This window comes from Arthrobacter sp. Ld5, assembly GCF_051172775.1.
Classification (GTDB): Bacteria; Actinomycetota; Actinomycetes; order Actinomycetales; family Micrococcaceae; genus Arthrobacter_D.
The window spans coordinates 56,769-111,829 of record NZ_JBPKBO010000014.1 but is presented as its reverse complement, the minus strand read 5'-3'; the positions used below and the strand labels follow the sequence as shown (position 1 = coordinate 111,829).

Annotated in this window: 58 protein-coding genes and 2 pseudogenes (2 of these 60 cut by a window edge); 29 read left to right on the top strand and 31 right to left on the bottom strand. The window is 69.9% G+C overall.

The window, feature by feature from the left end; translation table 11 throughout:
• Together mgrA and ACSGDB_RS04845 are read left to right on the top strand one after the other, a co-directional pair.
• Positions 1–480, top strand: partial view of an L-glyceraldehyde 3-phosphate reductase gene (mgrA, locus tag ACSGDB_RS04850; RefSeq protein WP_434993311.1) — the 3' portion only. It extends 567 nt beyond the left edge of the window; only the last 480 of its 1,047 coding nucleotides appear in the window; its start codon lies off the left edge, out of view; its stop codon occupies positions 478–480.
• Complete coding sequence (locus tag ACSGDB_RS04845) at positions 480–989, top strand: GNAT family N-acetyltransferase (RefSeq protein ID WP_434993309.1); 510 nt, start codon at positions 480–482, stop codon at positions 987–989. Before mgrA ends, ACSGDB_RS04845 begins: the two co-directional genes overlap by 1 nt.
• Before the next feature lie 23 nt (positions 990–1,012).
• Here the strand turns inward: ACSGDB_RS04845 and ACSGDB_RS04840 are convergent, their stop codons facing one another.
• Both ACSGDB_RS04840 and ACSGDB_RS04835 read right to left on the bottom strand, forming a co-directional pair.
• Entirely contained in the window at positions 1,013–2,374 is a 1,362-nt protein-coding gene (locus tag ACSGDB_RS04840; RefSeq protein WP_434993307.1) for a 6-phospho-beta-glucosidase, read from the bottom strand.
• Positions 2,371–2,634 (bottom strand): hypothetical protein, encoded by a 264-nt coding sequence (locus tag ACSGDB_RS04835; RefSeq protein ID WP_434993304.1) that lies wholly within the window; start codon positions 2,632–2,634, stop codon positions 2,371–2,373. The genes ACSGDB_RS04840 and ACSGDB_RS04835 overlap by 4 nt, the downstream gene beginning before the upstream one ends.
• A gap of 123 nt (positions 2,635–2,757) precedes the next feature.
• Between ACSGDB_RS04835 and ACSGDB_RS04830 the strand changes: the two genes are divergently transcribed.
• Entirely contained in the window at positions 2,758–3,894 is a 1,137-nt protein-coding gene (locus ACSGDB_RS04830) for a PfkB family carbohydrate kinase (RefSeq protein WP_434993302.1), read from the top strand.
• Positions 3,895–3,901: 7 nt separating this feature from the next.
• On the opposite strand, the gene ACSGDB_RS04825 is transcribed toward ACSGDB_RS04830, so the two are convergent.
• Positions 3,902–4,960, bottom strand: coding sequence for a phosphatase PAP2 family protein (locus tag ACSGDB_RS04825; protein WP_434993301.1), 1,059 nt, complete (start codon positions 4,958–4,960; stop codon positions 3,902–3,904).
• A gap of 81 nt (positions 4,961–5,041) precedes the next feature.
• Entirely contained in the window at positions 5,042–5,620 is a 579-nt protein-coding gene (locus ACSGDB_RS04820; RefSeq protein WP_434993300.1) for a GIY-YIG nuclease family protein, read from the bottom strand.
• 89 nt (positions 5,621–5,709) lie between these two features.
• On the opposite strand from ACSGDB_RS04820, the gene alr reads away from it, so the two are divergent.
• The 6 genes from alr to ACSGDB_RS04790 all read left to right on the top strand — a co-directional run bounded on the left by alr (position 5,710) and on the right by ACSGDB_RS04790 (position 10,362).
• Positions 5,710–6,882: an alanine racemase gene (gene alr / locus ACSGDB_RS04815; RefSeq protein WP_434993298.1), complete on the top strand. Its 1,173-nt coding sequence runs from the start codon at positions 5,710–5,712 to the stop codon at positions 6,880–6,882.
• A complete protein-coding gene (tsaE, locus tag ACSGDB_RS04810) occupies positions 6,866–7,414 on the top strand; it encodes a tRNA (adenosine(37)-N6)-threonylcarbamoyltransferase complex ATPase subunit type 1 TsaE (RefSeq protein ID WP_434993295.1) in 549 nt (182 codons plus the stop codon). Before alr ends, tsaE begins: the two co-directional genes overlap by 17 nt.
• Positions 7,415–7,423: 9 nt before the next feature.
• Positions 7,424–8,104, top strand: coding sequence for a tRNA (adenosine(37)-N6)-threonylcarbamoyltransferase complex dimerization subunit type 1 TsaB (gene tsaB, locus ACSGDB_RS04805; RefSeq protein WP_434993293.1), 681 nt, complete (start codon positions 7,424–7,426; stop codon positions 8,102–8,104).
• Complete coding sequence (rimI, locus tag ACSGDB_RS04800) at positions 8,101–8,568, top strand: ribosomal protein S18-alanine N-acetyltransferase (protein ID WP_434993290.1); 468 nt, start codon at positions 8,101–8,103, stop codon at positions 8,566–8,568. Before tsaB ends, rimI begins: the two co-directional genes overlap by 4 nt.
• Entirely contained in the window at positions 8,565–9,650 is a 1,086-nt protein-coding gene (gene tsaD / locus ACSGDB_RS04795; protein WP_434993287.1) for a tRNA (adenosine(37)-N6)-threonylcarbamoyltransferase complex transferase subunit TsaD, read from the top strand. The genes rimI and tsaD overlap by 4 nt, the downstream gene beginning before the upstream one ends.
• 106 nt (positions 9,651–9,756) lie before the next feature.
• On the top strand, positions 9,757–10,362 hold the full coding sequence (locus tag ACSGDB_RS04790) for a GNAT family N-acetyltransferase (protein WP_434993285.1): 606 nt from the start codon (positions 9,757–9,759) through the stop codon (positions 10,360–10,362).
• Between the two features lie 81 nt (positions 10,363–10,443).
• On the opposite strand, the gene ACSGDB_RS04785 is transcribed toward ACSGDB_RS04790, so the two are convergent.
• The 6 genes from ACSGDB_RS04785 to ACSGDB_RS04760 all read right to left on the bottom strand — a co-directional run bounded on the left by ACSGDB_RS04785 (position 10,444) and on the right by ACSGDB_RS04760 (position 14,867).
• On the bottom strand, positions 10,444–10,833 hold the full coding sequence (locus tag ACSGDB_RS04785) for a nuclear transport factor 2 family protein (protein WP_434993283.1): 390 nt from the start codon (positions 10,831–10,833) through the stop codon (positions 10,444–10,446).
• A 9-nt stretch (positions 10,834–10,842) separates the two neighbouring features.
• On the bottom strand, positions 10,843–11,724 hold the full coding sequence (locus ACSGDB_RS04780; protein ID WP_434993281.1) for a sugar phosphate isomerase/epimerase family protein: 882 nt from the start codon (positions 11,722–11,724) through the stop codon (positions 10,843–10,845).
• Positions 11,721–12,875 carry a dihydrodipicolinate synthase family protein gene (locus ACSGDB_RS04775; protein ID WP_434993279.1) on the bottom strand — a complete coding sequence of 385 codons (1,155 nt, stop codon included), beginning with the start codon at positions 12,873–12,875 and terminating at the stop codon, positions 11,721–11,723. Before ACSGDB_RS04775 ends, ACSGDB_RS04780 begins: the two co-directional genes overlap by 4 nt.
• Positions 12,872–14,059 (bottom strand): Gfo/Idh/MocA family protein, encoded by a 1,188-nt coding sequence (locus ACSGDB_RS04770; RefSeq protein WP_434993276.1) that lies wholly within the window; start codon positions 14,057–14,059, stop codon positions 12,872–12,874. The genes ACSGDB_RS04775 and ACSGDB_RS04770 overlap by 4 nt, the downstream gene beginning before the upstream one ends.
• Before the next feature lie 109 nt (positions 14,060–14,168).
• On the bottom strand, positions 14,169–14,453 hold the full coding sequence (locus tag ACSGDB_RS04765) for a hypothetical protein (protein ID WP_434993275.1): 285 nt from the start codon (positions 14,451–14,453) through the stop codon (positions 14,169–14,171).
• Positions 14,454–14,570: 117 nt separating this feature from the next.
• A complete protein-coding gene (locus tag ACSGDB_RS04760; RefSeq protein ID WP_434993272.1) occupies positions 14,571–14,867 on the bottom strand; it encodes a hypothetical protein in 297 nt (98 codons plus the stop codon).
• 208 nt (positions 14,868–15,075) lie between these two features.
• On the opposite strand from ACSGDB_RS04760, the gene ACSGDB_RS04755 reads away from it, so the two are divergent.
• Entirely contained in the window at positions 15,076–15,303 is a 228-nt protein-coding gene (locus ACSGDB_RS04755) for a hypothetical protein (RefSeq protein WP_434993270.1), read from the top strand.
• A gap of 107 nt (positions 15,304–15,410) precedes the next feature.
• Here ACSGDB_RS04755 and ACSGDB_RS04750 read toward each other — a convergent pair whose 3' ends face one another.
• Positions 15,411–16,418: a LacI family DNA-binding transcriptional regulator gene (locus tag ACSGDB_RS04750; RefSeq protein ID WP_434993267.1), complete on the bottom strand. Its 1,008-nt coding sequence runs from the start codon at positions 16,416–16,418 to the stop codon at positions 15,411–15,413.
• A gap of 219 nt (positions 16,419–16,637) precedes the next feature.
• Between ACSGDB_RS04750 and ACSGDB_RS04745 the strand changes: the two genes are divergently transcribed.
• Together ACSGDB_RS04745 and ACSGDB_RS04740 are read left to right on the top strand one after the other, a co-directional pair.
• On the top strand, positions 16,638–17,810 hold the full coding sequence (locus tag ACSGDB_RS04745) for a Gfo/Idh/MocA family protein (RefSeq protein ID WP_434993264.1): 1,173 nt from the start codon (positions 16,638–16,640) through the stop codon (positions 17,808–17,810).
• Complete coding sequence (locus ACSGDB_RS04740) at positions 17,807–18,745, top strand: DUF6807 family protein (protein WP_434993263.1); 939 nt, start codon at positions 17,807–17,809, stop codon at positions 18,743–18,745. Before ACSGDB_RS04745 ends, ACSGDB_RS04740 begins: the two co-directional genes overlap by 4 nt.
• Positions 18,746–18,831: 86 nt before the next feature.
• On the opposite strand, the gene ptsP is transcribed toward ACSGDB_RS04740, so the two are convergent.
• Positions 18,832–20,514 (bottom strand): phosphoenolpyruvate--protein phosphotransferase, encoded by a 1,683-nt coding sequence (ptsP, locus tag ACSGDB_RS04735; protein WP_434993262.1) that lies wholly within the window; start codon positions 20,512–20,514, stop codon positions 18,832–18,834.
• Positions 20,515–20,631: 117 nt separating this feature from the next.
• Between ptsP and ACSGDB_RS04730 the strand changes: the two genes are divergently transcribed.
• From ACSGDB_RS04730 to ACSGDB_RS04715, 4 genes are all read left to right on the top strand, one after another.
• Positions 20,632–21,360, top strand: a complete 729-nt coding sequence (locus ACSGDB_RS04730) for a TetR/AcrR family transcriptional regulator (protein ID WP_434993260.1) — start codon at positions 20,632–20,634, stop codon at positions 21,358–21,360.
• 58 nt (positions 21,361–21,418) lie between these two features.
• On the top strand, positions 21,419–23,398 hold the full coding sequence (locus ACSGDB_RS04725; protein ID WP_434993258.1) for a PTS mannitol transporter subunit IICBA: 1,980 nt from the start codon (positions 21,419–21,421) through the stop codon (positions 23,396–23,398).
• On the top strand, positions 23,395–24,552 hold the full coding sequence (locus tag ACSGDB_RS04720; RefSeq protein WP_434993256.1) for a mannitol-1-phosphate 5-dehydrogenase: 1,158 nt from the start codon (positions 23,395–23,397) through the stop codon (positions 24,550–24,552). Before ACSGDB_RS04725 ends, ACSGDB_RS04720 begins: the two co-directional genes overlap by 4 nt.
• 140 nt (positions 24,553–24,692) lie before the next feature.
• Entirely contained in the window at positions 24,693–27,260 is a 2,568-nt protein-coding gene (locus tag ACSGDB_RS04715; RefSeq protein ID WP_434993254.1) for a rhamnogalacturonan lyase, read from the top strand.
• Between the two features lie 150 nt (positions 27,261–27,410).
• Here the strand turns inward: ACSGDB_RS04715 and ACSGDB_RS04710 are convergent, their stop codons facing one another.
• Positions 27,411–28,418, bottom strand: coding sequence for an acetylxylan esterase (locus ACSGDB_RS04710; RefSeq protein ID WP_434993252.1), 1,008 nt, complete (start codon positions 28,416–28,418; stop codon positions 27,411–27,413).
• Between the two features lie 161 nt (positions 28,419–28,579).
• On the opposite strand from ACSGDB_RS04710, the gene ACSGDB_RS04705 reads away from it, so the two are divergent.
• From ACSGDB_RS04705 to ACSGDB_RS04685, 5 genes are read left to right on the top strand one after another with little or no spacing between them, the layout of a single operon-like run.
• Positions 28,580–29,872 (top strand): ABC transporter substrate-binding protein, encoded by a 1,293-nt coding sequence (locus ACSGDB_RS04705; protein WP_434993249.1) that lies wholly within the window; start codon positions 28,580–28,582, stop codon positions 29,870–29,872.
• Between the two features lie 39 nt (positions 29,873–29,911).
• Entirely contained in the window at positions 29,912–30,895 is a 984-nt protein-coding gene (locus ACSGDB_RS04700) for a carbohydrate ABC transporter permease (RefSeq protein ID WP_434993248.1), read from the top strand.
• Positions 30,892–31,812 (top strand): carbohydrate ABC transporter permease, encoded by a 921-nt coding sequence (locus ACSGDB_RS04695; RefSeq protein WP_434993246.1) that lies wholly within the window; start codon positions 30,892–30,894, stop codon positions 31,810–31,812. Before ACSGDB_RS04700 ends, ACSGDB_RS04695 begins: the two co-directional genes overlap by 4 nt.
• Positions 31,809–32,450 carry a hypothetical protein gene (locus ACSGDB_RS04690; RefSeq protein ID WP_434993244.1) on the top strand — a complete coding sequence of 214 codons (642 nt, stop codon included), beginning with the start codon at positions 31,809–31,811 and terminating at the stop codon, positions 32,448–32,450. The genes ACSGDB_RS04695 and ACSGDB_RS04690 overlap by 4 nt, the downstream gene beginning before the upstream one ends.
• Positions 32,451–32,490: 40 nt before the next feature.
• Positions 32,491–34,527 (top strand): beta-galactosidase, encoded by a 2,037-nt coding sequence (locus ACSGDB_RS04685; RefSeq protein WP_434993242.1) that lies wholly within the window; start codon positions 32,491–32,493, stop codon positions 34,525–34,527.
• A 111-nt stretch (positions 34,528–34,638) separates the two neighbouring features.
• Here the strand turns inward: ACSGDB_RS04685 and ACSGDB_RS04680 are convergent.
• From ACSGDB_RS04680 to ACSGDB_RS04660, 5 genes and pseudogenes are all read right to left on the bottom strand, one after another.
• Positions 34,639–34,890: pseudogene (locus tag ACSGDB_RS04680) on the bottom strand (universal stress protein); the annotation flags it as partial.
• A gap of 32 nt (positions 34,891–34,922) precedes the next feature.
• Positions 34,923–35,198: a universal stress protein gene (locus tag ACSGDB_RS04675; RefSeq protein WP_434993241.1), complete on the bottom strand. Its 276-nt coding sequence runs from the start codon at positions 35,196–35,198 to the stop codon at positions 34,923–34,925.
• A 106-nt stretch (positions 35,199–35,304) separates the two neighbouring features.
• Complete coding sequence (locus ACSGDB_RS04670) at positions 35,305–35,472, bottom strand: hypothetical protein (protein WP_434993239.1); 168 nt, start codon at positions 35,470–35,472, stop codon at positions 35,305–35,307.
• A gap of 25 nt (positions 35,473–35,497) precedes the next feature.
• A complete protein-coding gene (locus ACSGDB_RS04665) occupies positions 35,498–35,764 on the bottom strand; it encodes a helix-turn-helix domain-containing protein (protein ID WP_434993237.1) in 267 nt (88 codons plus the stop codon).
• Complete coding sequence (locus tag ACSGDB_RS04660) at positions 35,764–36,261, bottom strand: DUF2975 domain-containing protein (RefSeq protein ID WP_434993234.1); 498 nt, start codon at positions 36,259–36,261, stop codon at positions 35,764–35,766. Before ACSGDB_RS04660 ends, ACSGDB_RS04665 begins: the two co-directional genes overlap by 1 nt.
• Before the next feature lie 254 nt (positions 36,262–36,515).
• On the opposite strand from ACSGDB_RS04660, the gene ACSGDB_RS04655 reads away from it, so the two are divergent.
• Positions 36,516–36,716, top strand: a complete 201-nt coding sequence (locus ACSGDB_RS04655; RefSeq protein ID WP_434993233.1) for a putative glycolipid-binding domain-containing protein — start codon at positions 36,516–36,518, stop codon at positions 36,714–36,716.
• A gap of 133 nt (positions 36,717–36,849) precedes the next feature.
• The gene (locus ACSGDB_RS04650) at positions 36,850–37,509 is read left to right on the top strand and encodes an ANTAR domain-containing protein (RefSeq protein ID WP_434993232.1); all 660 of its coding nucleotides are present in this window, start codon (positions 36,850–36,852) and stop codon (positions 37,507–37,509) included.
• Between the two features lie 96 nt (positions 37,510–37,605).
• Here ACSGDB_RS04650 and ACSGDB_RS04645 read toward each other — a convergent pair whose 3' ends face one another.
• Positions 37,606–37,812, bottom strand: a complete 207-nt coding sequence (locus ACSGDB_RS04645; RefSeq protein ID WP_434993230.1) for a hypothetical protein — start codon at positions 37,810–37,812, stop codon at positions 37,606–37,608.
• 129 nt (positions 37,813–37,941) lie between these two features.
• On the opposite strand from ACSGDB_RS04645, the gene ACSGDB_RS04640 reads away from it, so the two are divergent.
• A complete protein-coding gene (locus ACSGDB_RS04640) occupies positions 37,942–38,661 on the top strand; it encodes a hypothetical protein (protein WP_434993228.1) in 720 nt (239 codons plus the stop codon).
• A 139-nt stretch (positions 38,662–38,800) separates the two neighbouring features.
• Entirely contained in the window at positions 38,801–39,364 is a 564-nt protein-coding gene (locus tag ACSGDB_RS04635; protein WP_434993227.1) for a dihydrofolate reductase family protein, read from the top strand.
• A gap of 229 nt (positions 39,365–39,593) precedes the next feature.
• Here the strand turns inward: ACSGDB_RS04635 and ACSGDB_RS04630 are convergent, their stop codons facing one another.
• Positions 39,594–40,247, bottom strand: a complete 654-nt coding sequence (locus ACSGDB_RS04630) for a hypothetical protein (RefSeq protein ID WP_434993226.1) — start codon at positions 40,245–40,247, stop codon at positions 39,594–39,596.
• A gap of 163 nt (positions 40,248–40,410) precedes the next feature.
• Entirely contained in the window at positions 40,411–41,550 is a 1,140-nt protein-coding gene (locus ACSGDB_RS04625) for a glutamate--cysteine ligase (protein WP_434993224.1), read from the bottom strand.
• A gap of 156 nt (positions 41,551–41,706) precedes the next feature.
• Between ACSGDB_RS04625 and ACSGDB_RS04620 the strand changes: the two genes are divergently transcribed.
• A complete protein-coding gene (locus ACSGDB_RS04620) occupies positions 41,707–42,525 on the top strand; it encodes a shikimate 5-dehydrogenase (protein WP_434993222.1) in 819 nt (272 codons plus the stop codon).
• Between the two features lie 22 nt (positions 42,526–42,547).
• On the opposite strand, the gene ACSGDB_RS04615 is transcribed toward ACSGDB_RS04620, so the two are convergent.
• The 6 genes and pseudogenes from ACSGDB_RS04615 to ACSGDB_RS04590 all read right to left on the bottom strand — a co-directional run bounded on the left by ACSGDB_RS04615 (position 42,548) and on the right by ACSGDB_RS04590 (position 50,232).
• Entirely contained in the window at positions 42,548–44,446 is a 1,899-nt protein-coding gene (locus tag ACSGDB_RS04615) for an alpha-amylase family protein (RefSeq protein WP_434993221.1), read from the bottom strand.
• A 98-nt stretch (positions 44,447–44,544) separates the two neighbouring features.
• Positions 44,545–44,712: pseudogene (locus tag ACSGDB_RS04610) on the bottom strand (DivIVA domain-containing protein); the annotation flags it as partial.
• 197 nt (positions 44,713–44,909) lie between these two features.
• Entirely contained in the window at positions 44,910–46,244 is a 1,335-nt protein-coding gene (locus ACSGDB_RS04605; protein WP_434993220.1) for an ABC transporter substrate-binding protein, read from the bottom strand.
• Positions 46,245–46,323: 79 nt separating this feature from the next.
• Positions 46,324–47,157, bottom strand: a complete 834-nt coding sequence (locus tag ACSGDB_RS04600; protein ID WP_434993558.1) for a carbohydrate ABC transporter permease — start codon at positions 47,155–47,157, stop codon at positions 46,324–46,326.
• A gap of 95 nt (positions 47,158–47,252) precedes the next feature.
• Positions 47,253–48,182, bottom strand: coding sequence for a carbohydrate ABC transporter permease (locus ACSGDB_RS04595; protein WP_434993218.1), 930 nt, complete (start codon positions 48,180–48,182; stop codon positions 47,253–47,255).
• Positions 48,169–50,232, bottom strand: a complete 2,064-nt coding sequence (locus tag ACSGDB_RS04590) for a beta-galactosidase (protein ID WP_434993217.1) — start codon at positions 50,230–50,232, stop codon at positions 48,169–48,171. The genes ACSGDB_RS04595 and ACSGDB_RS04590 overlap by 14 nt, the downstream gene beginning before the upstream one ends.
• 388 nt (positions 50,233–50,620) lie before the next feature.
• Between ACSGDB_RS04590 and ACSGDB_RS04585 the strand changes: the two genes are divergently transcribed.
• Entirely contained in the window at positions 50,621–52,075 is a 1,455-nt protein-coding gene (locus ACSGDB_RS04585; RefSeq protein ID WP_434993215.1) for an APC family permease, read from the top strand.
• Positions 52,076–52,103: 28 nt separating this feature from the next.
• Positions 52,104–52,940, top strand: a complete 837-nt coding sequence (locus ACSGDB_RS04580; RefSeq protein WP_434993214.1) for a PhzF family phenazine biosynthesis protein — start codon at positions 52,104–52,106, stop codon at positions 52,938–52,940.
• Here the strand turns inward: ACSGDB_RS04580 and ACSGDB_RS04575 are convergent.
• From ACSGDB_RS04575 to ACSGDB_RS04560, 4 genes are read right to left on the bottom strand one after another with little or no spacing between them, the layout of a single operon-like run.
• Positions 52,841–53,482 (bottom strand): GNAT family N-acetyltransferase, encoded by a 642-nt coding sequence (locus ACSGDB_RS04575; RefSeq protein ID WP_434993212.1) that lies wholly within the window; start codon positions 53,480–53,482, stop codon positions 52,841–52,843. The genes ACSGDB_RS04580 and ACSGDB_RS04575 overlap by 100 nt on opposite strands.
• On the bottom strand, positions 53,479–53,901 hold the full coding sequence (locus tag ACSGDB_RS04570) for a GNAT family N-acetyltransferase (protein ID WP_434993210.1): 423 nt from the start codon (positions 53,899–53,901) through the stop codon (positions 53,479–53,481). The genes ACSGDB_RS04575 and ACSGDB_RS04570 overlap by 4 nt, the downstream gene beginning before the upstream one ends.
• Positions 53,902–53,959: 58 nt before the next feature.
• Positions 53,960–54,469 (bottom strand): Cys-tRNA(Pro) deacylase, encoded by a 510-nt coding sequence (ybaK, locus tag ACSGDB_RS04565; RefSeq protein WP_434993208.1) that lies wholly within the window; start codon positions 54,467–54,469, stop codon positions 53,960–53,962.
• A gap of 7 nt (positions 54,470–54,476) precedes the next feature.
• On the bottom strand, positions 54,477–54,872 hold the full coding sequence (locus ACSGDB_RS04560) for a hypothetical protein (protein ID WP_434993206.1): 396 nt from the start codon (positions 54,870–54,872) through the stop codon (positions 54,477–54,479).
• A 169-nt stretch (positions 54,873–55,041) separates the two neighbouring features.
• On the opposite strand from ACSGDB_RS04560, the gene ACSGDB_RS04555 reads away from it, so the two are divergent.
• Positions 55,042–55,061 carry the start of a LacI family DNA-binding transcriptional regulator gene (locus ACSGDB_RS04555; RefSeq protein ID WP_434993203.1) on the top strand. It continues 997 nt past the right edge of the window, so the window shows 20 of its 1,017 coding nt (coding positions 1–20); it begins with the start codon at positions 55,042–55,044; its stop codon lies off the right edge, out of view.

The window sequence follows — 55,061 nt, the reverse complement described above, 5'->3', positions numbered from 1 at the left end:
GTGATCCATCAGCCGTCGTATTCGATGCTGAACCGGTGGACGGAGAACGGGTCCCCGAATCTGTTCGAGGCCTTGGAGCAGGTGGGGGCGGGGTCGATCGCGTTCTCGCCGCTGGCGCAGGGCCTGCTGACGGACCGGTACCTGCACGGGGTGCCCGGGGACTCGCGGGCCGCGGCGGGGAAGTCGCTGGACACCGGTCAGCTCAGTGCGGAGAACCTGGAGCGGATCCGGGGTCTGCACGCGATCGCGGAGGGGCGGGGGCAGTCGCTGGCGCAGCTGGCGATCGCCTGGGTGCTGCGGGACCGGTCCAGGGGCACGGCGGTGACGTCGGCGCTGATCGGGGCCTCCAGTGTGGGTCAGCTCGAGGACAGCCTGGTGGCGATCGGGCGCCTGGACTTCACGGCCGAGGAACTGACGCGCATCGACGAGTTCGCCGTGGAGTCGGACATCAACCTCTGGGCCAACGCCCTCAAGGCCTGATGCTGCGGTTCCGGCAGGCCGAGCCGGAGGACTGGCCGGCCATCTGGTCCATCCTGGAGCCGGTGGCCCGTGCCGGCGAGACCTACTGCTGGGACACCACGATGGACGAGGCGGCGGGGCGCCTCGAGTGGTTCCCCGGTCCGGCCGGGACCGATCCGAGCCTGCGCGTCGTCGTCGCCGTCGACGAGGCCGACGGCCGCGTGGTGGGTACCGCCCAGCTGCACGCCAACCGGGGCGGGAACGGCGCCCACGTCGCGAACGCCTCCTTCCTGGTCGCGGCCGACGCCGGAGGGCGGGGCGTGGGCCGGGCCCTCGCCGGTCATGTGCTCGAGGAGGCGCGGGCGGCGGGCTACACGGCGATGCAGTTCAACGCCGTGGTCCAGACGAACGAACGGGCCCTCGCCCTCTGGTCCTCGCTCGGCTTCACGATCGTCGGCACCGTCCCGGGCGCGTTCCGCCATCCCGGGGTGGGACCGACGGGCCTCCACATCATGCACCGCGTCCTGTAGGGGACCGGCGCGGGCCGGTCGGGTCAGCCGGACCAGGACGCCTTCAGCCGCGGGAACGCCTCTTCGTAGCCCGCGAGCACGCGCGTGGCGGCGTGGAAGGAGTCCACGAGGGGATGCCCTGCGAATGCACGCAGGGCGGCATCGCGGTCCCCCTGGACCGCGGCGCGGATCGTATCCTGCTCGACGGCCTTCACCGAGGCCATGAGCCCCAGCTGGTGGAGGTCCAGCGGGGCCGCCGGCAGGGGCCGCGCGCCGTCGGCGTCCACCACGGACGGCACCTCGACGACGGCGTCCGGGGGCAGCTGCCCGAACGTCCCCCCGTTGCGGACGTTGAGGATCAGCTCCGCGCGCCGGCCGGTGAGCAGGGCGCGCATGACCCGGAGGGCCACGCGCTCGTACCCGCCCCCGGCGAGGTCCGCCTCGTCGCGCTCCTCTCCCGCCGTCCGGGCCTCGGCCAGGTAGCCGGACTCCCGTTCACGCCGGGCGGCTTCCCAGACCGCGAGCGGATCCGCGGACGCGAGGAGCCGGGGGAAGAGGCCCGCCTGCTGGTCGCGGAGCGTCTCGCCGCGGGTCCTGTCCGCACCCCGGATGGAGCGCAGGGCCTCGCGGTGGAAGTAGTAGTAGAACAGGTACTCGTTGGGCACCGCCCCGAGGACCCGGAGGAGGTCCGGGCCGAAGAGGCGCCCCTCCTCGAAGCCCGCCAGGCGCGGGGCGTCGGCGAGCAGCTCCGGGAGGCGGTCGCGCCCGCCGCCGTGCACGTCGAGCCGGCGCAGCCAGCCCAGGTGGTTGAGGCCCACGTAGTCGACCCCGGTGAGGGACCCGCCGAGTTCCACGCCCGCGGCGCGGGCCGCCCGGGTGACGAGGCCCGACGCCGAGTCGCAGATGCCGATCACCCGGTGGCCCAGGACCGCGGCGAGGGCCTCGGTGACCATGCCGGCCGGGTTGGTGAAGTTGACGAGCCACGCGTCGGGCGCCAGGTCCCGCATCAGCGTGGCCACCCGCATCATGTCCGGGATGGACCGCAGGGCGTAGGAGATGCCGCCGGCCCCCACGGTCTCCTGGCCGAGGAGCCCGCAGGCCAGGGCCACGCGTTCGTCGAGGATGCGCCCCTCCGCCCCGCCGCTGCGCACCGCAGCGAACACGAGATCGGCGCCGGGCAGTGCCTCCTCCAACCGGGACGCCACGCGGACCGTCGGCGCCGGCAGTCCCCCCGGCGGCAGTGCGGCGAGCACCCGGGCGATGGCGCGGGCGCGGTCGGGCAGGGTGTCCACCAGGACGACGTCGGACACGAGCCCGGCGAACGGTGCGGAGGACAGCGCGCGGTGCACCAGGGGCACGCGGAAGCCCCCGCCGCCCACGACGACCAGGGTTGCGCCGGCGCTCATCGGCCGCCGCGGAACAGGGCGCGGCGCAGCGCGTACACCTGCGTACCGGCGAGCGCGAGGCCGATGAGCACGCACAGCACCACCGGCACCGACGTCGTGTACGCGAGGACGAAGCCGAGCGAGACGGCGAAGACCACGGCCGCCACGCCCACCAGGATGCGGGCTCCGATGGGCAGCAACGGAGGGGCGCCGGACGGACGCCGGGACGAGCCGTCGTCGTCCCCGGTGCTGTCGGTGTCCCTGGTCGTGTCCCGGGTCATGGTGTCCCTGCCATGACCCCAGCCTACGGAAGACGGGCCGGAAGCTCGCCCCCCGGGGTGATTCGACGGACCGGGCACTCCCGGGGGCCGCCGACCCCGCGCCGGAGCAGTAAGGTGCCGTACATGGTCCAACAGCACCGCTTCGATCCCCTGGCAGCCACGCGGGGCCCGGACGGGCCCGAGTTCGACCTGCTGCTCACCGGGCAGGTGTTCTTCGACATCGTCTTCACGGGGCTGGAGCAGCTGCCGGCGCCCGGGACGGAGGTCTGGACCGACGGCATGGGCTCCGGTCCCGGAGGGATCGCGAACCAGGCCATCGCCGCCAGCCGCCTCGGACTGCGCACCACGCTCGCCGCGGCGTTCGGCGACGACGGCTACGGCCAGTTCAACTGGGACGTGCTGCAGGACCAGGAACACGTGGACCTCTCCCGCTCCCGCGTCTTCGGGCAGTGGCACTCCCCGGTCACGGTCTCCCTCTCGGTGCACCAGGACCGGTCGATGGTGACGCACGGCCACGCTGCGCCGCTGCGCGCCACCGAGCTCATCGGGGTGCCGCCGTCCTGCCGTGCCGCCGTCGTCGGTGTGGAGCGGGAGATGGAGCCGTGGGCGGATGCCGCGGCGGGCCGCGGCACGAAGCTCTTCGGCAACGTGGGGTGGGACCCGGACGGGGAATGGGCGCCCGAGGCGCTCGCCTCCCTCGACGCCTTCTACGCCTTCCTGCCCAACGCCGTCGAAGCCATGGCGTACACGCGCACCGACGACCCGTGGGCCGCGCTGTACTCGCTGGCGGACCGGGTGCCGGTCGCCGTCGTCACGGTCGGGCAGCACGGTGCCATCGCCATCGACTCGCTCACGGGGGAGGAGGAGTGGATGCCGGCCCTGCCCGTGTCCGCCCATGATCCCACCGGAGCGGGGGACTGCTTCAGCGCCGCCTTCGTCATGGCCGACCTCGCGGGGTTCCGGCTCGCCGACCGCCTGGCGTTCGCGAATCTCTGCGCGTCGTTGTCCGTGCAGCACGTCGGCGGTTCGCTGGCCGCGCCCGGATGGGGCGACATCGCGGACTGGTGGCACCGGGTCAGCGCCGGGGGTGACGCGGTGCAGAAGCAGCTGCGGCGACGCTACGCGTTCCTGGAGGGCCTGGTCTCCGATGTTCCTGGCCAGGCCTCCCGCAGGGCGACGGCGACGATCGCCCGGCACTCCGACGCCTCGCCGTCGATCCGCCCCTGCGAGGGCGGCCCGGAGGCGCCGGACACCCGGTGACGGGTCCTCACACGCTGCCGGCCGTCGCCAGGACGGGCGCCGGCCCTGGAGTCGCCGCCCCCACGGACCGCGTGGCGAGTGCCGCGAGCCAGATCGCGAGGGCACCGAGGGCGGCCCCGGCGGCGACGTCGACGACGTAGTGCCAGCCGAAGTAGACGGTCGCGAGGGCAGTGAGCAGCGTGTAGGCCCAGAGCGCCGCCCTGATCACGCGCGGCAGGCGGAGCAGGTGCGCCATGACGGCGGCCGTGAAGACGACCGAGACGTGCAGGGAGGCAAACGCCGCGATGCCGTGCACCGACTGCGTGGCGTGGGGGTCGGCCAGGACCCGCACCCGGTTGCGGTAGAGGGCTTCCTGCAGGGCGGTGACCGCGGTGTCCGGCAGATCCGAGAAGTGTCGGGGCTCCACGTAGATGGGGCCGAGGGAGGGCAGGGCGTAGTAGCTGAGCGCCCCGAGGATCCAGTTGAAGGACAGCGCGGTGACGTACCAGGCCCCGTGCGAGAGCCGCCGCGACCAGACGAGCGCCGCCGCCACGGACACGGGCACGAACACGAGGTAGGACACGTAGACGGCCGCCAGGAGGTGCGCGCTCGTCCCCGTGCCGAGGACCTGCTGGAGCACGTCGCCGGGGTGGTCGCCGCCCAGGAGCCAGCGGTCACTCGCCTGCAGGAGCGGGTCCGTCACGCGGTCGCGGACGAACGGCAGGAAGCTCTTCATGTTCCGGTACGAGACGTACGCCAGGTAGAAGGTCAGCAGGCCCACGGAGGTCGCCACCAGCCGCGGCGCAGGCCAGCGTCGCCGCAGTTCCTGGATCGCCGCGGGCAGCATGCCTCCCTGGGCGGTCCGCCGGCGCAGCATGGAGGGGATCATGTCGACCAGGATCAGGGCCGCCAGGAGCAGGGGCAGGCGGACGTAGCTCGGGCCGAGGAAACCGTCGGGATCGCGCAGGGGTAGGCCGGAGGCGACGGCCACCACGGCCGTGAGGACGGCGAAGGCAGCCGCCACCGCGAAGGGGAGGCGGAACAGTGTGGAGGGGGCATGCCCCGTCGTCGGGGGCGCGGACTTCATCAGACAGTTCTAATGCATCAGGGGCCCGTCATGGTCACGGCACTCCGTCCACCGACGTCCTGCTTTTCCGGGACACGCCGCTCAGCCCCGCAGCGCCGCCGCCTCGCCCAGCCACCGGGCGTACCGGGCCCACGGGTCCTCCACCCCGGCCGCGAGGCCACGGACGTGCTCCTCGAGGGCGGGTGACGCGGCGAACCACTCCGAGCGGCCGAGGCGGAACGCGGCGAACTCCTGATGGCGACGATGCTCGAGCAGCCGGTCGCCCTTCTCGAACGCCAGCACCTCGTCATGCCACAGGCGGGCGAACCGCTGCCGGGGGTTCGCCGTCGTGCCGATCTTGATCCGATCCCCGAAGCGGAGGTAGTACACGATGTCCACGCGCGGCGGCGGCAGGCCGTCGTCGAGGACATCGCCGACCCGCCACTCGCAGGCCGCGCACACCCAGCCGGAGGGATACCGAACACCGAGGCGGGAGCCGCAGGCGCGGCAGGCGCCGGGCAGGACGTCGGTCACGCCGTACTCGGCAGCGACCCAGTCGCCGATCATCGCCGCGTGGGCGCGGCACACGGGCACGGAAGCGCCGACCGCGGCTCCACCGCAGGGCAGGCCGTCCTCCCGGCGGAGTTCGCAGGTAGGGCCGGCCTCGTCCGAATCGAACATGTCTTCGATCCTCCCGGCCGGTGCCACCGGGCGCAAGCCCGCCGCCCGCGCACCCCGCGGTCGGCGGGCGTCCAGACGGAACTGGCAGAATGGGCCGGGTGACTTTCCCCGAACGCGCCGCAGAGATCGACCTCGATGCGCTGCGGCACAACATCCGCCACCTCCGCGACGTGGCCCACCCCGCGCGCGTGATGGCGGTCGTGAAGGCCGACGCCTACGGTCACGGCGCACTGCCCGTGGCCCGCGCCGCCCTCGAGGCGGGGGCGGCCTGGCTCGGCGTGGCCCATGTCAGCGAGGGCGTCGCCCTGAGGGAGGCCGGTATCGAGGCGCCCATCCTCGCCTGGCTGCACACCTCCCGCACCGACTTCGCCGCCGGCGTGGAGCACGGACTGGACCTCGGGATCTCCGGGTGGGAGCTCGAGCACGTGGTCGCCGCCGCGCGCGAGCTCGAGCGTCCCGCCATCGTGCACCTGAAGATCGACACCGGGCTGGGCCGCAACGGCTGCCCGCCGGAGCAGTGGGACGCCCTGCTCGGCCGCGCCGTCGCCTACCAGGAGGAGGGCCTCATCCGCGTGGTCGGCGTCTTCTCCCACCTGGCCGTCGCCGACGAGCCCGCCCGGCCGGAGACGGACCTGCAGGTCCGGGCGTTCCGCGACGCCGTCGCCGCCGCGGAGAACGCCGGGCTCGACGTCGAGGTGCGGCACCTCGCGAACACCCCCGCCACGTTCTCGCGCCCCGACTGCCACTTCGACCTGGTGCGCGTGGGCCTGGGCATCTACGGGCTCTCACCCTTCGCCGACCAGGGGCCCGAGGACCTGGGGCTGCGGCCCGTCATGACGTTCAGCACCACGGTGGCGAACTGCAAGGAGGTACCCGCCGGCCAGGGCGTCTCCTACGGGTACGCGTACCGCACCCGCAAGGCCACCACGCTCGGGCTCATCCCCGTCGGGTACGCGGACGGGGTTCCCCGCATCGCCACCGGGGCGCCGGTCCTGGTGGGCGGGCGCGTCTACCCCGTGGTCGGTCGGATCGCGATGGACCAGCTCGTCATCGACTTCGGGGCCACCGGCCTGGCGGACACCCCGGCGAGCCCCCTGGGCCAGCGTGCGGTCCTGTTCGGCGGTCGGGACGCCCCGCCCGTCGAGGACTGGGCCGCCGCCGCGCAGACCATCAACTACGAGGTGGTCACCCGCATCAGCGACCGCGTGGAACGGGTGTACCTCGAGGCACCCCGGGAGGGCGGCGATGACACCGGTGCCTGAGTGGACGGTGTCGTACGACGTCGGGTCGGCCGCCGAGCTCCAGGCGCTCGCCGCCGTCCTCGCCGGGCACCTCCGGGCGGGGGACCTGCTGGTCCTCTCGGGTGAGCTGGGTGCCGGCAAGACCACATTCACGCAGGGCCTAGGGCGCGGCCTCGCCGTCCAGGACCGCATCATCTCGCCCACCTTCGTGCTCGTCCGCCAGCACCCCGCGCGCGACGGTCGGCCGGGACTCGTCCACGTGGACGCCTACCGGCTCGAGAGCGCCGCCGCCGTCGACGACCTCGACCTCGAGGCGACCCTGGACGCCAACGTCACGGTCATCGAGTGGGGTGCCGGACGCGTGGAGCACCTCGCCGACAGCTGGCTCCGCGTGGAGATCATCCGACCGCTCGGCGGCGCCGGCCCGGACGGGCCCGGAGCCGGACCCGTCACGGACTTCGCCGACGACGGCGAGGACGAGGTGCGCACCGTCACGCTCTCGGGCGCCGGTCCGCGCTGGGCCGGAGGGCCGCCCGCGCTGCCGCTCGACTAGGATTGTCGGGTGCTTCTCCTCGCCCTCGACACCTCCGCCGCGGCCACTGTGGCGCTCCTGCGCGACGACGTCGTCGTCGGCCGGTTCGCCAGCGCCGACACCCGCTCGCACGCGGAGGTCCTCGCCCCGGCGGTGCGCCGCATCCTGTCCGAGGCCGGGGTGGCGGGGACCGACCTCGACGCCGTCGTCGCCGGTGTGGGCCCCGGGCCGTTCACCGGACTGCGCGCCGGTCTCGTGACCGCCCGGACCCTCGGTTTCGTGTGGGGCGTACCGCTGCACGGGGTCATGAGCCTGGACGCCCTCGCCTTCGACGCCGTGACGGGCGGTGCGGTGCCGGCCGGCAGCGGGTTCCTCGTGGGGACCGACGCCCGCCGGGGCGAGGTGTACTGGGCGGCGTACCGGGCGCCGTCGCGGTCGGGTGACCTTCCCGACCTCGTCGACGGTCCGCACGTGGGCGCCGCCGCCGCGCTGCCCGGGGGCCGGCCGCTGGTCGGGAGGGCCGCGAGCCTGTACCCCGACGCCGTCGACGGCGTCCCGGCCTTCGCGGCGTCGGACCCCGACGCCGCCTCCCTGGCCCGGGTGGCCCACCGACGACTGCTCGCGGGCGCATCCCTGCGGGACACCTCGCCGCTGTACCTGCGCGAGTCGGACGCGCAGGTACCCGGGCCGAGGAAGCGGGCGACGGCGTGAGCTTCCTCCTCCGGGACCTGGCCTTCGAGGACATCGAGGCCATCGGCCGGCTCGAGAACGAGCTGTTCCCCACCGACGCCTGGCCGCTGGAGATGTTCTACACGGAGTTCTTCCAGCCGGACACGCGGCGCTACCTGGTGGCCGAGGTGGACGGCGACGCCGTCGGCTACGCGGGCCTCATGGTGATCGACACGACGGCCGACATCCAGACCATCGGCGTGCTGCCGCGCTTCGAGGGCCGGGGCATCGGGCGGGCACTGCTCACCGAGCTGCTCCACGAGGCGCGCCGGCGCGGTGCCGACAACGTGATGCTCGAGGTCCGGGCCGACAATCCCCGCGCCCAGGCGCTCTACGAACGGTTCGGCTTCCGGAGGATCCACACCCGGAAGAAGTACTACCGCGACGGGGTGGACGCCTGGGTGATGCGGCTCGGCCTGGCCTCGGACGGAGAAAGGACACCATGACCACCGACCGGCCCCTGGTCCTCGGCATCGAATCCTCGTGCGACGAGACCGGCATCGGGATCGTCCGCGGCACCGAACTGCTGACCAACACCGTGTCCTCCTCGATGGACGAGCACGTCCGCTTCGGCGGCGTCATCCCCGAGATCGCCTCGCGCGCGCACCTCGAGGCCTTCGTCCCGACCCTCCGGGCGGCGCTCGACGACGCCGGCGTGACGCTCGACGAGCTCGACGCGATCGCCGTCACGGCCGGTCCCGGGCTTTCCGGTGCCCTCATGGTCGGCGTCTCCGCGGCGAAGGCGCTCGCCGTCGCCACGGGCAAGCCGCTCTACGCGATCAACCACCTCGTGGCGCACGTCGGCGTCGGCGTGCTGGGCGGCACGTTCAGCGACGGCCTGCCGGCAAACCTGGGCGCGCTGCTCGTCTCGGGCGGGCACACCGAGATCCTCCGTGTCGGCAGCATCGCCGACGAGGTCGAACTGCTCGGGTCAACCATCGACGACGCCGCCGGCGAGGCCTACGACAAGACGGCGCGGATCCTGGGCCTCGGATACCCCGGCGGGCCCGCCATCGACCGGCTGGCGCGGCAGGGCGATCCGCGGGCCATCCGCTTCCCGCGCGGGCTCTCGCAGCCGAAGTACATGGGCAGCGCCGAGGAGCCCGGGCCCCACCGGTACGACTGGTCCTTCAGCGGCCTCAAGACCGCCGTCGCCCGCTCGGTGGAGCAGTACGAGGCGGCCGGGCTGGAGGTGCCCGTGGCGGACATTGCGGCGTCCTTCCAGGAGGCCGTGGTGGACATCATCACGTCGAAGGCCGTCCTCGCCTGCCGCGAGCACGGCATCACCCACCTGCTGCTGGGCGGGGGTGTGGCCGCCAACCGGCGCCTCCGGCAGCTGGCGGGCGAGAGGTGCGCGCACGCGGGCATCACCCTGACGGTCCCGGCGCCCTCGCTGTGCACGGACAACGGCGCCATGGTCGCCGCGCTCGGGGCGCAGATCGTACTGGCCGGGGGCAGCCCCAGCGGGATCGCGTTCGGGACCGATCCGTCCCTCCCCGTCACCCGCATCGCCCTGGCCGGCGCGTAAGTGTGCTGATTGCTAGACAGACTAGCTTTACAGACCCCTAGTGGACAGCTAGATTAGGGGCAGGTCAAGAAAACGGCCTGCCCCTTTCTGACCTGAAGGTCAAGCCATGACAATCACACCCCAGATTCCCGCTCGCACCGATGACGATGCAGCCCCCGTCCAGCCCGCCGGCCACGACAGCGATTTCGACGCCTGGCCCGGGATGGCGACCGGCCAACTCGCCACGGCCCGGCAGGCGGCAGAACCGCTGGTCCTGCCGTACGACCTCACCGGGACCACGACACGGCAGCTCCGGCGCCTGGTCAACCAGATGTACAAGGCGCTCGACGCCGACTTCCCGCCCTACGGCGCCCAGGAGGACTACGACCGCCTGGCCGACGAACTGGAGCGGCGCGCGGCCGAGGCCCGCGAGGGCTCCGGCGGGGCCGAGCGTCCCGGCGCCTTCCGCGACAACCCCATGAACCACCGCTTCGAGCTCTTCCAGGACGGCATGCTCGCGGGCTACGTCACCTACTCGCTGCGGGCCGGCACGCTGCAGCTTCATCGCACCGTCGTCGCGGGGGCCTTCGAGGGGTCGGGACTGGAGGGCGTGCTCATCCGGAAAGTCCTGCTCGACGCCCACAAACGGCGCCTCGCCGCCGTGCCCTACTGCGACCAGGTGCAGGCCTTCCTGGCGGACAACCCCCAGTACCGCAGCCTCGTCGCGATCTAGGTCGGCAGGTCCGCCCGACGCGGTCACGGTCGGCCACGACGCGGCTGCCGTTCACCCTGCGCCGGGCGGTAGGCGCTGCGCTCAGGCCGGGAGGTCTCCGACGCTGGTGTACTTCCGGCGCCAGTCGGCGCCCTCCTCGCCGCCGTACACGGTCCAGTACTCCCGGCCCGAGACGATCTCGCCGCCGGACACCGTCCAGATCGACACCACGCGGAAGATCCCCACGTCCTCCTGGGGAACCTGCACCTCGGACACCACCACCCCGCCGGCGTCGTAGACCTCGAGCACGTCGATGCTCCAGCCGTTCGGGCGCCCGGAGTTCACCGCGACCATGTTGTCCCTGCCGCGGATGACCTCGCGGGTGACGGGCCAGAACACCTCCACGTCTTCCGCGAACACCTGCCCGACCGCCGTCCAGTCCCTGCTCCACACCGACGACCAGTAGCGCCGGACAACCTCGATGGATTCCATGGGCCGATGCTACCGTCGGATGCCCGTCCGCAGGTGCGCGGCCACATGGTCGTCGAAGCTCTCGACGGTCTGGGTCACTACCTCGGCCGGCGCTGTGTCCCAGATCTCCTGGTTGAAGATCTCCACCTCGACGTCGCCTGCATAGCCGGCGTCCTGGACCGCCCTGGTGATGGCTTCGAAGTCGATGATCCCGGCCCCGGGGTAATGGCGCGAGAGCAGGACGTCCGCGGCCAGCGGCGTCCTCCAGTCGCACACCTGGTAGCTCGCGATCCGGCCTTCCGCCCCCGCCCGGACGATCTGCGCCTGAAGGTCGGGATCCCACCACACGTGGAAGGTGTCGATGACGACGCCGACGGCGGCGGGGGAGAAGTCGGAGGCCAGGTCCAGTGCCTGCTTCAGGGTCGAGAGGACGGCGCGGTCCGAGGCGTACATGGGATGCAGGGGTTCGAGCGCCAGGGTCACCCCGGCGGCCAGGGCCTCCGGAGCCAGCTCGGCCAGGGCCTCCTGCACCCTGACGCGGGCACCGGCGATGTCCCGCGAACCCTGCGGAAGGCCACCGGCCACCATCACCAGGACCGGGGCGGACCCCGCCGCGCCGGCTGCCGCGAGCGTCGCGGTCTCGGCGATGGCCCGCCGATTGTCATCCATGGCTGCACGACGGGCAGCGCCTTCCGGGACGGTGAAGAAGCCGCCGCGGCAGAGACTCGAAAAACGCAGCCCCGAGCCTGCGAGGAGCCGCGCCGCCTCCGGCAGGGTCTGGGCCTGCACCGAGTCGCGCCACAGGCCGATGCTCGTGATGCCGGCATCAGCCGTTACCTCCAGTGCTTCGGGCAGGGACGCATATTTCAGGGTGGCCTGGTTGATCGACAGGCGGGCGTGCGGAGTACTCACGCGGTCACCCCGCTCACCCGCAACATCGCATGCCAGCGCTCCCGGGCGAGATCCGGTTGCTCCAGCGCGCCGCACGCATTGGCGAGGCGCACGATCTCCGACAGGTGCGGCAGGCTACGGGCCGCGTGCAGGCCGCCAACCATGCCGACGCCGGGTTGGTGGCCGTTGAGCCAGCTGAGGAACGCAACGCCCGTCTTGTAGTAGAACGTGGGCGCGGCGAAGATCTGGCGGGACAGCGCTTCCGTGGGCCCGAGGATGCGCTGATAGGAGTCGTGATCGTCGGCATCCAACGCCTGGACAGCTGCCGAGGCGTGCGGACCGAGGGCCGCGAAGGCGCCGAGGAGTGCGTCCGAGTACCCCGAGGAGTCCCCTCCCATCAGGGAGACGTAGTTGAAGTCGTCGCCGGTGAACATCCGCGCCGGCGCGATCAGCTGGGCACGGACGGCCCGCTCGGACGCGGCGTCGAGCAGGCTCATCTTCACGCCGGCCACCTTCCCGGGTGAGTTCGCGATGATCGTGAGCAGGGTCGACGACGCCGCATCCGTGTCGGTGGAACCGAAGTAGGTGCCGAGCTCGGGGTCGAAGGCGCTGCCGAGCCAGTGCAGGATCACCGGCGTACCGGCTGCGGCCAGCACCTCCGCGTACACGCGCTGGTAGTCCTCCGCGGAAGTGGCCGCTCGGGCCAGGTGCCGGCTGGCCATCAGGACCACGGAGGCGCCCGCGTCCTCGGTCAGATGCAACTGGTGCTTGTAGGCGTCGATGACGGCGTCGAGGGAGATGACGGCGTCCTCGACATGATCGGTGTTGACGCCGACCACCAGTGCCCCGCCGACCGAGCGTGCCTCCGCCGCACTGCGGGTGATGAGTTCCCTCGTCGCGGTGGCGTCGAGCCCCATGTTCCGCTGCGCGGTGTCCATGGCGTCGGCGACGCCCAAGCCCCAGGACCACAGATGGTGCCGGAAGGCCAGCGTCGAGTCCCAGTCGATGTCGGCGGGAGCCCCCGGCACGTTGTCCGCCGTGGTCCGCGGCACCACGTGGGCGGCGGCATAGACCGTGCGGCTGGCGAGCGGCGCCGTCGGCTTCGTGAAGGACGGCGCGTGGTTCAGTTCGACGGCGGAGGTCCTGCCCGCCGCATCGACGAGGGTGATCATGCCAGTGGCATCGCTTCCCGGCGAGGCAGGGCGGTGCTGCGGACGTCCTGCAGGTCGAGGCGGCGCCCGGACCGCGAACTCTCGAGGCCCTGCTCGGCGAGGTACATTCCGCGGGCGCCCGCGAGGAAATCGTAGGGGTGTGGGGCGTCCTCCAGGACGTGCCGGAGGAAGTCCTCCCACTGGGTCTTGAAACCGTTCTCGAACACCTCGTTGGTGGGGACGTCGATCCAGTCGGCGTCGTAGTCGTGGGTGTCCTCGAGATCGGGGTTCCAGACGGGTTTGGGCGTGGCGTTGCGTGGCTGGATCTTGCAGCCGAACAGCCCGACGACGGCGGAGCCGTGAGTGCCGTCCACCTGGAACTGCACGAGTTCGTCACGGTTCACGCGGACCGTCCAGCTCGAGTTGAGCTGCGCGACGATGCCGCCCTCCAGTTCGAACACGGCATACGCGGCGTCGTCTGCGCTCGCGCGGTAGCGGTTGCCCTTCTCGTCGACGCGCTCGTCGATGTGGGTGACGGCCCGCGCGTACACGGATTCGACCCGGCCGAACAGGTTCTCGAGCACGTAGCTCCAGTGCGGGAACATGTCGACGACGATCCCCCCGCCGTCCTCCGCCCGGTAGTTCCAGCTGGGGCGCTGGGCGTCCTGCCAGCCGCCTTCGAAGACCCAGTACCCGAACTCCCCACGGACGGAGAGGATCCGCCCGAAGAAGCCCGAATCGACGAGGCGCTTCAGCTTCTGCATGCCCGGCAGGTACAGCTTGTCGTGGACGACGCCGTTCTTGATCCCGGCCGCTTCCGCCAGGTCGGCGAGTTCGAGGGCGTCCGCCGCGGTCTCCGCGGTGGGCTTCTCGGTGTAGACGGCCTTGCCGGCGGCGATGGCCTTGCGGATGGCCGCCGAGCGGGCCTTGGTCACGAGGAAATCGGCGTAGATCTCCCAGGTGGGGTCCGCCAGTACGCTGTCGAGATCGGTCGAGTAGTGCTCGATGCCGTGCCGGGCGGCGAGCTCGGCGAGCTTCACCTCGTTGCGGCCCACGAGCATCGGTTCCACCTGGACGCGCGTGCCGTCGGACAGGAGCACCCCGCCCTGGTCGCGGATCGCAAGGATCGAGCGCACCAGGTGCTGCCGATACCCCATGCGCCCGGTGGCGCCGTTCATGATGATCCCGATTGTCCTCGTTGACATTCCTACTCCTTCGTCCGGCTGTGCCGCCGTGTGGGAAAACGCTTACCGCGAGTGTAGGGGAAGAAGGGGGGAGGGGCAATCACGAAGGATCCGGCTCGCCCGAAGCGCCTCAGCGACCGGGGATCGACCGCCGCGTACACTGCTCGGGGCGCACCCATGCATTGCGGGCGGTGGAGAACTCGATCCACTGCGCGAGGACCGCCGACCTCGTCCAGGCCATGGCGAAACCGCGGACCGTCTGGCGTGAGCCGTTCGGATACTCGAGGTCCACCCAGAGCGCGGGTGCGGGGGAGACGGACTCCGTGATGCCTTCGGTCGGCGGTTCCACCTGCAGGGGAGGGACGAACCGGTGCGTCGTCGGCGGGGGCCCGTGCCATCCGGCGGCGTCAGCCACGCAGACCCGCCCAGGGGATGGCGCACGGCGCTGGCTGGTCCATGCCACCACTCTACGAGGTGCCGCCGAAGCGGAGTGGGGGGGTATACCGTCGACCCCGACGCCGGGTGGCCGGTGTCAGGCCTTGTGCGCCGAGGGCGGCCCCACGGTCCGACGGCGGCAATGCGCGGCATCCACCCAGGCCTCGCGTGCCCGGGAGTACTCGATCCACTGCGCCCGGACGGCGGAGCCCGTCCACGCCATCGCGAACCCCTTCATGGTGCGTCGGGTACCGTCGGAATACTCCAGCTCCACCCACAGTGCGGGGGATCGGGGTGGCTCGGTGATGCCGCCCGTGGGCGCCTCGAGCTGCAGCGGGGCCACGTACCGGTCGGCACTCGGTGGGATGCCGTGCCACCCCGGTCTTCCTGTCATGCGACGAGGGTACGCCGCACATCCGACACCGTGGCCGGAGGCCGCCGCAGATCCCGGTACTGCTTGCTGCAGATCCATTCCGCGCCGGGCCGTGTCTGGCTAGGATGATCGCGACGGCGGCACCATCACCGCATCCTCGTGCAGGCCCTCCGCGGATCGGAACGCCGACGTCACGCCGCTCGACCACGATGTGAGGTATTGATACGCCATGACGAACGACCGTCTGCAGAAGATTCTTGTCGCTGCCGCCGACAAGGAGGACATCCAGTTCGAGCTCGATCGCGCCGAACTGATCCTGCAGGAAGCGGTGGCCGAAGCGATGAGCCACGGGGAGGACATCACGGCCGTGGCCGAGGTGGCGGAACTCCCCGTGCACGACATCGCGAAGCTTGCCGCACACGACGCCGCCGGTCCCGAGGCCGTCCAGACCTACTGAGGGCGGGTCGGCGCGGTGCCTGCCGCGCGCCGCCGGCACCGACCATGCGGTGCCGACCACGCGGTGCCGGCGACCGGCGCCGAGCGCTCGGGATGTGTCGGGCGGGATCACCGGCGGGGCGTGCTGCCCCGGATGATCGTCTCCGTCCTGATGACCGGTGGATTGCCGGGCGCGGATGCCGCATCGTCGTGAGCGGTTCCCGTGGCGAGCCGGAGGGCGCGCCGGCCCACGTCCTCCAGGGGGATCCGGACCGTCGTCAGGGCGGGCGTGATGTCCTGCACGGTCGGTATGTCGTCATAACCGGCCACGCCGATCTCCGTGCCGGGCGTGATCCCGGCTTCCCTCAGAGCCGAGACCACGCCGACCGCCATGACGTCGTTGACGGCGAACACGAGATCCACCGACACCCCCGAGGCCAGCAGTTCCCGGGTGCCGCGGTAGCCGCCCTCACGGGTGAAGTCGGCGTGGACGATGCGCTCGGGCGGCAGGGAGATGCCGCGCTCGGCCAGCCCCGCGGTGAAACCTTCGAGTCTCTCCTCGGCCGTCCTGATCTCGGGTGGCCCGGTGATGACCGCGACGTCCCGGTAGCCGAGCGAGGCGAGGGCCAGGGCCAGGTCGCGGGCCCCGCCGCGGTTGTCGAGCAGTACGGTGGCGAACGGCGCTGCATCCTGGCTGATGAAGGCCACCTTCCCGCCGGTGTCCTCGAAGGAGGTCAGCTCACCGCGCAACGGCTCCTCGAAAGCCGAACCGGTGGTCCTGGAGCCCGCGAGGATCATGACGCGGGGGCGCTGCCCGCGCAATGCCCGCACCGTGTCCAGTTCCCGCTGGGCGTTGCGACCGGTCACGGCGATCGTCACCACGAGCCCCTCCTCGCTCGCGGCGTCGATGACCCCGGCCGCGATGCCGGAGAAGTACGGGTCCGCGATGTCCGCCACGAGCAGCGCCACCGTGGTGGTGCTCCCCCTGGCCACCGCCTGCGCAAAGAGGTTCGTGGTGTAGCCGAGCCGCTGGGCGGCCTCGATGACCCGCTGCCGGTAGGCCTCGTTGACCTTGCGGGCGCTTCCGTTCAACGACCTCGACGCCGTGGCGAGCGAGACGCCCGCTTCCCGGGCCACGTCATGCAGTGTCGCGGGACTCTTGCTCGCCGGTGCCGACATTGCTTCCACTCCTGGGGTCCGGGCGTCGGCCGCTGCGGCCACCGCCCGGCGCGTTCCATCGAAAGGGCTATTGTCGCACGGCCGGACAGGGCGACGCGGCCCCTCACCTCCGGTCGGTAAGCGCTTTCTCTGCTAGGGTTTTCCGAACTGTGATCCCTTGTCCACGTTGGAGGAACCGTGTCCCTGTCGAGTCCCGTGGAGAAGCGCTCCGCCCAGCGAGGCACTGCCCCTGCCGAGCGGACGGCGCCGCTGCTCCGTGCGGCAATCCTCGGGACCGGGGGCGTTGCACATCTCCACGCCGCGGCCCTGCGCTCGCTGTCCGGGGTGGAGCTCGTCGCGGCCGCGGATCCTTCCGCCGAGCACCTCGCCGCGTTCGCGGAGGCCCATGCGGTCCCGTTCCGCTACACCACCCTCGAGGAACTGCTCGCCGCCCAGCCCATCGACGTCCTGCACGTCTGCACCCCACCCGGCGGGCATGCGGATCAGTCGATCGCGGCCTTTGCCGCAGGAGCACATGTCGTCGTCGAAAAGCCCGCCGCGCTCAGCCTCACCGCGCTCGACACGATGACCCGGGCGGCTGGCGCCGCCGGGCGCGGCCTCGCCGTCGTCTTCCAGCAGCGCTCGGGCACCGCCGCGGCCCACGTGAAGGCGCTGCTCGATTCCGGAGCCCTCGGCCGCCCGCTGTCCGCCCTTTGCCAGACGCACTGGTACCGGACGGCGGAGTACTTCGCCGTACCCTGGCGCGGTACGTGGGCCACCGAGGGCGGGGGGACCACGCTCAGCCATGGGAGCCACCAGATCGATCTGCTGGCCTACCTGCTCGGCGAATGGTCGGCTGTGCACGCCACGATGTGGCGACAGCAGCACGACGTCGAGACAGAGGACCTCTCCCACGGGTCCCTGGTCTTCGCCTCGGGCGCGGTGGCCTCGGTGGTGTCGACGGTCCTCGCCCCTCGCGAGTCGAGCCTGCTCCGCATCGATACGGAGCGGGCGACGATCGAGCTGGAGCACCTCTACGGGCATGGGCACGCCCACTGGCGGATCACCCCCGCGCCGGGTGTCGACGAGGAGACCTCGGCGTCCTGGGATCTGCCCGAGCAGGAGATCCCGAGCGGCCACGACGCCCTGTTCGCCGAGATCCATCCCTCGCTTATCGCCGGCAGGGGCATGCCCGGCCTCGTGGCCCATCCCGCCCGCGCGCTCGAGATCATCACCGGCATGTACGTCTCGGCGCGCGAGGGGCGCTGGGTCTCCCGGGCGGATCTCACCGATCCGGCCCTGCGGGGCGGCCTGGCCGCACCGGTCATCGACGGCCGCCCGGGGACCCCAGCCGGACCCCCCGCGGGATGAGCGCAACCGAGCCGCTGTCGGTCCGGGATGGCCGGCTGGCCGGAGTGCTACGTGACGGCCGGGACAAGCCTGCCCTGCACGCGCCGCGACCCTTCCTCCACCCCGTCCTCACCCCGGGGGGACGGTCCGTCAGCGATATCGCGCCGGCCGATCACCCCTGGCACGGGGGGCTCGGCATCGCGGTGTCCACGATCGACGTCCCGGGCCAGGAAGTGCCGGTCAACCTCTGGGGCGGGCCGACCTACCGCGGCGCGCAAGGCTACGTCCAGCTCCCCAATAACGGCTCGCAGCGTGTGCTGGCCCGCCGCGATGCAGGCCGCACGGCAGTGCAGCGGATCGACTGGAGCGCTGCGGATGGGAGCGTGTTCCTGCAGGAGGAGCGGGCGTGTGGCGCGGATGTCGTCCGGGCCGCTGACATCGAGTGGTTCCGGATCACTGTGCGGAGCCGGTGGGTGAATGCCGGCGACGGTCCGCTGGCCTTCGGCAGCCCGACGACGGCGGGCCGTCCGAACGCCGGATACGGAGGATTCTTCCTGCGCCTCGCGCCGTCCTTCGACGGCAGTGCGATCATCGCCCCCTCGGACGGCGACGCCCGCCGGATCGGCGAGGGCGACGCCATGGGGGGAGCGCGCCCGTGGCTGGGCCTGCGGTCCGGCGGCGCATCCGTCCTCATGACCGCGCCGACGGGCAACCCGGGAGGGGTATCCCCCTGGTTCGTGCGCAGCACCGGCACGCCCATGCTGTGCGCGGCGCCCTTCTTCCACGAAAAGCTGCAGCTCGACCGCGACGCCGTACTCGACTGGGAGTGGTCGCTGCTGGTCGCGGACGGCGCCGTGAAGGAGGGCGGGTTCGCCGCTGCCGTCCGCGCCGCGTCGGCCCTCACGCCTCAGCTCACGGCATCCGGGATGGGGCGCCCGCCCCGACCGACGACGTGACGCCCGCCGCTCCGCGACGTCGCCACTGAACACGGGTCCGAAGCACGCGGCCGTGCTCCGGACCCGGCATCACGCGGCCCGGACCTCTACAGGCCGAGGGACTCGAGCACGGGCAGCTCGGCGCGCACCCTGGACCTCGCCTCGGCCGCGGTCGGCGCGGCCACGGCGAGCCCGGCGATCCGCTGCGCATCGGCCAGCGTGACGCTGTTCAGGACGGCGCCGACCCCGGCGAGGGCCCGCGGAGTCATCGACAACGTCGAGATGCCGAGCCCCACCAGCACGACGGCGAGCGCGGGATCCGCCGCGGCCTCGCCGCACACCCCGACCGGCTTCGCGTTCCCCTCGGCGGCCGAGCCCTCCACGGTCAGCTTCACCATCCGGAGGACGGCGGGCTGCCAGGAGTTGTTGAGGGTGGCAAGGGACCCCAGCTGCCGGTCGGCCGCCATCGTGTACTGCGTGAGGTCGTTGGTGCCCAGGCTGGCGAAGGACACCTCGCCGAGGATCGACTCGGCCATGACGGCCGCCGAGGGGACCTCGACCATCACGCCGGGTGTCTGCAGGCCGGCGTTGCTGCAGAGCTTCGCGAAGTCCGCGGCCTCCTCCGCCGTCGAGATCATCGGCGCCATGACCCAGACGTCCGCACTCGCCTGGGCGGCGGCGTCGGCGATGGCCTTGAGCTGCCGTTCCAGGACGCCCGGCGAGGTGAGGTCGGTGCGGTAGCCGCGGACACCGAGGGCAGGGTTGGGTTCGGACGTGTCCGTCAGGAAGGGCAGCGGCTTGTCCGCCCCGGCGTCCAGCGTGCGGACCACCACCTTCTTGCCAGGGAAGGCGTCGAAGACGCCCTTGTACGCCTCGATCTGCTCCTGGGCCGTCGGTTCCGCGTCGCGTCCGAGGAAGCAGAACTCCGTCCGGAGCAGTCCCACGCCCTGGGCCTGCGCCTCGGCCGCCTTCACCGCGTCGGGCGCCCCGCCGACATTGGCCAGCAGGGGTACCTCGTGGCCGTCCGCGGTCACGCCCACGCCGTCGAACACCGCCAGTGCCGCCGCTGCCGCGGCATAGGCCTCGGCCGCCGCTTCCTCCTCGGCCCCGGGGTGGAGGGTGATGGTCCCGGCGGCACCGTCCACGAAGGCAGGGGTGCCCTCGTCGATGGCGTCCACGCCGGAGGCGGCCACCACGGCGGGCAGTCCGAGGGCGCGCGCGATGATGGCCGTGTGGGACTGCGGGCCGCCGCCTGAGGTGACGAGGGCGAGGACCACCGCGGGGTCCAGGGTGGCGGTGTCCGCCGGGGCGAGGTCCTCGGCGACCAGGATGAAGGGCGTGTCCGACGTCGGGATGCCCGGTGCGGGGAGCCCGCGCAGTTCGGCCACGATCCGCGAGCGGACATCGAGGACGTCGGCGGTGCGCTCGGCCATGTAGCCGCCCAGATTGTGCAGCATCTCCGCCACGGAGGCGCCCGCTTCCCACACGGCGCGCGCCGGAGAGGTGCCGTTCTTGATGAGCTTCGCCGCGGTCTTCAGGAGCAGTGGGTCCGTCGCCATCAGGGAGGTGGCCTGCAGGACGGCCTTGGCGTCGCCCTTGGCGAGGCCGGCCCTGCGCTTGAGTTCCTCCTGCACGGTCTTCGCGGCGGACTTCACGGCGGCGACCGCCTCGTCCGGTGCGTCGGCGCCGTGGCGTTCGTCCGCCGGTGGTTCACCGACCGACGGCGGCATGTGCCGGACCGGGCCGATCACGCGTCCGGGGCTGACTCCGACACCTGCGAAATTCTCCATTGAACGTCCTCGTTTCCTTGCCGGTGAATCCGGTGCCACCACCATTGTGGTGTGCACGACCATTCTAGGGTGTGACCCAGTTCATATAACGCTGCTATACCTGCTACGGTAGCAGTCATGAAAAAGGGGAGTGAACCGGCGCCGAAGACCAGGCTCCTCCGGGCTGCCGCGGCACTGCTCGCGGAGTCCGACGGGGAGCCCGTCTCGACACGGCAGATCACCGAGGCCGCCGGCGTGACCGCTCCCACCCTGTACCACCACTTCGGGGACAAGGAGGGGCTCTTCGACGCCGTCGTCGCGGAGGGTTTCTCCGCGTACCTGGAGGCCGAGCGGAACATCCCGACGTCGGGCCAGCCGATCGAGGACCTCCGCATGCACTGGGACAACCACGTGCGGTTCGGCCTCGATCACCCCCACCTCTACCTGGTGATGTTCGGCAACATCCGGCCCGAGCGCCGTCCCTCCATGGTCGCCAGCGCGGAGGCGTTCCTCGAGGAGGTGCTCGCGCGGGCCGCCGCGGCGGCCCGTCTCGTGGTCTCACCGCACGAAGCCGCGCGCAGCATGCTGGCCGCCAACATCGGCGTCACCCTGATGCTGATCGCGGAGCCCGCGGCGAAGCGCAACCTCGAACTCTCCGCGATGACGCGCGAGGCGGTCATCTCGGCGGTGGCCACGGATTCCGAAGCGGATCCCGTGACCGACACCGAAGGGACGCCGTCCGTGGTGGTGGCGGCGATCGCCCTGAATGCAGCGCTGCAGTCCTCGCACCCCGATCAGCTTTCCAGCTCGGAGCTGAAGCTCTTCCTCGAATGGCTCCAGAGAATATCCAGCCGATCGGGGAGCTGACGCTTCCCGATCAACGCCATCCTCCGCAGTGTTGCGGGGCCAACGGTAAGGAATGAATGTGGCTACACAAGTAGAAGCACGGTCCGGGACGAGCGCCCGGGTCCGCGTGCAGAAGTTCGGGACGTTCCTGTCCGGGATGATCATGCCCAACATCGGCGCGTTCATCGCCTGGGGCATCGTCACGGCGCTGTTCATCGAGAAGGGCTGGCTGCCCGTACCGCAGCTGGGCGGTTTCGGGGAGACCGACGGCGTCGCCAACGTCGGTCTCGTCGGGCCGATGATCACCTATCTGCTGCCGCTCCTGATCGCCTACACGGGCGGCCGGATGGTCTACGACGTCCGCGGCGGCGTGGTCGGCTCGATCGCGACGATGGGCGTGATCGTCGGGGCCGGCATCCCGATGTTCATCGGTGCCATGATCATGGGACCGCTCGGCGCTTGGACCATGAAGAGGCTCGACGCGGTCTGGGAAGGCCGGATCAAGCCCGGCTTCGAGATGCTCGTCAACAACTTCTCGGCGGGCATCTGGGGCGCCCTGCTGGCACTGATCGGCTTCTACGGCGTCTCGCCGCTGGTCACCGCGTTCAGCACGGGCGCAGGCAACGTGGTCCAGTGGCTGGTCGACAACGGGCTGCTGCCGCTGACGAGTATCTTCATCGAACCGGCGAAGGTGCTCTTCCTCAACAACGCCATCAACCACGGCGTCCTGACCCCGCTCGGTGTCCAGCAGTCGCTGGAGCAGGGGAAGTCCATCCTGTTCCTGCTCGAGGCCAACCCCGGTCCCGGCCTCGGCATCCTGCTGGCGTACTCGTTCTTCGGTCGAGGCCTCGCCAAGGCCTCCGCACCCGGTGCCGCCATCATCCAGTTCGTCGGCGGTATCCACGAGATCTACTTCCCCTACGTGCTGATGCGCCCGCTGCTGATCCTCGCCGCGATCGCCGGGGGTATGACCGGCATCGCCACGCTGAGCATCACGAACGCCGGACTCGTGGCCCCCGCTGCCCCCGGATCGATCATCGCGGTCCTCGCCCAGACCGCCCGGGACAGCTACTTCGGCGTCACCCTGTCCGTCGTGCTGGCCACGGCGGTGTCCTTCCTCGTCGCGTCGGTCATCCTGAAGGCCGGCAAGGACCAGGAAGAGGACCTTGCGGCAGCCGCCGCCAGGATGGAGAGCCTCAAGGGCAGGAAGAGCTCCGTGGCCGGGAACTTCCGCTCGGAGCGGGCCACCGACGGCCCCATCCGCAGCATCGTGTTCGCCTGCGACGCGGGGATGGGATCCTCGGCCATGGGCGCCTCCGTGCTCCGCAACAAGATCCGGGCGGCAGGGTTCCCGGATGTGAAGGTCACCAATCTCGCCATCTCCAGCCTGAAGGACGACTACGACGTCGTCGTCACGCACCAGGATCTCGCCGACCGCGCCGAACCCCTGACGCCGCGCGCCACGCACGTGGCGGTCGACAACTTCATGAACAGTCCGCGCTACGACGAGATCGTCGATCTCGTCCGGGCCGGCGACAGCGCCGGCGTCGATCTCGAGGAGCCGGCACCCGCCGCCGTCGCGTCAGCGGCGGCCACGCGCGACGACGCCGCCACCACCGACGCCGGGGACGTCCTCGCGGAGGAGAGCGTCGTGCTGAACGGCACCGCCACCACGCAGGAGGACGCCATCGACGAGGCCGGCCGGCTGCTGGTCGCCCGCGGGGCCGTCGACTCCACCTACGTCGCAGCGATGCACGAGCGCGAGCGGTCCGTTCCCACCTACATGGGGAACTTCCTCGCGATCCCGCACGGCACCAACGCCGCGAAGGACCTCATCAGGCGCTCGGCCGTGTCGATCGTGCGCTACCCGGAGGGCATCGACTGGAACGGCAAGCAGGTGAAGTTCGTGGTCGGCGTCGCCGGCCGGAACAACGAGCACCTGTCCATCCTGTCCGCGATTGCCCGCGTCTTCTCGGACAAGGCGCAGGTCGCCCGGCTCGACGAGGCCACCACGGTGGACGAGGTCCTCGCCCTCTTCGGAAAGGTGAACGCCTCGTGAAGGCCGTCCATTTCGGCGCCGGCAACATCGGCCGGGGCTTCGTGGGGCTCCTGCTCCACGAAGCCGGGTACGAGGTGGTCTTCGCCGACGTCGCGGACGGCCTGATCGACGAGTTGGCCTCGACCCCCAGCTACGCCGTCCACGAGGTCGGTGAGGAACCGGCCGTGAAGACGGTGGACAACTACCGCGCGCTGAACTCCCGCTCCCACGAGGAGCAGGTCGTCGCGGAGATCGCCGACGCGGACATCGTCACCACGGCGGTGGGCCCGAACGTCCTGCGGTTCCTCGCGCCGGTCATCGCCCAGGGGATCGCCCGGCGCGGAGCGGGCCTGGCCCCGCTGCAGGTCATGGCCTGTGAGAACGCCATCAACGCCACGGACATCCTGCGCCGTGAAGTCGAGCGGGCGTACGACGGCGAGGCCTCCGACCTCGCGGCACGGGCGGTCTTCGCCAACACGGCGGTGGACCGCATCGTCCCGGACCAGGCGGCCGGGCAGGGCCTCGACGTCACGGTGGAGACGTTCTTCGAGTGGGTCATCGATCGCACGCCGTTCGAGGGCCGTGCGCCGCAGATCCCGGGCGCCACGTACGTCGACGACCTCGGGCCGTACATCGAGCGGAAGCTGTTCACCGTCAACACGGGCCACGCGGCCGCTGCCTACTTCGGCTCCGCGGCCGGCGCGGAGAAGATCGCAGATGCCATGGCGGACGACGCCGTCGCGGCCAGGGTCAGGGCCGTCCTGGACGAGACGAAGCAGCTGCTCGTGGCCAAGCACGGGTTCGACCCGGCGGAGCAGGAGGCCTATGTGCAGAAGATCCTGCTGCGCTTCTCGAACCGGCACCTCCCGGACACGGTGGTGCGCGTGGGCAGGGCGCCGCAGCGGAAGCTGAGCCGCAGGGAACGCTTCGTGGGACCGGCCGCCGAGCTCGCCGAACGCGGTACGCATCCCGTCGCGCTGCTCGAGGCGATGCGGGCCGCGCTGTCCTTCTCGGTGCAAGGCGATCCCGAGGTCGCCGCGCTGGCCGAGATCCTCGCCACCCAGGAACCGTCCGAGGCGACGACGTCGATCACTGGCCTCGAGGCGGACCATCCGCTGTACCCGTCGGTACTGGGCCTGATCGAGCAACACGCGCCGGTGCACCCCGCCGGATAGGCAGAACGGCAGGGCCCGAAAGCGGAGAAAGGGAGCAGCGTCGGCTGCTCCCTTTCTCCGTTCGCGAACCAGCGGCTCTTGACGAACAGTGCACTGAATTCTAGGTTGTTAAGGAAAGCGTTTTCCAAACAAGGGATTCAATGATGAGTTCGGCACAGAAAACAGCAACCTCCGCCTGCGTGGCACTCGCCACCGGCGCACTCCTCACACTCTCGGGACTGTCCGTCCCGGCGATGGCCCAGGGCACGGCCAACGCGGCGCCGATCGGGGGAGTCCAGCTCGAGTACCTCGACCGTGGCGTCGTCGCCGCCGCCACCCCGGAGGGCGTCTTCCTCAGCTGGCGATTCCTGGCCACCGACGCCACCGGAGCGACGGCCGCAGGGCTCACCGGTGCGGACTTCACGGTGTATCGCGACGGGGAACCCATCGCCACCGTCACGGACAGCACGAACTACCTCGACACCTCCGCGGCCGGCGGCACCGGGGCACCCGCCGCCGGGTACAGCATCGGCACCGTCGTCGATGGCGTGGAGGTGGAACGCAGCGCGGAGACCTCGCCATGGGCGCAGGCCTCCATCGATCTGCCCCTGGTCAAACCGGCCGACGGCGTCACTCCGGCGGGGGAGCCCTACACCTACGCGGCCAACGACATGAGCGTCGGTGACGTCACCGGCGACGGCTCTTACGAATTCGTCGTCAAGTGGGATCCGTCGAACTCGAAGGACGTCTCGCAGGTCGGCTACACGGGAAACACCTTCATCGACACCTACACGCTCGACGGTCGCCTCCTCAATCGCGTGGATCTGGGTGTCAACATCCGATCGGGCGCGCACTACACGCAGTTCATGGTCTCGGACTTCGACGGTGACGGCCGCTCGGAGATGATGATGAAGACGGCGCCCGGCACGAAGACCACCACCTACGGCCCGGGCGGAGAGGTGGTCGCGGAGGAGTACGTGACCCTGCCGGAGTCCGACGTCGCCGCCGGAGTGCAGCACTCCGACGACTACCGCCTGAGCGCGGACGACTACTTCGAGCACGTCGTCGACATGTTCCAGGGGTGGCAGGATCATCCGGAAGTGGTCGCCGGAAACTGGCCCACCACCCTCGAGGAGGCATTCGGGATCGAACGGCGGTACGAGTATCCGCTGACCGAGGCCGATGCCCGCGCCATGGCGGACTACTTCGTGGACGAGTACGCCCCGTCGCGGAGCGCCCGCAACAACCTCAGGGGGTTCGAGGGCTTCGTGGTGGACGGTCCCGAATACCTCAGCGTGTTCGACGGCGAGACGGGACGCGAGCTCGAGACGGTCCCGTACGAGCCGGGACGCGGGGACGACGGCCTGCTGTGGGGCGACTACGCCATGGCGCGCATCGAGCCGGGCAACAGGGTGGACCGTTTCCTCGCCGGCGTGGCCTACCTCGACGGCGAGAACCCCTCGGCCGTCTTCGCCCGCGGCTACTACACGCGGGCCACGATCGTGGCCTACAGCTGGGACGGCAGCCGGCTGACGCAGGACTGGAACGTGGACTCGGGGCACGTCCCCATGACCAACCCCTTCAACGACGGCCCGCACGGCGGGACGGGCTCCAGTGAGGAGTTCGGAACGCTCGCCGGGCAGGGATTCCACTCCCTGAGCGCAGCCGATGTGGACGGCGACGGCAAGCACGAGATCGTCTACGGAAGCGCGACGATCGACGACGACGGGTCGCTGCTCTACAGCTCCTTCGACACCCTTCCGGCCGGCAGCGCCGCGCCCGGTACCGAGGCGAAGCTCGGGCACGGTGACGCCATGCACGTGGCCGATATCGATCCCGACCGGCCCGGCCTCGAGATCTTCTCCGTCCACGAGGGCGGAGCGTATGCGCCGTACGGATGGGTGATGCGCGACGCCGCCGACGGGAAAGTGCTCTTCGGCGGCTACACGGGCAAGGACACCGGCCGCGGGATGATCGGCGACATCGATCCGGCGGTTCGAGGGCTGGAGAACTGGGCCGTCGGGCTCCGTTCTGCGGGCGGGGATCTGCTTCCCGGCAACGGGCCGGGCACGAACATGAGCATCCGATGGGCGGCGGACGGCTCCACGCAGATCGTCAACGGTTCGGGGAACCAGGACGTCAGGATCGATGACGCGCAGCGAGGGCGCCTGCTGACCGCCACCGGCACGAGGACGAACAACGGGACCAAGGGTAATCCGTCGCTCGTCGCGGACGTGTTCGGCGACTGGCGGGAGGAGATGCTCGTGCGGACCACCGACAGCTCGGCCATCCGTATCTTCACCAGCACCGAGGTGACCGACCGCAAGCTGTACACGCTGATGCACGATCCGCAGTACCGCGCGGAGACCGCCCGGCAGAACACCGCGTACAACCAGCCCGCCTACACGGGGTTCTACCTGGCCGCGGACACCGACTTCACCCAGGTGCCCGTACCGAACGCATTCCTCCCCGGTGCGCTTCCCGCCCTGCAACGGCAGCTCGAGCAGCTCGTCGGCTCAGGCGGCGTCTCCGGCCCCGCGGCACAGCAGTTGCGGTCGTCCCTCGAGCAGGCACAGCGGGCGATCGAGCGGGACCAGGCCGGCACCGCGGCGCGGGCGGTGGAGAAGTTCGTGGACCGGCTCGGACGGAACAAGCCCGGCACGGTGACGGACTCGGCCCGGGACCAGCTCGGCCACGCCGGATCGGCCATCCTCACCATGCTGAGGTAGCAGCCTCGAGACCGGAATCCCCGGCAGGATCACACGCGGACGGGCGTGGGATCCTGCCGGTCCTGTGCCCGACGCGGGCCGGATGCCCGGCGCGGCCGCCCGGCCTTCGGTCGGAACGAGGGCCCCGTGTACCGGCCCTCGCGTGTCGGCTCACGGGCGCACGAGGTCGTCCTGCTCGAGGGCGAGCAGCTCGCGCACGAACCCCAGATGCTCGATGTCCTGGAAGGCGCCGCCCTGCTCGTGCCCGTTGTAGGGGTAGACCTTCATGCGCTTCGGTCCCGCGTAGTGGTTGTGGGCCGCGAAGACGCACGACGGCGGGCAGACGTCGTCGAGCAGTCCGACGGAGAACATCGCGGGGATGGTGCTGCGCGCCGCGAAGTTGAGGCCGTCGAAGTAGCTGAGGGTCCTGAAGACGCCCTCGATGTCGTTCCGGCGCGTGCCCAGGTACCTCACGATCTCGGAGTAGGGGGCGGTGTCCACCGTTTCCGTGGCGTGCCGCATGTGCGCGAGGAACGGTACGTCGACGATGGCCCCGACGGGCGGGGTGTCGTTCACCCGTGGGACAAGGGCTGCTGCGGCGAGGGTGATCCCGCCGCCCTGGCTCCCGCCCGAGACCACCACGCGGGCGGCGTCGACGGCGGGGTGCGCCTGGGCGGCCTCGACCGCGTGCACGGCGTCGACGAAGAGGCGCCGGTAGTAGTACGTGTCCGGACTCTCGATGCCGAGCGTCATGAAACCGCCCGCGTGCGGGCCCGTGAACGCGCCGTCCGCCGTGTCACCGGGTCGGTGGCCGGAGCCCTGGCCGCGGAGGTCCATGACGAAGTGTGCAATGCCGGCACTGGGTAACGCGGTCCATTCGCCGAGGAGCCCGCGCCCGCCGCCGTAGCCGATGAAGGTGACGACGGTGGGGAGCTCGCCCGCGAGGTGCCGAGGCCGCAGCAGCCAGGCCTTGATCGGATCCCCGCCGTAGCCGGCGAAGGTGACGTCCTCCGTGACCAACTGGGAGTAGCCCGCCCGGATCTCCTCGACCAGGGGAGGGGCTGCATGCCTGCGCTGTTCGGACAGCGTGCGGTCCCAGAAGGCGTCGTAGTCGGCGGGTTCGTCGCGCTCGGGCAGATACCGGCGCAGCTCGGACAGGGGGCGGTCGAAATGGGGCATGAGGTGCATCCTTTCACGCAGTGGATGAGCGAGGATAGTGTTCGAACTCTTCTGCCCGGAGCAGGCTGTTGACCATTGATACGATTCAATCTACGCTGTGGGATAACGCTTTCCCAAGGCGCCCGCAATGGCTGACAACGAAGTTTCCCAGGAGGACAACGATGTTCCGCACACTCTCACGACGCACGCTGACAGGGGTTGCGGCCCTGGCCGCCACCGGACTGGTCCTCACCGGATGCGGTGGCGGCGGAGGCGAGCCCGCAGCCGTCGACACCGACGAGCAGATCACGCTCAACTACACGTTCTGGGGCAACGACGATCGTGCGGCTCGGTACGACGAGGCCATCGCGGCGTTCGAGGAGGAGTACCCGAACATCACGATCAACGACACGTTCACCGACTACCCCTCCTACTGGGAGAAGCGTCAGACGGAGGCCGCCGGTGGCGGGCTTCCCGATGTGATGCAGTTCGACTACACCTATCTCCGCCAGTACGGCGACAACGGCCTCCTGCTGAACCTCGAGGACTACTTCGGCAACGGGATCACCACCGACGCCATCGACGAGAGCCTGCTGTCCACCGGTACGCTCGAGGACGGCACGTTCGCCATCCCCACCGGCTACAGTGCCTGGTCCGTGTTCCAGAATCCGGGCCTGCTGGCCGAGACCGGCGTCGAGCCCTACGAGGGCGGCACGAGCTGGGACGACTACGACGCCTACATGGCGTCCGTCACCGAGGCGGGCGGCGGCGACGTGTACGGCGGTACCGACACCACACAGCGCATCCAGGACCTCGAGCTGAAGCTGCGTCAGGACGGACGGCAGCTCTTCACCGAGGAGGGCGAACTCAATTTCACCCAGGAGGAGCTCGCCGAGCACTGGGCGGAGGGCCAGGAGAACCGGGAGACCGTCACGGTGCCGCAGAGCAAGCTCGAGGAGATCAACCCCGTGTCGGGGTTCGGCGGCAGCCTGACCACCAGCGAGATGAGCTGGAGCAACTTCCTCGGAACCTACCTCGGTGACTCCGGTGCCGAGGAGATCACCATCGTCGCCCCGCCCACCAGCAATCCGGACGAGAAGGACCTCTACCGCAAGGTGGGCCTCATGCAGGCGGCGTCCGCCTCGACCGAGCACCCCGAGGCTGCGGCCGCCTTCGTCGACTTCCTCATCAACAGCCCCGAGGTGGGCGGGATCTTCGGAGCGACGCTGGGCATCCCCGCCTCCGGTACGCAGCTCGAGGGAGCGAATCTCGAAGGACCGGACAAGGCCGTCAAGGACTACCTCGACTCCATCGAGGACCGCATGGGCGAGGCCCCGGCAGCGCCCGTGGCCGGCTTCGGTGCCATCGAGCAGACGTTCTGGGACCTCGGCAAGTCGATCGGCCTGGGCACCGTGACCCCCGAGGACGCCGCGCAGCAGTTCTTCGACGAAGCCTCCGTCACGCTCGGTAACTAGCAGGACGTCAGGTATCCAGCAGGACGAAGGAGTCAGATCGTGAGCACGGACTCGGCGCACGCGCCAGCGTCACCCCGCACCGCCGCATCCGGTGCCCGTCCGGCGGACAGCCGCCGGACGGGCAGGCCCCGGCCCCGCCGCCCTCACGGCGACTCCCTGGCCGGGTACGTCTTCCTCTCACCCTGGCTCCTGGGCTTCGTGGGACTCACGCTCGGCCCCATGCTGGCGTCGCTCTACCTCGCCTTCACCGACTACAACCTGTTCACCGCTCCCGAGTGGACCGGGCTCGAGAACCTCAGCCGCATGGCCGACGACGAGAAGTTCTGGGGCTCGGTACGGATCACGCTCATCTACGTGCTGGTGGGTACGCCCATCAAGCTCGCCGCGGCGCTCGCAGTGGCCATGCTCCTGAACTACCGGGCGAAGGGCACCGGGTTCTTCCGCTCCGCGTTCTATGCTCCGAGCCTGATCGGAGCCAGCGTCAGCATCGCGATCGTCTGGCGGGCCATGTTCTCCACGGACGGCCCCGTGGACGGCGCGCTGAACCTGTTCGGCATCAACCTCGGGGGCTGGATCGGGAACCCCTCGCTGATCATGCCGATGATGATCCTGCTCGCGGTCTGGCAGTTCGGCGCTCCCATGGTCATCTTCCTGGCCGGGCTCAAGGGCGTCCCGGCCGAACTCTACGAGGCCGCCTCCGTGGACGGTGCGAGCCCCCTGCGCAAGTTCCTCAGCGTCACAGTGCCCATGCTCTCGCCCGTCATCTTCTTCAACCTGCTGCTCGAGATGATCAACGCCTTCCAGGTCTTCGCCTCGGCATACATCATCGGGTCCGGGACGGGCGGCCCCGGCGGCGCCACGAACTTCTACACCGTCTACCTCTACACCAGGGCATTCGCCAACAACCAGATGGGCTACGCCTCCGCGATGGCCTGGGTGTTGCTGCTCGCCGTGGGGGTGCTCGCCCTCATCCTCTTCCGCACCTCGAAGAGCTGGGTCCACTACGCAGGAGACTCCAAGTGACCACCATCGAATCGAACCCTGCCGTCCCGGTCCCACAGGCGCCGGACGGTGGCATCCAGCCCCGGCTGCGACGTCGACCGATGCGTCGGCACCTGCCCACCGCGCTCTGGATCGTGGGGATCGTCGCCCTCACGGCGATCGTGCTCTATCCGCTCCTGTGGATGGTCTCGGCGTCCCTGAAGCCGAACTCCGAGTTCGGCAGCAACCAGGGGTTCCTCCCCGAGAACCCCACCCTGGACAACTTTGTCAAGGTGATGCAGGGCATCGCCGGCATCCCCACGTGGAAGTTCTTCCTCAACTCGCTGTTGCTGGGCATCGGCGCTGTGATCGGCACCGTGATCTCCTCGTCGATGGCGGCCTACGCCTTCTCCCGTATCAACTTCCGTGGCAGCAAGATCCTCTTCGCGGCGATGATCGGAACCCTGCTGCTGCCGTTCCATGTGCTGATCATCCCGCAGTACGTGATCTTCCGGAACCTCGGGCTGATCGACACCTTCTGGCCGCTGCTGGCGGGCAAGTTCCTGGCCACGGAGGCCTTCTTCGTCTTCCTCATGGTGCAGTTCATCCGTAACCTGCCGCGGGAACTCGACGAGGCGGCGCGCATCGACGGCTGCGGCCACGGCCGCATCTTCTTCTCGATCACGTTGCCGCTGATCAAGCCCGCCCTCATCACGTCGTCGATCTTCGCGTTCATCTGGAGCTGGAACGACTTCCTCGGGCCGCTGCTGTATCTGAATTCGCCGGACAAGTATCCCCTGCCCCTCGCGCTGCGCATCTTCAACGACCAGACGAGCACCTCGGACTACGGTGCGACCATCGCGATCTCCGTGCTGGCGCTGCTGCCGGTGATGCTGTTCTTCATCATCTTCCAGCGCTTCCTCGTGGACGGCGTGGCCACACAGGGCCTGAAGGGATGAGCCCGCGCCGGCGCGATGCGGCCGACCGCGGGCGGCAGGCCGCCGTCCATGATGGCAGTACCCTGCGCTGGCCCGGCGGCACGGCGAAGTTCGCACTGTTCGGGGAGGTTCTCTGGGTGGGCGTGCTCTGCTGCGTGGGCGGTCTCGGGATCCTCACCATTCCGGCGTCCCTTGCCGCCGGGTCCGCGCATCTGCACCGTTTCCTGCGCGCGGAGGCCTCCACCGTCCGGCACTTCGCCGCCGACTTCGCGGCCGCGCTCCGGACAGGATGGCTGGTTGGCCTCGGTGTGGCCGCCGCCGTCGTGCTCCTCCTTCTCGACATCGTGGTGGCCGGTTCGCGGTCCCTGCCGGGCTGGCAGCTCGTCCTGGCCGCCGGGATCGTCCTGCTCGTGGGACTCCTGGCAGGACTGGCGGGGGTCACCGCTCGCTGGCAGGACGTCCGGTCCTGGCGGGCGGCAGGACGCCTGTGGCTCCGCGAGGCGCGAGAGGACCCCGCGGGCGTCCTCTGGCTCGTCGCCGCCGTCGTGCTCACCGCGATGGTGGCCTGGCAGCTGCCGCCCCTGATCATCCCCGGGGTCGGCTGCCTCGTCTTCGCGGCCTTCGCGACGTCGGTGCGCGAGCGCCGGCCCCGCACCTGACCTGCGCTGCCACCTTCCGCACCAACCCCAAGGAGACCCCTTGCACTACGGCGCCGACTACAATCCGGAACAGTGGCCCGAGGAGGTGTGGCCCGAGGACGTGGCCCGCATGCGCGAGGCCGGCGTGACGATGGTGAGCCTCGGGATCTTCGCCTGGGCACGCATCCAGCCCTCGGAGCACGCGTTCGATTTCGACTGGCTGGACCGGGTGATCGGCCTCCTGCACGACGCCGGGATCGCCGTGGATCTCGCCACGGCGACGGCGTCGCCCCCGCCCTGGGCGACGATCGCCTATCCGGAGATGCTGGCCGCCGACGAGCACGGAAGCGCCTACTGGCACGGCAGCCGCCAGCACTACGCGCCGTCGTCGCCCGCCTACCGGTCACTGGCTGCGGCACTCGTGCGGAGGTTGGCCGAGCGCTATGCCGGGCATCCCGCCGTCGTGCTCTGGCATGTGAACAACGAATACGGCTGCCATCTCGCCGTGGACTACTCCGACGCCGCCCGCGACGCCTTCCGGGCCTGGCTGGCCCACCGCTACGGGTCGATCGACGCCGTGAACGAGGCCTGGGGCACCATGTTCTGGTCGCAGCGCTACGGGTCCTTCGCCGAGGTCTTCCCGCCCCGGCACGCCCCCTACAGCCACAACCCGGGGCAGCTGCTGGACTACCGGCGGTTCACCTCGGACATGCTCCTGGAGTGCTACCGGATGGAGCGCGACATCATCCGTGCGGCCGGGGCCCTCCAGCCCATCACCACCAACTTCATGGGCGCGTTCAAACCCGCGGACTACGCCCGGTGGGCCGAGGAACTCGACGTCATCAGCGACGACCTCTACCCGGATCCCAACGATCCGGAGGGTTTCCGGGAGGGTGCGTTCCACGGCGACCTGATGCGCTCGCTCAAGCCCGGGACGCCATGGCTCCTCATGGAGCAGGCCACCAACGCGGTGAACTGGCGGCCCACCAACGCCCCGAAGGCACCGGGCCAGCTCGCCGCGCAGAGCATGCAGGCCGTGGCCCGGGGGGCGGACGCCATCCTGTTCTTCCAGTGGCGGCAGTCCAGGGCCGGAGCGGAGAAGTTCCACTCCGCCATGCTCCCGCACGCGGGCACGGAGACCCGCACGTGGCGCGAGGTCGTATCCCTCGGCGATGCCCTCGGCCTGCTGCCGGACCTGCCGGCCGACGACGGCGCCGCCCGGGTCGCGCTCCTGTTCGACTGGGAGAACTGGTGGGCCATCGAGAACCCCGACCACCCCACCTCGCTCGACTACCTGTCCCTGGTGCGCGGCTGGTACGACGCCGCCCACCGCCTGCACGTGCAGGTGGACATCCTCCCGCCGACGGCGGACCTCTCGCCCTATGCCGTGGTCCTCGCCCCGCACCTGTACCTCCTCACGGAACCGGCCGCCGCGAATCTGGCCGGCTTCGTGGAGCAGGGCGGGCATCTGCTCGTCACCGCGTTCAGCGATGTGGTCGACGAGTACGACCGCTTCCGCCCCGGCGGTTTCGGCACGCAGCTCAGGCACCTGCTGGGTGTTGCCGTGGAGGACTTCGGGGCGCTCGCGGATGCCGGTTCCGAGGGTCCGGGCGAGCAGCAGGCGCCGGTCGCGGGCCCGGGCTTCGCGTTCGTCGGGTCGATCCTCGCCGAGGAGGCCCATGCCGTCGACGCCCGGGTCCTGGCGCGGTTCGAGGGCGGGCGCCAGCATGGTCGGCCGGCACTGACCGCGCGAGCCCACGGCGCCGGGTCGGCGTACTACCTCGCCACCGTGCCCGATGACGACGGCGCGCGGCAGGTCCTCGACCACCTGTTCGCGGCGGCCGGCGCGGAACCGGTGCATCCGGGTCTGCCGCCGATGGTGGAGGCCATCCGCCGCGGGCCGTTGCTGACGCTCATCAACCACGGCGACGCGACGGTCGCAATCGACGTGCAGGGGGAGGATGCGCTCGGTAGCGGTGACGTCCGGGGTGTCATCCTGCAGCCGTTCGGCTATGCCCTGGTGCTCACCGCTGACACGCCGGTGGGGGGCACGGGGCAGCGGTCTGCGGAGGACGACCGCTTCCTCACCGGACGATGACGGTGGTCCCCTGGGCGTAGTGCAGGACCGCGTGCACAGTGGAGCCGAGCCGGGCAACGAGGGTATTGCGTCCCCTGGCCCCGAGCACCACGCAGGAGCGCTCCGCGCATGGAGAACGATGATCCGCGGCACGGTAGGGCCTGCGATCGAGTCTTCGACGACGACGACGACGTCTTCGGGCAGGAGGTCCAGGGCCTGTTCGATCACCGGATCGTGCTTCGACGCCGAGACGGGTGGTCGCGTGATGGCGTATCTGCTGTAGGGCCGGACATGAAGCAGCTGCACGGGAACGTATCGCGCCCGTGCCATGTCCGCGGCCACGTGCAGGGCCTTGATGCTCTCGGGCGACCCGTCGAGGGCCACGAGGATGCCCCTTCTCCGCGGTCGGTCCCTGCTCACCACGGCGATCGGGCAGGAGGCGCTGGCCGCCGGGCATCGTCCCTGGCATCGGGAACATAGCCGAGCTCCTTCGGGTGGAACATGTTCATCCAGAAATGCAGGACGACCAAGGAGAGCTCGGTTGCAGCGGCATGGTGGACAGCCCACAGGACTGCTCGTCGCGAGGTTTCGGATCCGTCATGGCCAACGATGATCGGCTTCCAGGAGTCACGGTGGTACTCACACCGAAGTCCCGGTCCAGGTTGCCGGGCGGGGTGGGTCAGAGGCCGCATCCATGGTGACTCCCTATGCTGGTCGGAGACCGGGGACCCGATCCTGACGCGATTCGTCCGCCTACAGGAAGGGGCGAAGGGCTCGTTCCGGAATCGGCGTCGGTGCTCACCGGCCTTCGATCCGGCGATGTCGAGCGCGCATCATGGCGTGCGCGCCAAGACCGAGCACGATCAGGGCCAGTGGAATGGCGCCGGGTTCACTCTCTGCATGGACCTGTCCGACCACGAGGGCGATCCCGACCGTCACCAGCAGTATCGGCACCAGCCTCGTCATGTCCGGTCCTCCACCGGATAGCGCGTCATGAAGGCTCAGTGCCCCGGACGGCCCGCGAGGCCGACTGCGAGAGACCGTCCACCGTCACCTCGTCGACCCATTCGAGAAGGTCACCCGGCTGGCAGTCGAGGACCCGGCACATGGCTTCCAGTGTGCTGAACCGGACCGCTTTGGCGCGCCCGTTCTTGAGGACGGCTACGTTTGCCGGCGTCAGGCCGACCCGATCGGCGAACTCCCCGACGCTCATCTTCCGTCGGGCCAGCTCCACGTCGATGCGCACGACGATGGGCATCAGATCACCTCGTCGAGCTCGGTGCGGAGGTCACGCGCTTCGGCATCGCGCGCCACGGCCTGCGCCAGCAGCGCCTTCAACACCAGGACGATCAGTGCGACGGCCGCCAGCATGACCGCGACCCCTCCGATCAGCAGAACGACGCCGGGTGCAACCGCCTCCCCGGGGGCGAGTGCCACGCCGAGCCCGAAGGTCAGCAGCGACGCGACGGCGAAAGCACCGATCACAAGGTGGACCAGGCGGAAAGCGCCGGTCGAGAACACCGTTCCTCGCCGTGCCATCGTCAGCAGCCCCCAGACGCAGACCACCGCTACCTGGCCCGCGAGGATCGCCAGGACGGTCAGGACCACCATGGGCAGGACGATCATCGCGACGTCGGGATCCGCCTCCCCGATATCCCGCGCGAGCAGGGAGAGCACCGCCACCTGAATGAAGATCGACCCTGCGAACATCATCGCCAGGACCACCCGCAGTGCAGCCACCGTCAGTCTTCCCATGACATCTCCTTCGTCCGAACGGTGACGTCAAAGTATCGCCAATCAATAGAAATGGGAAGTATGCCGATTGATTCAGGCCGGCAGTCATCGGGTCGAGGCCCCGCAGGGTCGAGTCGGGCACGGGCGAACCAGCCAGTATTGCCGCCCTGCAGGCGCCACAGCATGCTGGGATGATGCCTTCATCGCTGACCTAGCGGGGGACCGACGACCCGGACCGCATCGACCATGCATCCGTCTCCCTTGCTCAGGACAGCATGAGCGCTCACGGTGTCTCGGTGACGCCGTCCCTGCGGGTGCTCCGCAGTGACCAGGTCTATGGGACCGCCGGAGCGGTGACACCGGGTACCGTCCGCTATGCGAGCCTTGGCGGCGATTTCACCGCCGAGCTGACCGTCGACGCGAACGGCTTCGTGGTCGACTCCCCGCATCTGGCCCGCAGGGTCCGGATCGGATAGCCCGGTTCGCTCGTGCCCGCCACGGTCGGCCGGCGACCGGACCGCCCTGCCGGTTCATGGTTGCTAGGATTCTGCTGAACGGTGTTATGCAGCCAGCACCGTACAGGCACGCGACGAATGGGTGCTACCGCACATGCCGACGCCTTCCGATGAGGCTTCTTCCACGATCCCGGGCGCCGATGCCCGGTCACGGTTCTTCGACACCGCTCCTACCGGGACGTTCGAGTACTACTTCGATACGGACAGCTTCCATTGGTCGGACGAGATGTTCGCTCTTCACGGCTATGAACCAGGCCAGATCTCGCCCTCCCTGGAGGTCGGGCTCAGCCACTTCCCGGACGGGGTGCGCGATCAGGCGGCCGCGTACTGGCATGAGGTCCGGACGTTCGGCGGGCCCCTGTCCACCTATCTCACGTTGCAGAATGCGCAGGGGGCGCAGCGTCAGGTGCTGATCGTGGGGGATCAGATCCTCCAGGACGGGGGCGTTGTCGGTGTGTGGGGCATCATGGTCGATGTCTCCGAGCCGGTCCGTACCGATTCCGACCGATTCGCCCGGGAAGCGGTGGCAGCGTCAGCGGCGGCGCGCGGCGTGATCGAGCAGGCCAAGGGGATCCTGATGGGACAGACCGGTGTGACCGCCGATCAGGCCTTCCGCCTTCTCAGCCAGCACAGCCAGGACACGAACCGGAAGGTCAGCGACATCGCCCGGAACCTCGTGGAGCGGGCAGCCGGCATCGGCGCCGGCAATGCCCGTGCGTTCACCGATGCCCGGGCGGTCGTCGAGTCGATCTGACCCGCCCGCCTCCTGCTGCCACCGCGGGAAACCTGATTTCGCTGCTGCGCCCCGCAACCGCCGCTACCGCACGTCCAGCCCCGGCGGTCGTCGTTCCTAGGGGTGGGGCGCAGCGTCCGCCGCGGAGGCACGTTGTCGCCGGCGCGTGGCATCGACGGCGGCAGCCATGCCGAGCATCAGAGCCGCTCCCGTCACGCTGCCGACGGCGACGAGAACAGCGCCCACCAACCAGAGCCCGGTCACGTCCGCCGCGGCCGCCGTGCTGATCCACGCGACGGTGAAGGATGCCGGGAGCACCAGCATAGCGACAGCGAAATGTAGGAGCCGATAGGCAAGCCAGACCACCGGCCAGAACCGCGATGCGCGCGGTGCCTCGCTCCTCTACTGTTTTCCTTGTGCGAGCAGACTGCCGCATCCGGGTTGGGGGACTGAATGGTGAAATTGGCTCTGCTCGCATCCTGTGGCATCGGAGCAGCGCTGCTCCTTACCGGCTGCGGTGCTGCCTCCGGCGATGCCCCGGTCTCCCCGGCGGCTTCTGCTCCGGTAGCGGATGGCTCCAGGAAAGTGGAGCTCGAGGCGCGGGTCTCCCGTTTGACGGACGTGTTCGGCAGTCCGTTGCGGATCGTCTCCCCGGAGGATGCGGAGGTCGGCGTGGAAGCGACCGAGAAGTTCTTCGAGGGCGCGGATATCAGACCCGCTGAATGCATCGGTATGGTCGCCGACGGTCTGGCCGTGGCCCGGACGAAAGCGACGGCAGGAGTGATGGGAACGGGTGAAGCGGATGACGCCGGTGGCGTTCTGTTGCTGGTGATCCTCGATGACTCCGCCCAGGAATCCGTCAGCCGGATATTCTCCGCCGATCGCGAGCGACTGGCAGGGTGCTCACCGCTGGCACTTACTGTCGGCGGAACGACGACGACCCTCATATCGCATGAACTACCGCAGGACCTCATCGGTGAGGAGGCTTACGCCCTTCTCACGACCGCCGAGGAGGAGGGAGCAGAGGAGCCCGTCCATACGCTTGCCGTCACGGCCCGCGGCAATGGCGTCATCGTGTCCGCGCAATCCACGAGTGCCGTCGAGCCCGACGGCATCCTGCAGGACCACCTGGCAGAACTCGCCGCCCGGGCGCTCGAACCTGCCGGTTCTTGAGTCTTCCCGTGCCGGACGCCGACGGGCCTTCCGTCCGATCGGTGACGGTGCTTGTGCCGCCTCCCCGCACTGTCCGTCGGTAGCGTCGTCGGGACATGACGCCCTGTACGCCGGCGCCCGACCGCGGGACACTGGCGCCATGCGGAAACTGACCTTCGCCATGAACTTGAGCCTTGACGGCTACACCGCCGCGCCTGGCGGCGACCTCGGCTGGAGCGTGCCCGACGACGAGCTGTTCCAGTGGTGGTCAGACCGGGTCGAGGCGACGGAACTGGCACTGTACGGGCGGAAACTGTGGGAGGCCATGAGCTCGCACTGGTCGACGGCGGACCAGCAGCCCGGTGTTACTCCGGCGCACATCCAGTACGCCCACCGCTGGCAGGAGATGCCGAAGCTGGTGTTCTCGGCGGGGACCACCGCGGTCGACTGGAACGCCCGCCTGATCACCGGGGACGCGGTCGCCGAGATCACCCGGCTCAAGGCCGACGACGGCGGCCCCATGGATATCTGCGGCGCCACCCTCGCCGCATCGGCGATGCGGGCCGGGCTGATCGACGAGTACGTGCTCCTCACCCACCCCGTCCTGGTGGGCGGCGGCACACCGTTCTTCACATCCCTTGACGGCTGGGTAAGTCTGGACCTGGTGGAGACCCGGGCGTTTCCCCACGGCGTGCTCCTGACCCGCTACGAAACAAGGCGCTGAGGATCCCTGCACCGATTCGGTAATCCTGTGACCCCAGCGTGCCGCTGGCGAGAGAGTAGCTTCCCCGAAGCGCCGACGTCGGTGGTCCATGACGTCGTCGAACCTCACACTCGCACGATCAAAGGTCAGCGAGCCCGTGCGGGAATGCGCGTACCCGCATGGATCGCTCGGATCGGCGTGTAACCGGAAGTCCCGGCATCAGGGGCTCCGGCTCTTTTGAGGCGCGAGTTCAGTGGCGAGATCGCGCCTGCATCCCGATCGCTGTTCCGATGGCGATGACCACCATGCCGAGCAGGCCTGCGCCGGAAAGGGTGCTGGTGCCACGGTGCGCGGGGCTTTGCACCCCGGTATCAACGCCCCCTACCGGTAGTTCCCCCACCTGTGGCGTCTCGTTGCCACCGTCCTCCGGTATCGGATCAGCGCCATGGGTCTTGCCGAAGTTGATGAAGCAGGGGTATCGGCCATCAGGGAAGACAATGCTGCCGGGATTATCCGTGCACAGATCGGTTCCATCAGCGGCTATGACACCGCCCGGCACGATTCTCACGTTGGTCGGGTCGATGACAGTAGCCCGGTCGAAGGGAACAAGGCGGGGCGGGTCAGGTGCATAGGGAATGCCGGGAGTGCCGAAATTGCCGGAATCAGCGAAGCAGGGATATGTGCCGTCGGAATAAGCGATCTCATAGGGGTTGATAGCACACAGGTTGGTGCCATCCGCCGTGAGTAGACCACCTACCGCCTCGGTAACGCTGTTGCGATCGATGATTGTCGCCTGGTCGAAGGGAACAAGCTTTTGAAAAGGCTCAGCCGGCGCGGCTACTGCAGCCGTCGAAGCGTTCAAGAGTACGGCTGCTGCCAGCGCGAACCCGCTCAAAGCAGGCATTACGGTCACAATGATCTCCCCCCGTGCGATCCTCCATGGACAGCAATGGGACCAGTAAACCAGATCACAATGGAATACGTCGGAAAACGGCTTATGACTCACTATGTGCTGTATCGAGTGGAGACACACGGGACTCAGGGCTGAATCGCGATGACTGTAGTCGCTACTCGCGCAGCTGCTGCACCATGTCGAGGACGACGGCGCGGAGGTCGCCGTCGTGCTCCGCCGCGACCTTGCGCTGGCGCTGGTACCCGGCACCGCGTCGGAGGATCGCCTCGACGTCCGCGAGTTCGCTGCTGCAGCCGAGCTTCGCGGCGATCGGCTCGAGGCGGTCCAGGACGTCGACCAGGTGGTCGGTGACGAGCCGCTCGTTGCCCGCGGCGTCGAGGATGATGATCGCGTCCAGGCCGTAGCGGGCCGCCCGCCACTTGTTCTCCTGGATATGCCACGGCGGCATGGTGGGAATGGTCCCGCCGGCGTCGAGGGTCTCGGAGAACTCCTGGACGAGGCACTGGGTGAGGGCGGCCACCGCACCGACGTCCTGCAGGGTCGAGAGGCCGTCGCACACGCGCATCTCCACCGTGCCGAGGTTCCCGACCGGCCGGATGTCCCACCGGATCTCACTGACGGAGTCGATCACCCCGGTGGTGAACATGTCCTGGACGTAGGACTCGTAGGCAGCCCAGTCGTCGAAGTGGAAGGGCAGGCCCGCGGTGGGCAGCTGCTGGAACATGAGGGACCGCTGGGAGGCGTAGCCAGTGTCCTCGCCGCCCCAGAACGGCGACGACGCCGACAGCGCCTGGAAGTGCGGGAAGTAATTGGTCAGGCCGTCCACCACAGGCAGCGCCTTGTCCCGGGAATCGAGCCCCACATGCACGTGCACCCCGTAGATGACCATCTGGCGACCCCACCACTGCGTGCGGTCGATCAGCTTCGCGTACCGCTCCCGGTCCGTGACCTGCTGGGCCTTCGGGGCACTGAAGGGGTGCGAGCCGGCGCAGAAGAGTTCGACGCCCATCGGATCGGTGACCTCACGGACGGCGGCGAGGGAGCGGGCCAGATCCGCCTTGGCCTCCCCGACCGAGGTGCAGACGCCCGTCACGAGTTCCACCGTGTTGAGGAGCAGCTCCTGCTTGATGTGCGGGTGCTCGTCGTCGTCCTGCAGCTCGGGGTGGTTCGCGCTGACCCCCCGCAGCACCTCGCCCGCCACGGAGACGAGTTCGCCGTTGTAGCGGTCCACGAGCGCCAGTTCCCATTCGACGCCGAGCGTGGACTGGGCTGACTGCGCGAAGTCGATCTTCAAGGGCTTGCTCCTGGGGCGGTGCGGGAAGGGAGTGTGACACGGTGCCTCGACCACGCGCCGTCGCGGGGAGACTCGTCCCAATATTAGTGCCTGCCACCCGGCCGCAGGGCGGCGGTTCGGGGCCGCACCCCCGGGTGCTGCTGGGATGATGGGGAGGTGCCCATCCTGAACAAAGACATGACCCTCTGCATCTCCCTGGCCGCGCGGCCCAGCAACATCGGCACGCGCTTCCACAACTACCTCTACGAGGAGCTGGGGCTGAACTACATCTACAAGGCGTTCACCACCACCGACCTGCCCTCGGCCATCGCGGGCCTGCGCGGCCTCGGCATCCGTGGGTGCGCCGTCTCGATGCCGTTCAAGGAGGACGTCATCGCCCTCGTGGACCACCTCGACCCCTCCGCGCAGGCCATCGACTCCGTCAACACCATCGTGAACGACGACGGCGTCCTCACCGCCTACAACACCGACTACCTCGCGATCGAGCGGCTCCTGCGCGAGCATGCCGTGCCGGTGACGCACTCGGTCCTCGTGCGGGGTTCCGGGGGCATGGCGAAGGCCGTCGTCGCCGCCCTGAGGGATTCCGGCTTCTCGCGGGTCACCGTCGTCGCCCGCAACGAACGCACCGGCCGGGCGCTCGCCGGGCTGTACGGCTTCGACTGGCAGCCGGAGGTGGGGGACTCGACGGCGGACCTGCTCCTCAACGTGACCCCGCTGGGCATGACAGGCGCCGACGCCGATGCCCTCGCGTTCCCGAAGACGGCGATCGACGCCGCGCAGGTGGTGTTCGACGTCGTCGCCTCGCCCTCGGAGACGCCGCTGATCCTCGCCGCCCGCGCGGCGGGTCGACCGGTCATCACGGGCGCGGAGGTCGTCGCGCTGCAGGCCGAGGAGCAGTTCGTGCTCTACACGGGGATCCGGCCGACGCCGGAGCAGGTCCGCGCGGCGGGGGAGTTCTCCCGCCGCGAGGGCTGAGGGCCCCGGGGCCGGCCGGACGTCAGATCCGGTACCACCGGACCCCGAGCGGCTCGAGGGTGATGCCCGCCCGCAGCAGCTCGGGCCGGCCGCTGATGAGGTCCACGGCGCTCTCCGGCAGGCCCGAGAGCGTCCGGGCGTCCAGGTCCTGCGGGGTCTCCGCGAAGTTCGCGAACACGACGACGGTGGATTCCTCGCCGTCGAGCAGGCCGGGCCGCTGGTAGCCGAGGACGTGCGGGTTGTTCGTGTGGAACGGTACGAGGCGTCCGCCGGCGAACTCCGGTGCCTGCCGGCGCACCCCGATGAGCCGGGTGAGTCCGGCGAAGATCGCCCCGGCGTCCGTGGTCGGGTCCGTCCGCGCCGCGTAGCGGTCCGCGGGGTAGGAGGGCCGGCCCACCCAGCGGCTGTCCCCGGCCTTCGCGGGATCAGCGGCGTAGGCGTAGTCGTTGAGCTGGCCCACCTCGTCGCCGAGGTACAGCAGCGGGATGCCGCCGGTGCTGAGGATGATCGAATGCGCGAGGAGGACCCGCGCGACGCCGGCGTCGTCGTGTGCCTCCAGTCCGGCGAGGGACGCGGTGGTGCCGGAGATCCTGCAGTCCCCGGTGCGGGGGTTGTCCTGGAAGGGCACGCCCCGGGCGAAGCTGTCCGGGAAGCGGTCGACGTAGAAGGCGTTGAGGAACCGGCGGTGGTCGTGGCCGTTGATGCCGAGTTGAGCGGCGTCCTCGTCGGAGAATGTCCAGCCGATGTCGTCGTGGCTGCGCACGTAGTTGACCCAGGCCGTGCCCTCCGGGATGTCGTGCCGGTGCTCGAGGGCCTGGGCGAGCAGGGAGACCTCCCGCGTGGCCAGCGAGTTCCAGATGAGCGCCATCTGCAGCGGGTTGTAGCTCAGCTGGCACTCGCCGCGGTCGATGTACTGCACCACCTCGTCCGGGTGCACGATCGCCTCCGACTTGAACAGCAGCGAGGGGGCGGCGAGGCGGCACACCGCGTTGAAGGCCTGCAGCAGCAGGTGCGCCTCGGGCAGGCTCTCGCAGGCGGTGCCGAGTTGCTTCCAGATGAAGGCGACGGCATCCATGCGGATGATGCCCACCCCTTGGTTCGCGAGATAGAGCATCTCCCCGGCCATGGCCCTGAACACCCGCGGGTTGCGGTGGTTGAGGTCCCACTGGAAGGAGTGGAACGTGGCCCACACCCACCGGCCGTCCTCCAGCGGCACGAAGGAGCCCGGGTGGTCGTCGGGGAAGATCTCCCGGACGGTCCGCTCGTAGGCGTCCGGCAGTTGCCGGTCGGGGTAGATCAGGTAGAAGTCCGCGTATTCGGGGTCGCCGGCGACGGCTTTGCGTGCCCATTCGTGCTCGTTCGAGGTGTGGTTGAAGATGAAGTCGACCACGAGGGCTATGCCCTCTTCCCGAAGTTCCCGGGCGAGGTCCGCGAGATCCTCCATGGTGCCCAGCGACGGGTCCACGTCGCGGTAGCTCGAGACCGCGTAGCCGCCGTCGGAGTTCTCCTCCGGCGCCCGGAACAGGGGCATGAGGTGCAGGTAGGTGAGGCCGAGCTCGCGGAAGTAGGGGATGCGCGCGCGGAGCCCCGCGAGGTCCCCGGCGTAGAGGTCCACGTAGCAGACGCCGCCGAGCATCCGGTGGGACCGGAACCAGTCCGGTGCCATGGCCCGCGAGGCGTCGAGGGCCTTGAGGTCCGTCGGCCGGTCCTGCCACGAGGCCGCGGCATCGAGCGCGACCTGCAGCAGTTCGCCGTCCGCCCCGGGACCGTAGATGCGGTGGAACAGCGCCTGCAGGCGCGGGAACTCCGCATCGAAGCGCGCCTGGAAGGACTGCCAGTCCGCGTCCGACGTCGTCGGGCGGCGGGCTGCGGGCAGCTCGGCCCGGATGCGGTCCTGGGGGAGGGAGTGCGCGGAACTCATCCTGCAAGCCTATGCGTAACCGGTCCCGGTGCCCGCGGCGCTCGCCGTCGTTCCTGGACCAGGCATGCTAGGGGCCGGGCCGTCTACTTCCGGTCGTCGGCGGGTGCCGCCTTGCCGTCCTGGAGATCCGCGATGATGTCGTTCAGTCGCCGAAGTTCCACCACTACTTTGTCGAGGAAATCGTCGACCTCGTCCTGGGAATACCCTGCCCTGAACTTAGTCGGAGTGAATCGGGCGCGAATTACGTCTTCACAGGTGAGTGCCATACTGTTCCGATCTCTTGAAGGGTAGCCGCAAGAATAGCAGCGTGATCGGTACTGTCCCGGCAGGTGAGGGAAATGAATTCTCGATGATCCCGGGCAGGAGAGTTCAAGGGAAGAAGGATTCCCGGCGCCCGGACGCGCGAAGCGCCGCGCCCTTTCCGGGACGCGGCGCTTCAGGTGGAGCGGGGTGTGCCGGAGGACTACTCCGAGACGGGGATGGACTGCGACTTGAGGGAGTCGATGGTCTTCTGCTGCCCGTTCTCGAGGGCGTCCATCAGGGTGCCGGAGCCGCCGATGGCGGCACCGAATCCGTCGGAGACATCCGTGTACGTCTGCGTCATGGTCGGGCCCCAGGTGAAGTCGGGGTTCACGTTCGCGGACGCCTCGGAGAAAACGTCGTAGATCTTCTGTCCGCCGTAGTACTCGACGCCGCCGGCGAAGGCCTCGAGATCGGCTGCGGACTTCGCGGCCGGGTACAGGCCGCCGAGCTCGTTGGCGAGGGCCAGCGCTTCGGGGTCCGTGTTCAGCCAGAGCGCGAACTGTGCGGCTTCGGCCGGGTGGTCCGAGCCCTTCAGCACGGCCGTCGAGGAGCCGCCCCAGTTACCGGCGGCCTCGCCGCCGTCCTCCCACTGCGGCATCGGAGCGACGGCCCACTTGCCGGCCGTGTCCGGGGCGCCGGAGGAGAGCGTCGTCGCGCCCCACACCGCGGAGACCCAGGTCCACTGCTGGCCCTCGTTGAAGGAGGCATTCCATTCGTCCGAGAAGGACGGCAGGGTGGAGACGAGGTCCTTGGACAGCAGGTCCTGCCAGTAGGTGGCGACCTCCTCGGACTCGGGGCTGGTCAGGGTGACGTCCCAGTTCTCGCCGTCGTTCGCGAACCACTGGCCGCCGTTCTGCCAGACCATGCCGGCGAACCAGTTCACGTCGGTCTTCGGGAAGTTGGTGATGTAGGAGCCCTCGGCCTTGATCTGCTCGGCCGCCGCGGCGTACTCCTCCCAGGTGGTGGGCACCTCGATGCCGGCCTGCTCGAAGAGATCCGCGCGGTAGTACATGGCCATGGGGCCGCTGTCCTGCGGGATCGCGTAGACGGCGTCCTCCTCGCCGAAGGTCACCTGGCCCCAGGTCCAGTCGACGAACTGGTCCTGGGCGTCGGCGACGCCCTCGCAGCCGGCGAGGTTCTCCAGGCCGTCCTGCACGCGGAAGTTCGGCAGGGCGTCGTACTCGATCTGTCCGAGGTCCGGGGCGTTGCCGGCCTGGATCTGGTTGAAGAAGTTCTGGTACGTGCCCGAGTTGCCGTTGGGCCCGGTCTGTACCTCGACCTGGATGTCGGGGTTGTCCGCGTTCCACAGCTCGACGACCTTGTCCATCCCGGGAACCCAGGTGGTGAACTGCAGGGTCACGGGCCCGTCGGAGGCCTCGCAGGGAGCCGCTTCGCCCCCCGCGTCAGAGCTGTCTCCGCCGGCTGAACAGCCGGAGAGAGCCAGCGCAGAGATCATGGCAAAGGCCGCGGTGACTTTTCCGTAATGCGCGCGCATTGTCTTTCCTATCAGTGGTAGTGCGGTGCGGGGGCGGCTGCCCCCGCACCTGTGGTGCTGGTCGGGGAGGTCGGGGTGGTCACTTCACGCTGCCGGCGCCGAGGCCGCTGCTCCAGAACCGCTGGAGGGCGAGGAAGGCGATGATCAGCGGGACGATCGAGACGAGCGCTCCCACGATGACGAGGGACCGCAGTTCGGGGATCTGGCTGATCTGGCTGTTCCAGGCGTACAGACCCAGGGTCACGGGGAAGAGCGCCTGGTCCCGCAGCATGATCAGCGGCAGGAAGAAGTTGTTCCAGATCGCGACGAACTGGAACAGGAAGATGGTCACCAGGGCCGGCGCCATGAGCCGTGTGGACACGGTGAAGAACGTCCGGACTTCCCCGGAGCCGTCGAGACGGGCGGCTTCCAGCAGCTCACCCGGGACGCTGGCCGCAGCGTAGATCCGGGCCAGGTAGACGCCGAAGGGGCTGACGAGGCTCGGCAGGAAGACGGCCAGCATGGTGTTGGTGAGCTCCACCCGGCTGAAGATGAGGAACAGCGGCAGGGCCAGGGCCGTCGCGGGGACGAGGACACCGCTGAGCACGATGTTGAAGATCGCCTCGCGTCCCCGGAATTCGTACTTCGCGAGGGCGTAGCCGCACATCGCGGCGATGATCGTCCCGATCAGGGCGCCGACGCCGGCGTAGAGGGCGGAGTTCAGCAGCCACCGGCCGAAGAGGCCGTCCCCGTAGGTGAAGAGCCGGCCTAGGTTGTCGAAGAACGTGCCGAGGGAGTTCGTGGTGAACCACAGGGGCGCCGTGGAGGTGATCTCCCCGCCGGTCTTCGTCGAGGTGGTGAGCAGCCACCAGATGGGGGTCAGGAAGTAGAGGGTGAAGACACCCATGATGAGCATCGCGGCACTGCGGGACATGACGCTCTGGCGGGGGCCGCGTCCGCGGTTCCCGGCGTCGTTGGCCGTCGTGCTCCCGCCGCGGGGGCGCTTGGAGGCGGTGGCTGGGGTTGCCATCACTGGGTGACCTTCCGCTGGGTGGCCTTCAGGAAGACGAAGGAGAGGATGAACGTGGCGAGGGCCAGGACCACGGAGAACGCGGCGGCCAGGTTGTAGTTGGGGATGGACGCCGTGGTGTAGACCGCGAGGTTCGGGGTGTATGTGCTGCTGATGGCCGAGCTGAAGCTGCGCAGGGTCTGCGGTTCGGCGAGTAGTTGGAGCGTCCCGATGATGGAGAAGACCGCGGTGAGGATGATCGCGGGGACCACCAGTGGGATCTTGATGCGCCAGGCGATCTGGATGTTGCTGGCGCCGTCGAGCCGCGCCGCCTCGTAGATCTCGGTGGGGATCGCGAGCAGGGACGCGTAGATGATCAGCATGTTGTAGCCGACGTAGACCCACGTCACGATGTTCGCGATGGCCCACAGCACGAGTTCGGCACCCAGGAAGTCGACGTTCGAGGTCACCGCGCCGAACGGGGAGAGCGACGGCGAGTACAGGAAGCCCCACATGATGGCGGCGATCACGCCGGGGACGGCGTACGGAGCGAAGAACGCCAGGCGGAAGAACTTCTTACCCTTCAGCAGCGGCGAGTCGAGGAGCAGCGCGAACAGCAGGGCGAGGCCGAGCATGATCGGCACCTGCACGACGCCGAACACGAGGACCCGGCCCACCGATTCCCAGAACGCGGTGTTCTGGAAGACCTGCTGATACTGCACGAGGCCGCCGAAGACCTGCTCGGGTTTGCCGAAGGTGCCCTGCCGCTCCACGGTGAGCAGCGACTGGATGATCGCGTAGACGATCGGGATGGCGTAGAAGGCGACGAAGAGCAGCGCGAACGGAGCGATGAACAGGGCCACGGCCCGGCGCTGCGCTCCCGACGAGCGGTTCTTCCTCGTGACAGCGGGAGCCTTCGGGGACTCGGCCGGAGTGCTAATGACGGTCATTGCCTGCATCCTTTCGGCCCGGGGCGGAGCCGTCGGTGGGGGTTGATGAGGTGGTGCGGACGACGCGTACTGCGCCCGCGGGAACGACGACGGCGTCGGCGACGGCCTCCGCGGTCAGCAGTTCCAGTCCGCTGACCCGGTGCTTGCGGTCCTCGGTGCCGTGGTTGATGAGGAAGAGGTACTCGTGTCCGCTGCCGCGGCGCGTGACCATCTCGAGGCCGGTCTGCACCTCGGGGACGGGCACGCCGGCGGCGACGGCGGCGCGCAGCAGCAGGTCCTTCAGGACGCCGCCGTCGAGCACCGTGCCGACGTACCAGGCGTCGCCCGCACCGAAGCGGTTGCGGGTGACGGCGGGGCCGCCGGAATGCTGGCCGGTCGCATACGTCAGGACAGCCTCGGCGGTGGTGAGCCGGACGGTCTCGGACCAGAGCGATGCGGGGGAGCCGTTGTCGAGGGTGAGCGGCTGCGCCGGGTCGAGCGGGAAGAACTCCTCGGACCGGAGGCCGAGCATCTCCCGGAACGCTCCGGGGTAGCCGCCGGGGCGCACCCTCTCGTTCTCGTCGACGATGCCGCTGAAGAAGGTGACGACGGCGGACCCGCCGCCGGCCACGAAGTCGCTGATGACGGCCGCGTGGTCGTCGCGGACCAGGTAGAGGTTCGGGACCACCACGAGGCGGTAGGCGGAGAGGTCCGCGCCGGGCGCCACGACGTCGACCGTGATGCCGGCGTCCCACAGTGCCCCGTAGGCCGCGTGCACCTGCTCGATGTAGCGGACGTCGCCGGAGGGGTGCGACTCCTGGTCGTGCGCCCACCAGGCCTCCCAGCTGAAGACCAGTGCGACGTCGGCATGCACGGTGGTGCCGGCGAGTTCGCGCAGCTTCACGAGGGAGGAGCCGAGCTCGACGACGTCGCGCCAGACCTGTGAGTCCGTCCCCGCGTGGGGCACCATCGCGGAGTGGAACTTCTCGCTGCCCTGCAGCGACGCGCGCCACTGGAAGAAGCACAGTCCGTCCGCGCCGCGGGCGAGGTGGGTGAGCGAGTTGCGGATCATCTCGCCCGGGCCCTTGGCGATGTTGCGGGGCTGCCAGTTCACGGCTCCCGTCGAGTGCTCCATGAGCAGCCACGGCCGGCCCTGCGCCAGGCCGCGGGTGGTGTCCGCGGCGAAGGCGAGCTCGGCCAGCGGGGCGTCGAGGCGATGGTCCAGGTAGTGGTCGTTGGCGATGACGTCCATCGAGGGCGCCCAGGTCCAGTAGTCCTGGTTGCGGATGTGCGCGGCGACCATGAAGTTCGTGGTGACGGGGGCCGCGCTGTCGGCCCGCAGGACGGCTTCCTCCGCCGCGTAGTGGGCGAGGAGTTCGTCGGAGCTGAAGCGGTTGAAGTCGAGCGTCTGTGTCGGGTTGGTCGCCGAGAGCGTGAGCCGCGGCGGCAGGATCTGTTCCCACCCCGAGTACCGCTGGCTCCAGAACGCGGTACCCCAGGCCGCGTTGAGGGCCTCGAGGGTCCCGTAGCGGGCACGCAGCCACCCGCGGAACGCCTCGGCCGAGACGTCGCAGTAGCACAGGGAGTTGTGGCACCCGAGCTCGTTCGAGACATGCCACAGGCGCAGCGCCGGGTGGTTGCCGTAGCGGGCGGCGACCTGCGCGACGAGCGCGAGGGCGTGCTCGCGGTAGACCGGCGAGCTGGGGCAGAAGGCCTGCCGGCCGCCCGGCCATCGGGCCGTGCCGTCCGCGGCGCGGGGGAGGATCTCGGGGTGCGCCGTGGTGAGCCAGGCGGGGGTCGACGACGTCCCGGTGCCCAGGTTCACCCCGATCCCGTTCTCGGCGAGGAGGTCGAGGACGGCGTCGAGGTTCTCGAACCGGAAGACGCCCGGCTCGGGCTCCAGCTCCGCCCAGCCGAAGATGTTGACCGCCACCAGATTGACGCCGGCCTCCTTCATCAGGCGGACGTCGTCCGCCCAGACGGAGGGATCCCACTGCTCCGGGTTGTAGTCACACCCGTAGACGAACTGCCCGTGGCCCGATAGTCCTGCGACGGTGGTGGTCTGTGCCAAACCTGCTCCTCGATCCTGCGGGGCCGATTCTCGGGCCGGGGCCGCAGGAGACGGTACGGGCGCGTTCTGTGAACGCTCCCACAACCGTGCGAGGTGCTCTCCGTCGAGAATCTGTGAACGTTCCCAGAGTAATTGCCGTCACATGGGGTGTCAACGACGAGAATGTTGTTGCGGGAGCTGTGGCGTCGTGGCCGCCCCTCCCGGCGGACGCGCCTCCGGGACCGGCGGGTTCGGCCGCGCCACGCCTCCGGGAGCGGTGAACCCGTGCACGACGGTGCGCCCCATGGCCGCTGACGGGGCCGGCCGGGCTCCGGAAGGGGGCCGACCTCTTGCTAAGCAGGGTGATCAGTACCACAGTGAGGGAGGAAACCAAGGGGGAAGGCCGTCCATGAGTACTTCAGCAGAGCGCGTGTCCGATGCATCCGCCACCACGAAGGAGCCCGAGCTCAAGCGGGTCCTCGGGCCGAAACTGCTCCTCCTGTTCATCGTGGGGGACATCCTCGGCGCCGGGGTCTACGCGGTGACCGGGACCATGGCCGGGACCGTCGGTGGGCTGGTGTGGCTCCCGTTCCTGCTCGCCTTCATCGTCGCGACCATGACGGCGTTCTCCTACCTCGAGCTCGTGACGCAGTACCCCCAGGCGGCGGGGGCCGCCCTGTACACGCACAAGGCGTTCGGCATCCACTTCGTCACCTTCCTGGTGGCCTTCGCCGTCGTCTGTTCCGGCATCACCAGCGCCGCCACGTCCGCCAACGTGCTGGCGCAGAACTTCTTCGGCGGCCTCGTGGTCAACGGCTGGACGGACATGCCGGGGCAGGGGATGCTCACCGCCGTCGCCCTCGGGTTCATGCTCCTGCTCGCGCTGATCAACCTCCGGGGTGTCGGCGAGAGCGTCAAGTTCAACGTCGTCCTGACGCTCATCGAGGTCGCCGCGCTGTGCATCGTGATCGGCGTGGGCTTCTACGCCATGGCGCAGGGCACCGGCAACGTGGGCCAGGTCTTCGTCTTCACCGATTACCAGGACAAGGGCCTGTTCCTGGCGGTCACGGCCGCAACCTCGATCGCCTTCTTCGCGATGGTGGGCTTCGAGGACTCCGTCAACATGGTCGAGGAGACGAAGAACCCGGAGCGCATCTTCCCGCGGACCATGCTGACCGGGCTCGGGATCGCGGTCATCTTCTACATGCTGGTGGCCGTCTCGGTGGTCACGGTGCTGAGCCCCACCGAGCTGGAGGGCATCCGGGAGGCCGAGGGTGCGGCGTTGCTCGAGGTGGTGCACAAGGGCTCACCCGATTTCCCCATCGACCAGGTCTTCCCCTTCCTCGCCGTGTTCGCCGTCGCGAACACCGCCCTGATCAACATGCTGATGGCCAGCCGCCTCATCTACGGGATGGCACGGCAGGGCGTGCTGCCCCGACCGCTCGGCAAGGTGCTCCCGGTGCGGTGCACGCCCTGGGCCGGCATCGCCTTCTCGACGGTCCTGGCGCTGGGCCTGATCCTCTACGTGACCGCCGACCCGGACAGCAACGTCGTCGCCAACCTCTCCGGGACCACCGCGTTCCTGCTCCTGTGCGTCTTCGCCGTGGTGAACATCGCGTGCCTGATCCTGCGGCGCAAGCGGGACGTCAATCGGAAGGTGTTCTTCACCTCGCCCGGGCCGCTCCCCGTGGTGGCTGCGATCCTGTGCCTCTTCCTCGCCGGGCCGTGGGTGGGCCGGGACATCATCCAGTACCAGATCGCCGGGGCCCTCATGGTGATCGGCGTGGTGCTCTGGTTCGTCACCTGGCTCGTCAACCGGAGGACCAACACGCCCACCGGTGACCTGACGACCATCGAGGGGTGAGTGCCCCGGGTCGGTCTAGCATCGGTCCATGGAGATCCTCCGCTACGCCGCCTTCACCGACCGGCCCGATGGCGGGAACCCCGCCGGTGTGGTGCTCGACGCCGACGGCCTGACCCCCGGGCAGATGCAGGCCGTTGCCGCGGACCTCGGCTACGCGGAGAGCGCCTTCCTCTCCCGACGGCTGCCCGGCAGCGCCACGGTCCGCTACTTCGCCCCCGAGGCCGAGATCCCCTTCTGCGGGCACGCGACGATCGCGACGGGCGTCGCGCTCGCCGAACGCGAGGGGCCGGGGAGCCTGGCCCTCTCGACGCCGGTGGGAGTGCTCGCGATCACGACGGATCACGTGGACGGTCGCCTCGTCGCGTCCCTCGAGACGGTCGAGCCATGGGTGGACGGCATCGACGCCGGCTGCCGGGCGGACCTGCTGCGCCATCTCCGGCTCACCGGGGAGGACCTGTCGGCCGACCTGCCCGTCATGCTGTCCTTCGCCGGCAACATCCACCCGATCGTGCCCGTGCGCGACGCCGCGGTCCTCCGCGCCCTCGACTACGACTACGACGGCCTTCGGGCGCTCATGGCCGCCCAGGGCTGGGGTGCGACCGTCGCCGTCGTCCACCGGCTCGGGCCGGAGGTCTTCGAGGTCCGCAACCCGTTCCCGCCGGGCGGTGTGCGCGAGGACCCCGCCACCGGTTCCGCGGCGGCCTCCCTCGGCGCCTACCTCCGGGCCCGCGGCGAGGTGGTCCCGCCGGTGACCCTCACCGTCCATCAGGGTGCCGACGTCGGGCGTCCGTCACTGATCACGGTCGGCATCCCCGAGGCCGGGGGGCTGAGGGTCTCCGGCGGTGCGGTGCGGATCACCGCGTAGGAGGCGAGATCGCGCCGCTCACCGCCGATCTCCAGGTAGCTGCCGAGGATCCCCTCGTAGCTGAAGCCGGCCCGGCGGGCGACGCCGATGGACGCGGCGTTCCACGGCTCGATGTGCAGTTCCACGCGGTGGAGGCAGGGGAGGGTCCAGGCGAACCGGACCAGCGCGCGCAGGGCATCGGTCGCGACCCCGCGGCCGCGTGCGCTGGGGGCGACCGCGTATCCCGCCTGGCCGCGCCCCAGCCCGTAGTCGCGCAGCCACAGGCCGATGACGCCCAGGGCCTGGTCCGTGCGGGCGTCGGCGATCGCGAAGGAGAAACCGGCTCCCTCGGGGTGCCGCCGGCGCTGGCGCATGATGTAGTCGAGGGCCTCCTCCCGGCCGGCCCGCGGCGGGAGCGTGCCGATGAGGGGCACGTAGGGATCCGTGGCCAGGTCGCGGACCATGCCCGCGTCCCTGTCCTCGACCCGCCGCAGGGTCACCGCGCCGGAGGCCGGCGCGACCTCCGGCCAGTCGGGAAGCGGCGCGGCTCCGGGCCCGCTCATGGCCGGTAGCCGAACGCTGCCAGGCGGAGGTCGGTGTGCGGCCGGAAGCCCAGGGCGCGGTAGAACGGATGGGACCGAGCGGCATCCTCCGTGCCGTCGGCGTCCGTGCTCAGGGCCAGGAACATGCAGTGGGCGTAGCGTCGCTGGATCTCCTCCATCAGGGCGCGCGCCACGCCCCGGCGCTGGAACGCGGGGTGCACGAGGATGTCCTGGATGTAGCAGATCGATTCCCCGTCCGAGACGGTGCGTGCCAGCCCGATCAGGCCGCCGTCGTCGTCCTCCGCCGTGACCACCAGGTGGGACCCGGCCAGGCTCCGCGCAAGGCGCTCGGAATTCCGCGTGTAGGCGGTCCATCCCACGGCGTCGTAGAGCGCGATCGCCCGGTCGAGGGCAGGGGTGTCGTCCGCGGTGATCCTCACCGGTCCACCCTATCCACCGTGCGTCGCCGCGGAAGGGGGCCCGGCCCGCGCGATGACGTCACGGTCCCGCGATCGGCGCGACCAGGGCGTGCGTGACGGCGACGAGGTCCGCGGGGGCCAGTTCGATGTCGAGGCCGCGCCGGCCGCCGGAGACGAACACGCTCGCGTGGTCGAGCGCGGACCGGTCGACGACGACGGGGGAGGCCTGCCGCTGGCCGACGGGGGAGATCCCGCCGAGCACGTAGCCCGTCCGCCGCTCGGCGGCGTCCGGGTCGGCCATCGCCGCCTTCCGCCGGCCGAGCGCCGAGGCGAGGGCCTTGAGGTCGAGGGGACCGCTGACAGGGACGACGGCGGCCACCAGGGTGCCGTCGACGCTCGCCATGAGGGTCTTGAAGACGCGCTCCGGCTCGACGCCGAGGGCCGCGGCGGCCTCGAGCCCGTAGGAGGGCGCACCCTCCTCATGGCTGTACGGGTGCACCGCGAAGGTCACACCCGCAGCGGTGAGCGCGGCGAGGGCGGGCGTGCTGCGCGAGCCCGTCGTCCTCCTGCCGCCGTCCCCGCGCGTCATCGGTCCGTCAGGACGCCGCCGCGGCGTCCCGCGCCGTCACCAGTTCCTCCACCGAGGGGGCGCCCCAGGTGCCGGCGAACTCGCACGAGACGATGAACTCGGTCACGACGCCGCCGGTCAGGACGAGCCCCTCGACGTACTCCACGCCGTCGCGGGTGAGCGGCTCCACGCCCTGCTGCTCGAGGGCCGTGAGCACGTCCTGGGTGGCGGAGGGCTCCTGATCGTTCAGGGAGCACCAGTACACGTAGAGACCCTCGAGCTCGTCGAGGGAGACCAGCGCTGCGTCGAGGGTGACGGTGGTGGTGGCCTGGAGGAAACGGTCGATGTGCTGCGCCGTCGGCGTCTCGCGGATCAGGAGTCCGTCCGCGGATGGTTCTGGGAGAAGAGCATTCTGGTCGTTCATGGTTTCACGCCCCCAATCGGGGATGATGCTCCGCTGCCGGGTGCCCTGCGTGATGGCGCAGGCACCGAGGAGAGGAACCGGAGAAACAGCCGCCATCTTCTAGACAACTCCCTCCAGCCTACGGCGTCGACGCGGAAAAGGCCCGTGGAGGCTCGGCTACAGTACACATATGCCCCCGATCCGCTCCCG

Bases quoted from the DNA above. Each gene is read 5' to 3' on its own strand.
- ACSGDB_RS04710 (WP_434993252.1), bottom strand. From the start codon at position 28,418: ATGCCCCATTTCGACCGCCCCCTGTCCGAGCTGCGCCGGTATCTGCCC.
- ACSGDB_RS04740 (WP_434993263.1), top strand. From the start codon at position 17,807: ATGAGCGCAACCGAGCCGCTGTCGGTCCGGGATGGCCGGCTGGCCGGA.
- ACSGDB_RS04660 (WP_434993234.1), bottom strand. From the start codon at position 36,261: ATGGGAAGACTGACGGTGGCTGCACTGCGGGTGGTCCTGGCGATGATG.
- ACSGDB_RS04790 (WP_434993285.1), top strand. From the start codon at position 9,757: ATGACAATCACACCCCAGATTCCCGCTCGCACCGATGACGATGCAGCC.
- ACSGDB_RS04580 (WP_434993214.1), top strand. From the start codon at position 52,104: ATGGAGATCCTCCGCTACGCCGCCTTCACCGACCGGCCCGATGGCGGG.
- ACSGDB_RS04615 (WP_434993221.1), bottom strand. From the start codon at position 44,446: ATGAGTTCCGCGCACTCCCTCCCCCAGGACCGCATCCGGGCCGAGCTG.
- ACSGDB_RS04640 (WP_434993228.1), top strand. From the start codon at position 37,942: ATGGTGAAATTGGCTCTGCTCGCATCCTGTGGCATCGGAGCAGCGCTG.
- ACSGDB_RS04760 (WP_434993272.1), bottom strand. From the start codon at position 14,867: ATGACAGGAAGACCGGGGTGGCACGGCATCCCACCGAGTGCCGACCGG.
- ACSGDB_RS04845 (WP_434993309.1), top strand. From the start codon at position 480: ATGCTGCGGTTCCGGCAGGCCGAGCCGGAGGACTGGCCGGCCATCTGG.
- ACSGDB_RS04655 (WP_434993233.1), top strand. From the start codon at position 36,516: ATGAGCGCTCACGGTGTCTCGGTGACGCCGTCCCTGCGGGTGCTCCGC.
- ACSGDB_RS04730 (WP_434993260.1), top strand. From the start codon at position 20,632: ATGAAAAAGGGGAGTGAACCGGCGCCGAAGACCAGGCTCCTCCGGGCT.
- ACSGDB_RS04830 (WP_434993302.1), top strand. From the start codon at position 2,758: ATGGTCCAACAGCACCGCTTCGATCCCCTGGCAGCCACGCGGGGCCCG.
- alr (WP_434993298.1), top strand. From the start codon at position 5,710: ATGGGCCGGGTGACTTTCCCCGAACGCGCCGCAGAGATCGACCTCGAT.
- ACSGDB_RS04560 (WP_434993206.1), bottom strand. From the start codon at position 54,872: ATGAACGACCAGAATGCTCTTCTCCCAGAACCATCCGCGGACGGACTC.
- ACSGDB_RS04650 (WP_434993232.1), top strand. From the start codon at position 36,850: ATGCCGACGCCTTCCGATGAGGCTTCTTCCACGATCCCGGGCGCCGAT.
- ACSGDB_RS04600 (WP_434993558.1), bottom strand. From the start codon at position 47,157: ATGTCCCGCAGTGCCGCGATGCTCATCATGGGTGTCTTCACCCTCTAC.
- tsaE (WP_434993295.1), top strand. From the start codon at position 6,866: ATGACACCGGTGCCTGAGTGGACGGTGTCGTACGACGTCGGGTCGGCC.
- ACSGDB_RS04575 (WP_434993212.1), bottom strand. From the start codon at position 53,482: ATGAGCGGGCCCGGAGCCGCGCCGCTTCCCGACTGGCCGGAGGTCGCG.
- ACSGDB_RS04825 (WP_434993301.1), bottom strand. From the start codon at position 4,960: ATGAAGTCCGCGCCCCCGACGACGGGGCATGCCCCCTCCACACTGTTC.
- ACSGDB_RS04585 (WP_434993215.1), top strand. From the start codon at position 50,621: ATGAGTACTTCAGCAGAGCGCGTGTCCGATGCATCCGCCACCACGAAG.
- ACSGDB_RS04630 (WP_434993226.1), bottom strand. From the start codon at position 40,247: ATGCCTGCTTTGAGCGGGTTCGCGCTGGCAGCAGCCGTACTCTTGAAC.
- ACSGDB_RS04755 (WP_434993270.1), top strand. From the start codon at position 15,076: ATGACGAACGACCGTCTGCAGAAGATTCTTGTCGCTGCCGCCGACAAG.
- ACSGDB_RS04605 (WP_434993220.1), bottom strand. From the start codon at position 46,244: ATGCGCGCGCATTACGGAAAAGTCACCGCGGCCTTTGCCATGATCTCT.
- tsaD (WP_434993287.1), top strand. From the start codon at position 8,565: ATGACCACCGACCGGCCCCTGGTCCTCGGCATCGAATCCTCGTGCGAC.
- ACSGDB_RS04785 (WP_434993283.1), bottom strand. From the start codon at position 10,833: ATGGAATCCATCGAGGTTGTCCGGCGCTACTGGTCGTCGGTGTGGAGC.
- ACSGDB_RS04670 (WP_434993239.1), bottom strand. From the start codon at position 35,472: ATGACGAGGCTGGTGCCGATACTGCTGGTGACGGTCGGGATCGCCCTC.
- ACSGDB_RS04820 (WP_434993300.1), bottom strand. From the start codon at position 5,620: ATGTTCGATTCGGACGAGGCCGGCCCTACCTGCGAACTCCGCCGGGAG.
- ACSGDB_RS04645 (WP_434993230.1), bottom strand. From the start codon at position 37,812: ATGCTGGTGCTCCCGGCATCCTTCACCGTCGCGTGGATCAGCACGGCG.
- ACSGDB_RS04775 (WP_434993279.1), bottom strand. From the start codon at position 12,875: ATGATCACCCTCGTCGATGCGGCGGGCAGGACCTCCGCCGTCGAACTG.
- ACSGDB_RS04715 (WP_434993254.1), top strand. From the start codon at position 24,693: ATGATGAGTTCGGCACAGAAAACAGCAACCTCCGCCTGCGTGGCACTC.
- ACSGDB_RS04840 (WP_434993307.1), bottom strand. From the start codon at position 2,374: ATGAGCGCCGGCGCAACCCTGGTCGTCGTGGGCGGCGGGGGCTTCCGC.
- ACSGDB_RS04595 (WP_434993218.1), bottom strand. From the start codon at position 48,182: ATGACCGTCATTAGCACTCCGGCCGAGTCCCCGAAGGCTCCCGCTGTC.
- ACSGDB_RS04835 (WP_434993304.1), bottom strand. From the start codon at position 2,634: ATGACCCGGGACACGACCAGGGACACCGACAGCACCGGGGACGACGAC.
- ybaK (WP_434993208.1), bottom strand. From the start codon at position 54,469: ATGACGCGCGGGGACGGCGGCAGGAGGACGACGGGCTCGCGCAGCACG.
- ACSGDB_RS04665 (WP_434993237.1), bottom strand. From the start codon at position 35,764: ATGCCCATCGTCGTGCGCATCGACGTGGAGCTGGCCCGACGGAAGATG.
- ACSGDB_RS04635 (WP_434993227.1), top strand. From the start codon at position 38,801: ATGCGGAAACTGACCTTCGCCATGAACTTGAGCCTTGACGGCTACACC.
- ptsP (WP_434993262.1), bottom strand. From the start codon at position 20,514: ATGGAGAATTTCGCAGGTGTCGGAGTCAGCCCCGGACGCGTGATCGGC.
- ACSGDB_RS04675 (WP_434993241.1), bottom strand. From the start codon at position 35,198: ATGCGGCCTCTGACCCACCCCGCCCGGCAACCTGGACCGGGACTTCGG.
- ACSGDB_RS04705 (WP_434993249.1), top strand. From the start codon at position 28,580: ATGTTCCGCACACTCTCACGACGCACGCTGACAGGGGTTGCGGCCCTG.
- ACSGDB_RS04770 (WP_434993276.1), bottom strand. From the start codon at position 14,059: ATGTCAACGAGGACAATCGGGATCATCATGAACGGCGCCACCGGGCGC.
- ACSGDB_RS04690 (WP_434993244.1), top strand. From the start codon at position 31,809: ATGAGCCCGCGCCGGCGCGATGCGGCCGACCGCGGGCGGCAGGCCGCC.